The 57,671-nt window shown below is 58.1% G+C and carries 48 protein-coding genes, 2 tRNA genes, 1 rRNA gene and 2 pseudogenes; 19 read left to right on the top strand and 34 right to left on the bottom strand.

The features are described from left to right. Positions 1-39: 39 nt before the first annotated feature. Positions 40-1,101: a ribonucleotide-diphosphate reductase subunit beta gene (locus tag Enr8_RS07665; protein ID WP_146430126.1), complete on the top strand. Its 1,062-nt coding sequence runs from the start codon at positions 40-42 to the stop codon at positions 1,099-1,101. A 100-nt stretch (positions 1,102-1,201) separates the two neighbouring features. Here the strand turns inward: Enr8_RS07665 and Enr8_RS07660 are convergent, their stop codons facing one another. From Enr8_RS07660 to Enr8_RS07645, 5 genes are all read right to left on the bottom strand, one after another. Further along, the gene (locus tag Enr8_RS07660) at positions 1,202-2,602 is read right to left on the bottom strand and encodes a DUF1552 domain-containing protein (RefSeq protein ID WP_146430124.1); all 1,401 of its coding nucleotides are present in this window, start codon (positions 2,600-2,602) and stop codon (positions 1,202-1,204) included. A gap of 144 nt (positions 2,603-2,746) precedes the next feature. Further along, positions 2,747-5,359: a DUF1592 domain-containing protein gene (locus Enr8_RS07655; RefSeq protein ID WP_246119992.1), complete on the bottom strand. Its 2,613-nt coding sequence runs from the start codon at positions 5,357-5,359 to the stop codon at positions 2,747-2,749. A 549-nt stretch (positions 5,360-5,908) separates the two neighbouring features. Next, positions 5,909-6,769, bottom strand: a complete 861-nt coding sequence (locus tag Enr8_RS07650; RefSeq protein ID WP_146430119.1) for a DMT family transporter — start codon at positions 6,767-6,769, stop codon at positions 5,909-5,911. Positions 6,770-6,831: 62 nt separating this feature from the next. Further along, positions 6,832-6,999 carry a hypothetical protein gene (locus tag Enr8_RS25280; RefSeq protein ID WP_186767503.1) on the bottom strand — a complete coding sequence of 56 codons (168 nt, stop codon included), beginning with the start codon at positions 6,997-6,999 and terminating at the stop codon, positions 6,832-6,834. A 284-nt stretch (positions 7,000-7,283) separates the two neighbouring features. Then, positions 7,284-8,291 (bottom strand): hypothetical protein, encoded by a 1,008-nt coding sequence (locus tag Enr8_RS07645; protein WP_146430116.1) that lies wholly within the window; start codon positions 8,289-8,291, stop codon positions 7,284-7,286. 195 nt (positions 8,292-8,486) lie between these two features. On the opposite strand from Enr8_RS07645, the gene Enr8_RS07640 reads away from it, so the two are divergent. Both Enr8_RS07640 and Enr8_RS07635 read left to right on the top strand, forming a co-directional pair. After that, positions 8,487-9,452 (top strand): sensor histidine kinase, encoded by a 966-nt coding sequence (locus tag Enr8_RS07640; protein WP_146430114.1) that lies wholly within the window; start codon positions 8,487-8,489, stop codon positions 9,450-9,452. A gap of 22 nt (positions 9,453-9,474) precedes the next feature. After that, positions 9,475-10,281 (top strand): response regulator transcription factor, encoded by an 807-nt coding sequence (locus Enr8_RS07635; RefSeq protein WP_146431606.1) that lies wholly within the window; start codon positions 9,475-9,477, stop codon positions 10,279-10,281. A gap of 239 nt (positions 10,282-10,520) precedes the next feature. Here the strand turns inward: Enr8_RS07635 and Enr8_RS07630 are convergent, their stop codons facing one another. Further along, positions 10,521-11,549, bottom strand: a complete 1,029-nt coding sequence (locus tag Enr8_RS07630) for an acyl-CoA desaturase (protein WP_146430111.1) — start codon at positions 11,547-11,549, stop codon at positions 10,521-10,523. A gap of 312 nt (positions 11,550-11,861) precedes the next feature. After that, complete coding sequence (locus Enr8_RS07625) at positions 11,862-12,704, bottom strand: 3-keto-disaccharide hydrolase (RefSeq protein ID WP_146430109.1); 843 nt, start codon at positions 12,702-12,704, stop codon at positions 11,862-11,864. Between the two features lie 158 nt (positions 12,705-12,862). Here Enr8_RS07625 and Enr8_RS07620 point away from each other — a divergent pair, with 158 nt between their 5' ends. Continuing rightward, positions 12,863-13,594 carry a DUF502 domain-containing protein gene (locus Enr8_RS07620; protein ID WP_146430106.1) on the top strand — a complete coding sequence of 244 codons (732 nt, stop codon included), beginning with the start codon at positions 12,863-12,865 and terminating at the stop codon, positions 13,592-13,594. Between the two features lie 375 nt (positions 13,595-13,969). Here the strand turns inward: Enr8_RS07620 and Enr8_RS26475 are convergent, their stop codons facing one another. From Enr8_RS26475 to Enr8_RS07550, 13 genes are all read right to left on the bottom strand, one after another. Continuing rightward, the gene (locus Enr8_RS26475; RefSeq protein WP_222434813.1) at positions 13,970-15,343 is read right to left on the bottom strand and encodes a methyl-accepting chemotaxis protein; all 1,374 of its coding nucleotides are present in this window, start codon (positions 15,341-15,343) and stop codon (positions 13,970-13,972) included. Positions 15,344-15,569: 226 nt separating this feature from the next. Continuing rightward, positions 15,570-16,940 carry a methyl-accepting chemotaxis protein gene (locus Enr8_RS26470; protein WP_146430104.1) on the bottom strand — a complete coding sequence of 457 codons (1,371 nt, stop codon included), beginning with the start codon at positions 16,938-16,940 and terminating at the stop codon, positions 15,570-15,572. Positions 16,941-17,454: 514 nt separating this feature from the next. After that, entirely contained in the window at positions 17,455-19,299 is a 1,845-nt protein-coding gene (locus tag Enr8_RS07600; RefSeq protein ID WP_146430102.1) for a c-type cytochrome, read from the bottom strand. Between the two features lie 39 nt (positions 19,300-19,338). Beyond that, positions 19,339-20,817: a c-type cytochrome gene (locus Enr8_RS07595; protein WP_146430099.1), complete on the bottom strand. Its 1,479-nt coding sequence runs from the start codon at positions 20,815-20,817 to the stop codon at positions 19,339-19,341. A gap of 358 nt (positions 20,818-21,175) precedes the next feature. Further along, positions 21,176-23,662: a hypothetical protein gene (locus Enr8_RS07590; RefSeq protein ID WP_146430096.1), complete on the bottom strand. Its 2,487-nt coding sequence runs from the start codon at positions 23,660-23,662 to the stop codon at positions 21,176-21,178. A 62-nt stretch (positions 23,663-23,724) separates the two neighbouring features. After that, complete coding sequence (locus Enr8_RS07585) at positions 23,725-25,176, bottom strand: CBM96 family carbohydrate-binding protein (RefSeq protein WP_146430094.1); 1,452 nt, start codon at positions 25,174-25,176, stop codon at positions 23,725-23,727. Then, positions 25,177-25,737: a sigma-70 family RNA polymerase sigma factor gene (locus Enr8_RS07580; RefSeq protein WP_146430091.1), complete on the bottom strand. Its 561-nt coding sequence runs from the start codon at positions 25,735-25,737 to the stop codon at positions 25,177-25,179. A 349-nt stretch (positions 25,738-26,086) separates the two neighbouring features. Continuing rightward, entirely contained in the window at positions 26,087-26,980 is an 894-nt protein-coding gene (locus Enr8_RS07575) for a helix-turn-helix domain-containing protein (protein WP_146430088.1), read from the bottom strand. A gap of 105 nt (positions 26,981-27,085) precedes the next feature. Then, positions 27,086-27,679, bottom strand: a complete 594-nt coding sequence (locus tag Enr8_RS07570) for a hypothetical protein (RefSeq protein ID WP_146430086.1) — start codon at positions 27,677-27,679, stop codon at positions 27,086-27,088. A 300-nt stretch (positions 27,680-27,979) separates the two neighbouring features. Beyond that, positions 27,980-28,873 (bottom strand): BON domain-containing protein, encoded by an 894-nt coding sequence (locus Enr8_RS07565; protein ID WP_186767502.1) that lies wholly within the window; start codon positions 28,871-28,873, stop codon positions 27,980-27,982. Positions 28,874-29,196: 323 nt separating this feature from the next. After that, a complete protein-coding gene (locus Enr8_RS07560; RefSeq protein ID WP_146430081.1) occupies positions 29,197-29,673 on the bottom strand; it encodes a hypothetical protein in 477 nt (158 codons plus the stop codon). A gap of 400 nt (positions 29,674-30,073) precedes the next feature. Beyond that, positions 30,074-30,367, bottom strand: a complete 294-nt coding sequence (locus Enr8_RS07555) for a hypothetical protein (protein ID WP_146430079.1) — start codon at positions 30,365-30,367, stop codon at positions 30,074-30,076. 394 nt (positions 30,368-30,761) lie between these two features. After that, complete coding sequence (locus Enr8_RS07550; RefSeq protein ID WP_186767501.1) at positions 30,762-32,126, bottom strand: AAA family ATPase; 1,365 nt, start codon at positions 32,124-32,126, stop codon at positions 30,762-30,764. Between the two features lie 939 nt (positions 32,127-33,065). On the opposite strand from Enr8_RS07550, the gene Enr8_RS07545 reads away from it, so the two are divergent. Beyond that, positions 33,066-33,689, top strand: a complete 624-nt coding sequence (locus tag Enr8_RS07545) for an SOUL family heme-binding protein (RefSeq protein WP_146430075.1) — start codon at positions 33,066-33,068, stop codon at positions 33,687-33,689. A gap of 109 nt (positions 33,690-33,798) precedes the next feature. Here Enr8_RS07545 and Enr8_RS07540 read toward each other — a convergent pair whose 3' ends face one another. Further along, positions 33,799-35,148, bottom strand: a complete 1,350-nt coding sequence (locus Enr8_RS07540) for a sulfatase (RefSeq protein WP_146430074.1) — start codon at positions 35,146-35,148, stop codon at positions 33,799-33,801. A 331-nt stretch (positions 35,149-35,479) separates the two neighbouring features. Here Enr8_RS07540 and Enr8_RS07535 point away from each other — a divergent pair, with 331 nt between their 5' ends. Beyond that, on the top strand, positions 35,480-35,851 hold the full coding sequence (locus Enr8_RS07535; RefSeq protein ID WP_146430072.1) for a hypothetical protein: 372 nt from the start codon (positions 35,480-35,482) through the stop codon (positions 35,849-35,851). Positions 35,852-36,516: 665 nt separating this feature from the next. Further along, positions 36,517-36,843: a hypothetical protein gene (locus Enr8_RS07530; RefSeq protein ID WP_146430070.1), complete on the top strand. Its 327-nt coding sequence runs from the start codon at positions 36,517-36,519 to the stop codon at positions 36,841-36,843. A 137-nt stretch (positions 36,844-36,980) separates the two neighbouring features. Here the strand turns inward: Enr8_RS07530 and Enr8_RS07525 are convergent. Next, positions 36,981-37,469 (bottom strand): annotated as a pseudogene (locus Enr8_RS07525) (IS66 family transposase); the annotation flags it as partial. A gap of 84 nt (positions 37,470-37,553) precedes the next feature. Between Enr8_RS07525 and tnpA the strand changes: the two are divergent. Beyond that, positions 37,554-37,886, top strand: coding sequence for an IS66 family insertion sequence element accessory protein TnpA (gene tnpA, locus Enr8_RS07520; protein ID WP_146430068.1), 333 nt, complete (start codon positions 37,554-37,556; stop codon positions 37,884-37,886). A 318-nt stretch (positions 37,887-38,204) separates the two neighbouring features. Here the strand turns inward: tnpA and Enr8_RS07515 are convergent, their stop codons facing one another. The 7 genes from Enr8_RS07515 to Enr8_RS07490 all read right to left on the bottom strand — a co-directional run bounded on the left by Enr8_RS07515 (position 38,205) and on the right by Enr8_RS07490 (position 43,849). After that, positions 38,205-38,429, bottom strand: a complete 225-nt coding sequence (locus Enr8_RS07515) for a hypothetical protein (protein ID WP_146430066.1) — start codon at positions 38,427-38,429, stop codon at positions 38,205-38,207. Beyond that, positions 38,429-38,818 (bottom strand): hypothetical protein, encoded by a 390-nt coding sequence (locus Enr8_RS07510; protein WP_146430064.1) that lies wholly within the window; start codon positions 38,816-38,818, stop codon positions 38,429-38,431. Before Enr8_RS07510 ends, Enr8_RS07515 begins: the two co-directional genes overlap by 1 nt. A 275-nt stretch (positions 38,819-39,093) precedes the next feature. Beyond that, positions 39,094-40,779 carry a nucleoside recognition domain-containing protein gene (locus Enr8_RS07505; RefSeq protein WP_146430062.1) on the bottom strand — a complete coding sequence of 562 codons (1,686 nt, stop codon included), beginning with the start codon at positions 40,777-40,779 and terminating at the stop codon, positions 39,094-39,096. Positions 40,780-40,803: 24 nt separating this feature from the next. After that, positions 40,804-41,952 carry an NAD(P)/FAD-dependent oxidoreductase gene (locus tag Enr8_RS07500; RefSeq protein WP_246119991.1) on the bottom strand — a complete coding sequence of 383 codons (1,149 nt, stop codon included), beginning with the start codon at positions 41,950-41,952 and terminating at the stop codon, positions 40,804-40,806. 59 nt (positions 41,953-42,011) lie between these two features. Beyond that, positions 42,012-42,575 (bottom strand): hypothetical protein, encoded by a 564-nt coding sequence (locus Enr8_RS07495; RefSeq protein WP_146430059.1) that lies wholly within the window; start codon positions 42,573-42,575, stop codon positions 42,012-42,014. A gap of 516 nt (positions 42,576-43,091) precedes the next feature. Beyond that, the gene (locus Enr8_RS26395) at positions 43,092-43,217 is read right to left on the bottom strand and encodes a hypothetical protein (RefSeq protein WP_261342427.1); all 126 of its coding nucleotides are present in this window, start codon (positions 43,215-43,217) and stop codon (positions 43,092-43,094) included. A 158-nt stretch (positions 43,218-43,375) separates the two neighbouring features. Further along, a complete protein-coding gene (locus Enr8_RS07490) occupies positions 43,376-43,849 on the bottom strand; it encodes a hypothetical protein (protein WP_146430057.1) in 474 nt (157 codons plus the stop codon). Between the two features lie 77 nt (positions 43,850-43,926). On the opposite strand from Enr8_RS07490, the gene Enr8_RS07485 reads away from it, so the two are divergent. Then, positions 43,927-44,226: a transposase gene (locus tag Enr8_RS07485; RefSeq protein WP_246119990.1), complete on the top strand. Its 300-nt coding sequence runs from the start codon at positions 43,927-43,929 to the stop codon at positions 44,224-44,226. Continuing rightward, positions 44,223-45,101: an IS3 family transposase gene (locus Enr8_RS26045; RefSeq protein WP_146430055.1), complete on the top strand. Its 879-nt coding sequence runs from the start codon at positions 44,223-44,225 to the stop codon at positions 45,099-45,101. Before Enr8_RS07485 ends, Enr8_RS26045 begins: the two co-directional genes overlap by 4 nt. Positions 45,102-45,402: 301 nt before the next feature. Here Enr8_RS26045 and Enr8_RS26040 read toward each other — a convergent pair. After that, positions 45,403-45,927 (bottom strand): annotated as a pseudogene (locus Enr8_RS26040) (sulfatase-like hydrolase/transferase); the annotation flags it as partial. A 315-nt stretch (positions 45,928-46,242) separates the two neighbouring features. Between Enr8_RS26040 and Enr8_RS07470 the strand changes: the two are divergent. Further along, positions 46,243-47,217 carry a helix-turn-helix domain-containing protein gene (locus Enr8_RS07470; RefSeq protein ID WP_222434812.1) on the top strand — a complete coding sequence of 325 codons (975 nt, stop codon included), beginning with the start codon at positions 46,243-46,245 and terminating at the stop codon, positions 47,215-47,217. Positions 47,218-47,257: 40 nt separating this feature from the next. On the opposite strand, the gene Enr8_RS07465 is transcribed toward Enr8_RS07470, so the two are convergent. After that, positions 47,258-48,388, bottom strand: coding sequence for an ISAs1 family transposase (locus tag Enr8_RS07465; protein ID WP_146430048.1), 1,131 nt, complete (start codon positions 48,386-48,388; stop codon positions 47,258-47,260). 249 nt (positions 48,389-48,637) lie between these two features. On the opposite strand from Enr8_RS07465, the gene Enr8_RS07460 reads away from it, so the two are divergent. Continuing rightward, positions 48,638-49,048, top strand: coding sequence for a hypothetical protein (locus tag Enr8_RS07460; RefSeq protein ID WP_146430046.1), 411 nt, complete (start codon positions 48,638-48,640; stop codon positions 49,046-49,048). Between the two features lie 325 nt (positions 49,049-49,373). Continuing rightward, the gene (locus Enr8_RS07450; protein WP_246119989.1) at positions 49,374-49,640 is read left to right on the top strand and encodes a hypothetical protein; all 267 of its coding nucleotides are present in this window, start codon (positions 49,374-49,376) and stop codon (positions 49,638-49,640) included. A gap of 235 nt (positions 49,641-49,875) precedes the next feature. On the opposite strand, the gene Enr8_RS07445 is transcribed toward Enr8_RS07450, so the two are convergent. Next, positions 49,876-50,889, bottom strand: coding sequence for a bile acid:sodium symporter family protein (locus Enr8_RS07445; protein ID WP_146430043.1), 1,014 nt, complete (start codon positions 50,887-50,889; stop codon positions 49,876-49,878). A gap of 68 nt (positions 50,890-50,957) precedes the next feature. Here Enr8_RS07445 and Enr8_RS07440 point away from each other — a divergent pair, with 68 nt between their 5' ends. The 3 genes from Enr8_RS07440 to Enr8_RS07430 all read left to right on the top strand — a co-directional run bounded on the left by Enr8_RS07440 (position 50,958) and on the right by Enr8_RS07430 (position 53,337). Further along, entirely contained in the window at positions 50,958-51,248 is a 291-nt protein-coding gene (locus Enr8_RS07440; protein ID WP_261342436.1) for a winged helix-turn-helix transcriptional regulator, read from the top strand. Between the two features lie 216 nt (positions 51,249-51,464). Further along, a complete protein-coding gene (locus Enr8_RS07435; protein WP_222434811.1) occupies positions 51,465-52,172 on the top strand; it encodes a class I SAM-dependent methyltransferase in 708 nt (235 codons plus the stop codon). Positions 52,173-52,296: 124 nt separating this feature from the next. After that, positions 52,297-53,337 (top strand): acyltransferase, encoded by a 1,041-nt coding sequence (locus Enr8_RS07430; protein WP_186767499.1) that lies wholly within the window; start codon positions 52,297-52,299, stop codon positions 53,335-53,337. Positions 53,338-53,511: 174 nt separating this feature from the next. Here Enr8_RS07430 and Enr8_RS07425 read toward each other — a convergent pair whose 3' ends face one another. Both Enr8_RS07425 and Enr8_RS07420 read right to left on the bottom strand, forming a co-directional pair. Next, positions 53,512-53,859, bottom strand: a complete 348-nt coding sequence (locus Enr8_RS07425) for a hypothetical protein (protein ID WP_146430037.1) — start codon at positions 53,857-53,859, stop codon at positions 53,512-53,514. Between the two features lie 83 nt (positions 53,860-53,942). After that, the gene (locus tag Enr8_RS07420; protein WP_246119988.1) at positions 53,943-55,853 is read right to left on the bottom strand and encodes a redoxin family protein; all 1,911 of its coding nucleotides are present in this window, start codon (positions 55,851-55,853) and stop codon (positions 53,943-53,945) included. A gap of 294 nt (positions 55,854-56,147) precedes the next feature. Between Enr8_RS07420 and Enr8_RS07415 the strand changes: the two genes are divergently transcribed. The 3 genes from Enr8_RS07415 to Enr8_RS07405 all read left to right on the top strand — a co-directional run. Then, positions 56,148-56,221, top strand: a tRNA-Ile gene (locus Enr8_RS07415). 85 nt (positions 56,222-56,306) lie between these two features. Beyond that, positions 56,307-56,379 (top strand) — tRNA-Ala (locus Enr8_RS07410). Positions 56,380-56,945: 566 nt separating this feature from the next. Next, positions 56,946-57,671 (top strand): 23S ribosomal RNA (locus Enr8_RS07405); the annotation flags it as partial.

Genomic DNA, 57,671 nt, shown 5'->3' with positions numbered 1-57,671 from the left:
TTATTCATTCGCAATACAAACCCAACGGAGCCGATCCACATGTCTATTCCCAGCGTCGATAGCCAACTGGAAACGGGCGACGGTTCACGCGTGAAGGCCAGCGAAAAGCGGCTGGTCAACTGCTCGCAGGTCGACGTCAATCAGTTGATGCCGCTAAAGTACCACTGGGCTTGGGAGCACTATCTGAACGGTTGCGCCAATCACTGGATGCCGACCGAAGTGCCGATGACCAAAGACATCGAAACGTGGCGCAGCGACAAGCTGACCGAAGACGAACGTCTGGTCATCATGCGGAACCTCGGCTTCTTCTCGACCGCCGAAAGCCTGGTCGGCAACAACCTGGTGCTGGCGATCTTCAAGCACGTCACCAACGCCGAATGCCGTCAGTATCTGCTGCGTCAGGCGTTTGAAGAAGCGGTTCACTCGCACACCTTCCTCTACGTGGTCGAAAGCCTCGGCCTGAACGAAGGGGAAATCTTCAACATGTATCACGAAGTCCCGGCGATCACCCGCAAGGACGAGTTCGAGATGAGGCTAACCGCCGAAGTCCTCAGCCCGGACTTCAGCACCAATACCTACGAAGGCCTTCAGGCGTTTCTCAAGAACCTGATCGGCTACTACATCATCATGGAAGGGATCTTCTTCTATACGGGCTTCGTGATGGTGCTGTCGTTCCACCGCCGCAACCTGATGACCGGCATCGGCGAACAGTTCCAGTACATCCTGCGGGATGAAACGGTTCACCTGAACTTCGGCATCGACCTGATCAACGGAATCAAGGCCGAAAACCCCGATTTGTGGACGCCCGAGTTCCAGGCCGAGATCATCGACCTGATCAAACAGGCGGTCGAACTGGAAATCGAATACGCCGGCGACTGCCTGCCCAACGGCATCCTGGGCCTGAACCGCGACCTGTTCCGCGACTACGTCCACTACGTCGCCGACCGCCGCGTCGAACGCATCGGCCTGCCGAAGCAATTCGACTCGAAGACCAACCCGTTCCCCTGGATGAGCGAAACGATGGACCTGGCGAAGGAAAAGAACTTCTTCGAAACCCGGGTCACCGAATACCAAAGCTCTGGGGCGCTGAACTGGGACTAACGTTCTGGTTTGAGGTTAACGAACAAAAGGCTGGTTCACCTGGACCAGCCTTTTTTCATCCCAACACTAGCCCGCAGCGCAAGGGCTAATGTTGAGGTTTTTAGACCTCGGCGACTGTCCCGGTGCTATCGGCGAAGGCGTCGGTCTCAACGCCCAAACGCTGTAGCATCGTCACGTACAGATTGGCCAGAGGTTGGTCTTCGTGGTTCGATTTGATCTGCCACGGTTCGCGACCGCCGAGCCAGGCGCCGCCTTGCGGTTTTTGCGGGCCGTAGTTCAGGTACTGGCCATGCTTGAAGCCCATGTTTTTGCCGCCCGACAAGAGCAGCGGGTAGTTGCGCGACAGGTGGAAGGCGCTGGAAGCCGAGCCGAACATCACCAGCGTATTGTCGAGCATGTTGCCGGCGCCGTCCGGTTCCGGCGTCGATTTTAGCTTCTGCACGAAGCGGCCATACTCTTCGCTGATAAAGGCGCAGTAGATGCCGAAGTTCTTCCAGCCGTCGGGGTTCTTGGTATTGTGGGTCAGCTGATGCGTCAGGTTAAAGCCGACCGCCCGAGCCAGGTAGTCGCTGGCGCCAACGCCGTTTTCGCGGCCCAGTTGATAGGTCGCCACGCGGGTCGAGTCGGTCTTGAACGCCAGGTAGATCAGCTCGAACATCGCCTGCAGGTAGTTCCGCGGATCGTCCGGGCCGATGTCGAGTTGCAAATGGTCGACGTTCACCTGCGGCAGCGGGATGTTGGCCCAGCGTTTCGCCTTTTCGACTTTCAGTTCGGTTTCGCGGACCGACTGCAGGTACTCGTCGAGCGTCTCCTGATCATGCTCCGAGAGCATCCGCCGCAGCGACTTGGCGTCGGCCAGCAGATCGTCGAGCGAGCTTTGCGACAACGCCAACCGTCGGGCGGCGTCGGCGTCATTCTTGACGAACAGCATGTCGAAGATTCGCTTCGGCTTGTTCTCGGCCGGGATCGCGCGACCGCTGCGGTTGAACGACAACGTCTGGGCGCCGCGGGGCGTGCCGGTTCCGCCGTCGGTCGACATCACCAGCGATGAGAAGCGGGTTTGATCGCCCACATGCTCGGCAAACAGCTGATCGAGCGAGATCGTGTTCTTGTATTCGCCCGACGGGCCGGTGTTGGCGCCGGTCAAAAATTGGTCGGCGTTGGAGTGGCCATGCACGCTGCGAGCCGACGGGTGCGAGAAGCCCGACAGGATCGTCGTTTCACCGCGCAAGGGTTCCAGCGGGGCCAGGCACTTGGTCAACTTAAAGTCTTTGCCGGCCCCATGCGGGAACCAGGCCCAATCTTCGTACGACGGGTCATCGGCCAGCGGCATCGGCACGCCGTCAGGCAGATAAAAGGCGGCGAACCGTTTGCGGTCGCTGGGCTGTGCGGCAGCGCCGGCGACCGCCGTCGAGAAGGATTCGAGCCACGGTAATGCGAGAGCGATCCCCGCGCCACGCAGAAATCGACGACGGTCAAGAGAGGCGATATTTTGAATCATCTCGATAGTCCTTCTCGGTTCTGTTTGGGGAACCGCACTTTCGCGTGGGGCGAGAAAGTGCTGGGCAAGGTTACTTGGCCCGGTTCAATCTAAGGGTGAGACGTCGTGTCTCAGCTGCGTGTCATGATGGGGTTGCGTACGTCGTCAATTCGCTTGAAACAAGTCGCTGCGAACGATCGCGGTAATCATCGTGCCGAGCCCGTCGCCGTGTTGGCGAACCTCGGCGGTAATCTGATCGACTTCGGCGTGATCGCCAAAGGTGAGGGGTCGCCCCAGGGCGTAGGTGGTCAGCTTGTGGACCATCGCCCGGACGAATTGGTCCTGACGGTTCTCGAGCAAGTACCGTTTCAGTCCGTCGACTCCCGCCAACTTCTGCTGATTGAACAGCAGGCTCGAAGCGTCGACCGGTTGGCCTTGCACCTCGGTCCGAAAGCGGCCGATCGCGTCAAAGTTTTCAAACGCAATTCCCCAGGGGTCGATCTTCGCGTGACACGACTTGCAGGCAGGTTGATCGCGATGTTGTTCGATCCGCTGCTTTAGCGTCAGTTTGGCGATCTCCGGATCGGCCAGATCGATCACCGGCACCGCAGCCGGCGGCGGCGGGGGAGGATCGTTGAGCAAACTTTCAAGCATCCAGATGCCGCGCTTCAGCGGGTGCGAATCTTTGCCGTCGGAGTTCATCGCCAGCAGGCCCGCTTGGGTCATCAGCCCACCGCGGCGGCTACCTTCGTCGAGCGACACTTTGCGGAAATCGTTTCCTTCCACGCCCTTGATCCCATAGTGGCGAGCCAGGCGTTCGTTGACCACGGCGTAGTCGGCATGCAAGAAGTCGAGCACGCTGGCATCGGACTGCAGCACTTCGCTAAAGAACAGAACCGGCTCTTCTTGCATCGCCGCTTTCAGCTCTTTGTCGAACTGTGGGTAGACCTTTTTGTCGACCGCCAGGTGATCGAGCAACTCCATCCCCAGCCATTGCCGAACAAATTGTTGTGAGAATCGACCACTACGCGGGTCGGCCAGCATCCGCTCGACCTGCTGCTCGAGGACCTGCGGATCACGCAACTCGCCATGCGCAGCGAGCTTGATCAGTTCTTCATCCGGCACGCTACACCACAGAAACATCGCCAGGCGAGTCGCCAACTGGTAGTCGTCGGCCGCTTCCGCCTGATCGGTACGGACCACATACAGGAACTGCGGCGAGGCGAGCACGGTCGACAGCACTTCAATCATCGCCGTCTGAAAGTCTTCGCACTGCGGGCGAAGCTTGCCGAATAGCGCGAGCTTGCGATCGACCTCTTCCGGCGTCACCTCGCGCCGCCAGGCTCGGGTCATGAACCTTTCGAGAACCTCGCGGGCATATGCCGGCTCGTCGCTCTCTTGCTCGCTATCAAAGAAGATGTTGGCCTGCGACTGCGGCGGCCATTGTTGATAGACCGGCGCGGTCACTTCGACGTAGTCGACTTGGATGTCTTCGTTGGCGACCGAGCGATTGACCAGCTTGATGAACTCAGACGGGCTCGGCGTCTTTCCCATCTTGCTGACGCCGCGGACCGAGTTGCGCGGATAGACCTCGCTAAGCGGCGCCTCAAACTCGTAAAACTTGGGCGCATCGGGCGAAGCGTCGATTGGCAGGTCGCGCTCGCTAATCACCGAGGCGGCGGCCGAGTTGTTGCTGGCGTGCCAACCGAATTGCAGGCGCAAGCTGGGGGCGTACGTCGCATCGGCGGAAGTGCGTGACGCGCGAACGCGAACGCGAAGCGTCCCTTCGTTCGGCACGGTATCTCCCAACTCGACAATCAAACCTTGACCACGCGGAATAATAACGACGTCGCCGGCCGGCTGCGGCGTAACCGGCGGCTTGGCCGAAGGTCGCCAGGCCCATCTCGCGCCGTTGTAGCTCCACTCAACCGTCTCGGTCTGGCCGGTCTCCAGGTTCTTGTAGAACGCTTCACGCGATCGGCCATGAAACCGCTTGGTCAGTTTGTTCAGTTCCGCTTCCAACTTCTCGGGTTTGTCCGCGAGATCTTTGCGAACCTTGGCCAGTTGCCGCTCGTGGCCAGCCCACTCTTTTTCGGCCCGGTCATGGAACGAAACGCCCCAATAGATCGGCGCCGGCTGCTGTGCCGGACCGATCGCCTTTTGCAAAGCGGCGCGGCTCAGCTCGCGGAAGTATCCGAACTGCACGGTCGACATTTGCAGCATTTCGGAACTGTTCTGGAAGCCATCTTCCGAGACCGGATCGGGAGGCAGATCGCCGGAGAAATCGTACGGAAGGCCAAGCAAGTCTTGCAGCGCGTAGTTGAACTCGTAGCGGGATAGACGACGGAACGAGGAATGATCTTCGCGAGCGCGGCGCACCAACGAGGCGTTCTGAATTTCGCCGGTCAGCCAATCCATCACGTGGGCCTGATCATCTGCGGTGAGCGCGCCGTAGTCGGCCGGCGGCATTTCCCCTTTGCTGATCGCCGCCCGAACTTCGACCCACCAATGCGCATCTTCGCCGTTGAGCAAATCAGGATCGAGCATGTCGAGCCGAACGTTGCCTTCCTGCGTATCGGGTCCGTGGCAGTCGATGCAATTCTGCGTCAGAATCGGCAGCACGTCTTGGCGGAACGTATCCAGCTGCGGCTGAGGAACTTCGCCGGCGGTTGGCTTTTGCTGCTGACGATAGCTTGAGCGTTGTGGCCCGGACGATTTCAACTGCTGTAGCGTCGGCTGGGGCGACGTGGCGTCGATCGCTTCCTTTCCACTGGCCAAACTCGACAGGCACAGCGTAATAAGAGCAATCGCCCAAGGCGTTGTTCTTGCAGCTATCATTTCCGCTTCTCAGGTGGGACCGCGTAAGGGACTCGGTGGGATTGCAAGGGTGCATGAGTCTCAAGGTGGGTTAGCTGTAGTATACCAACTCGCTGGCAATTCTACTCCTCCAAATTTTCATTCCGACGGAGATTGTCCTCCGGCAACTCAAGAGATGAGCAGCGAACGTCAAACGGCGATAATTTTGGTCCATCCGGCTTTTTTGTGGGTCGCCAATCTGAACAATTGACCAGTTTCGATCAAGCATGGGAGGCATTTTCGTCGCCATCGCTTGCCTGAAGCTTTCGCCAGTAAGTGGCTGGGCTCTTGAATTTACTCGGAAAATAACGGTGGTTGCCGCCTTCATCGGAGCCGACCGTCGATCGCTCGCCCTCACAGGCGATTGATGGTCGGCGCAGATGAAGATAGCCCTGCCTTTGTTGATGAGATCCCCACTTTTTGCGGCGACCCACAAGAAACCCCGAAGGACCAAAATCTCACCAGGCGAAATTAGTGCCGGCGAACCAGTAAGAACGTCCCGCCAATCACCAGCAACATCCCGCCGACAATGACCGGCGTGATCTCTTCCCCCAAAAACAGCGATCCCCACAACACGCCGAAGACCGGCACGACGTAGGTGACCGTCAGCGCCTTGGTCGGGCCACAATCGGCCAGCAATTGGTAATACAGCACAAAGCCGACGGCGCTACAGAGCAGGGCCAGCGTGATCGTCGCCGCGATCACCGTGGGCGTAAAGAGGGACGGGGTGGGAGGGTAAAACGCCAAGCCGGGGACCAATAGCGATCCGCCAATCAATTGCGCGGCGCTGGCGACGCCCATCGGCTTGAGCCGCCCAGTGTGGGTCTTGATATAGACGCCGGCCGCCGAGTAGCAAACGGCCGCCGTCAGACAGGCGCCGATCGACAGGAGCAGCGTCCAAGAGGGTTCGACCGGTCCGAGTCCCGCGATCAAGCCGACGCCCACCAAACCAAGGATCGCCCCGACGATCATCATCGGCGTCGGGTGATCTTTAAAGACGATTGAGCTCCAGACGACGCCAAAGATCGGCGTCGTGGCGTTGATCACCGCCGAGTATCCAGCCGGGATGTAGAGCGCCGCAACGCCGAACATGGTGAATGGAATCGCCGCATTCAACAGGCCGATCACGGTGTATTGCCGCCAGTTCCGGCGCCACTCGATCTGCAATCCGCGGGCCGTGAACCAGATCGACAGGATGATTCCGGCGATCAGCAGCCGACTCGACGCAAGTCCGAAGGGTCCGAGCGCGGGCGCCATGATTCGCATCAACAGAAACGAGGCGCCCCAGATCGAGGCCAAAACGGTCAGCTTGGCGTAGTCAGTCGGTCGCATGCAGGTGGGTCAGTGATGGCAGGTCAAAGTGCGGTCCTTCTCCCCAAGGATAACCAGTCGCCTTAACGCGCCGTTTCCCAGCGGGAGAAGCTTTTCAACTTAGCAGAAACCAGCAGCGGCCACGGAGCGATGCCCCACAAAAGCGCCGAGAAACAGGAAAGCCGCAGTTCCGAGAAATGCTGCCCAAAAACCCCTTTTTTCTCTACGCGCGGCACGCTGACGGCCAGCACCGCCTCGATCAGGGAGAAGCGATTCGCCTGATCCGCGAGATCCGTCGCCAGGACGCTAGCCTGCCGATTATCGTCGTCTCGCGCATCCTTACACCGAGTCGCAACTGCGCGAAAAGCTCCAGCGGCGAAAGGTGCTGCGTCGCCCGGTTCCTGCCGCAGCGAACACGGCAGCTGCGGAGACGCAGACAGCGGCTGCGCCCGCCTGATTGAATCGTACCTCGAGGGCGAATCGGGATCAGGCGGTTCGCCCTCTGACCTCTGCCAATGCAGGCGAAGACCCACGTCTACGAATCTTTCTTACGGCGATACGACTTCGCCCCTTGTTCAAACTTGGGGAACCACTCTTCTTCGTCCGCCGCCGGACAAACGCCGACCAGGCTTACATAACCTCCTTCCGGAAATGCGAGCCCGACGTAGTAGATTGCAACCTGTTTGTCCTCTGTGTTGCGAGCGATCCCATGCGTTTTCAGCTCGATTCCTTGCAGGCCATCGATCGTCACTTCTTGCTCGGATTCCATCTGATCCGGAGCGACGATGGCATACGCGGCAAGCTGACTTTTCACGATGTCCGGCAGAACATCGCTGACGTTGCGTCGTTCTCGCATCGGCAAGATAATAAATCGGACGGCATCGCCGGTCACGTCCTCCTCGGTTCCTGACACGGACATGAGCGTCGCGCCCTTCACAAACGTCTCGGGAGTTTCCTTCAGCCCCTCGACCACCTCGTACTCATGCAAGACGGGACGTACGCGAGGAATGATCGTGACCGACGCCAGGCATTTCACAAATTTCGCCCGCAGCTCATCAGCCCGCTCCTTCGGCACAATCCCCGCAACAATGTAAGTTTGCTTGTCATCGCCAAACGCCAGGTTCCATTGCCGCAGACCTTGCAGTCCCTGCAGAGCGTTCGCTTCGGTCAGGTAGCCATCCATTCCCTGCACTTGCAACTGTTGCTGATCGATCACCTTGACGTTCGGATTCCTCTCGATCGCTTCGGTTAGAAACGTCGACCGCATTTCTTCAAACGGCGCCGGCAAATACGTCAGCATGACCGCCCCGGTGTTTCCCTCTTCGATGAACCCTGCGAACTTGTCCGATTCGACAAAACCTGGCGGGGTAACGAGCGCCAGGCCAAATTCGGGGAATTCAATCGGTTCGCCAGCGTCGCTTGTCTGCGTCTGGGCGGCGGCGGGCGGCTTAGGCTCGCTTTCCGGCCGAGGCGCTTCGGCCGCACACCCTGCGATCAACAACAGAATAAGTGCCGGCCGGATTGCGGCGTTCGGCTGATTCATAGTTCGTTCCACCTAATCGAAGAAAATGGACGGCGATCGGACGCCAAAACCGCTCGACTTGCGTATGCAAACGCCCGTGGCGCGTTAATCACTCGAACTGAATTTCGCTGACGCTGCGATCCGGCACAAGTCCGGATATAATGACGAATCTGGTATCGTCGCCAGATCGAATGAACCGCTGCCACTGAGTCTACCATGTCCACCTCCCGACGTCCGATCGGCATTCCCGTTACCATTGCGGTCATTATGATCGTGCTGTTGGTGGTGTTGATCGTTGGCTGGGTGCTGCTGACGGTGTGGGGCGCCTACAACGACGAAGATTCGGCGAACCTCTACTGGACGATCCTGCCGATTGGCGCCACGTTTCTGGCCACGGTGCTGGGCGGGGTGATTTTCTACATGGTGCTATCGATTAAATCGATCAACCTGACGATCCGCCAGGCCAACTTTATCGACAGCGTCACCCACGAGCTGAAGAGCCCGATCGCCTCGTTGAAACTCTACCTCCAGACGCTCAACCGGCTGAAGGTCTCGGCGGAAGAAGCGGCCGAGTTTTACGACACGATGCTGAAAGACGTCGAGCGGCTCGATCACCTGATCAACCACCTGCTCGAGGCGGGTCGGCTCGACCGCAGCCGCGACGACGAGGCCGAGGCGGAAGAGATCCGGCTCGACAAGTTGCTGATCGGCTGCGCCGAGTCGACGCTGCTGCTCTACCGGGCGCCGCGCGAGATGATCCAGTTCCACCTCGAGCCATGCGTCATGCATAGCTATCACGGAGACCTCGACATCATCTTCCGCAACCTGATCGACAACGCGATGAAATACTCGGGCAACGACGCGTTGATCGAGGTCTTTCTGCGGCTCGACAGCCAAAAGCGCGCGGTGGTCGAGGTTTCCGACAACGGGCCGGGCATCCCCAAAGGAATGCGGCGAAAGATCTTCGGGCGGTTCGTCCGCTTGGGGCTGGAGTTGCAAAGAGAAAAACCGGGAACCGGGCTCGGACTTTATATCGTGCGGACGCTCGTGCGACGCCTGAAAGGATCCGTTAAAGTATTGGACGGGCGGAAAGGGCAGGGTACCCGGTTTATCGTGACCCTGCCGGGAGCCCGGCCGCTGATTGGCGGTTTACCCAGCGACGCAGAACAGAACGCAGCTTAAGAGAAGAGAGGACGTCGTGCCGATGCACGGTGGAAAGGCGAAAGAACAGACTCGGATCTTGGTGGTCGAGGACGAAGCGCACTTGGCGATCGGCATCCGCTATAACCTAGAAGCGGAAGGCTTTGAGGTGACGGTCGTCGAGGATGGACGCAGCGCGCTGGAAGTGGTCGAAAAGAACCCACGGCAAATCGACTTGGTGATTCTTGACCTGATGCTCCCCGGCATGAGCGGCTACGCCGTTTGCGAGACGATCCGGGCCAATGGTGAGGACATGCCGATCTTGATCCTCAGCGCTCGTACCCTGTCGGAAGATCGCAAGCGGGGCTTCGACGTCGGCGCCGACCAATACATGATGAAACCGTTCGATCTGGATGAATTCATCAGCCGGGTGAAAAACCTGCTGGCGGCCCGCAATCGCCGCGACCAGCAGCGCCACCAGGAAGAGCCGGCCGCGATGCACGTTTTCCAGTTCGACGCCGCGAAGGGCGCCGTCAAAATCGACTTTGACTCGTTCCAGGTGTCGATCGGCGACAAGACGGTCCGCCTGACGCAGCTCGAAGCGAAGCTATTGCGCTATTTCTGCCAAAACGAAGGCCGCATCATCCCCCGCAATGAGCTGCTGACCGAAGTTTGGGAGATGTCCCCCAACATCATCACCCGGGCGCCCGACCAGTTCATCTTGCGACTCCGCAAGCTGTTTGAACCGGATCCGTCGAACCCGCACCACTTCATCACGATCCGCGACGCGGGGTACCAGTTCTTGGCGAGCGGAACGCCCGTGGAAGATCCGCCGGAAGAAGCGGCGCCCGAAGAGCCGGCTGCGGAGTAAGAAGCAATTATCTATCGCCGTAGGGTGGGTGGAGCAAGCGAAATAAAGGTCATTTGGCAGCCCAACGCCGGCCGCTTGCGCAACCACCTTCTTCGCTTGCAAACGCATGGTTGGGTTTCGCTGCGCTGCACCCAACCAACCTACTTATTCTTACTGCGTTAGAGACGAAGCCAACGCTCCATCAGCGCACAAAAAAAGAGGGCCAAGCGGCCCTCTTTCTTATGCAGCGGTAACGGCGATTAGTGAATCGCCGAGCCGTCTCGACTTTTCTTTTTGTAGTCGACCACGTTCCAGGCCAGACCGGTCATCTTCATCACGCGGATGATGTTGTAGGTCAGGTCGAACTCCCACCACTTGTGACCATGGTTGGCCATCCGCGGATAGGCGTGGTGGTTGTTGTGCCAGCCTTCGCCGAAGGCGGTCAGGCCGACCCACCACAGATTCTTGCTTTGGTCGGTCGTTTCGTAGTTGGTGTAGCCCCAGATGTGCGAGGCCGAGTTCACAAACCAGGTGACGTGCAGCACGACCACCAGGCGAGCGAACATCCCCCACAACACCCACGACGTCGCGTAGTAGGAGCCGCCGTAACAATAACCGGCATACGCCATCAACGCTCCCAACGCCAGGTGCGACGGGATGAACGCGTAGTTCAGGAACCGCATGCCCGGCTCTTTCAACAAGTCGGGCGCCCAACGTTCGTGGATCGAACGTTGTTCGGCGGCGTTGCGGAACGGGAAGAGCCACAAGATGTGCGACCACAAACCGCCATGGATCGGCGAGTGAGGATCTTCTTCCTGGTCGCTATGGGCGTGATGCTTGCGATGCATCGCGACCCAGTCAAGCGCCGAACCTTCGCCAGCCAGGCCGCCAATGAAGGCGAGCACCATCCGGGTCGGGTAATGAACCTGATAGCTGGTATGCGTCAGCAGCCGGTGGAAACCGAGCGTGATGCCGACGCAGCCGGTCAGGTAATAGAACGCAATGAACAGCGCGAATCCGCTCCACGAGAAGTAGAACGGGGCGGCCAACGCGACGACGTGAATCATCGCGATCCAGCCAAAAATGATCCAGGCGAACCCGGTCTTGTAACGATCACGCAGTTTTTCGGCGATCGGCGGCTCGATGCGACGCTTTTTCTTCGTCACATTCTTCTTTGCGGCCGGCTTGGTTTCGGTAACCAGATTGGATTCGTTCCAATCCTCTTGCGAGACGGCGTCCTTTTCGAAGTCGTCTCCCGCTTCTCGGTTTTCATCAGTGACAATCGACATGGTAGCTCATCAATCCCTGGGGGGAGAGGTCGCGACGCTACGCGGGAAATCCATCTTTCCGCGATCAGTCGCCTGATTTCATTCGCAGTGATTGTAAGTAGTGTCGAGTCAAAGTGAGTAAACGGAACGTCCCAGGTTCGTAATAGTTGTGTAACAATCGCGGTAACGCCCGGTTCCCTCGGCATTTACGACGCAAAACCACCCTTCTAAACCAGCCCCGGCAGCCGCTTGGGGGGCACGAAAAAACGCCGCTGCGACAGGTCGCTAGCGGCGTCAAGATTTGCCCAATTGGCGGCTCTGACCGCCGGGTCGCTACTTGGCCGACTCTTCGGCAGCTTTTTCAGCCGGCTTTTCGGCGACCGGCTCCGATTCTTTCTTCACTTCCGGCTTCGCTTCTTCGGTCGGTTTGGGCTCCGGCATTTTGCCAACCAGCGGGTTCAGTTCCCGCACCCAGATATTGCGGAAGCGGACCGGATTCCAGTGGAACTGCAGCGAGATTTTCCCCTTCGGACCGTGCTTTTCGACCTTCGGCGGGCTATCCCACTTGGTGGCGCCCAGCAGCTCGAAGTTGTTCTGCACAAGCACGCCGTTGTGCAGCACCGTCACATGCCCCGGCTTGTCGAACGAACCATCTTTTTTGAACGTCGGAGCGTTGAAGATGATGTCGTAGGTTTGCCACTCGCCCGGCTTCCGCGACGCGTTGACCATCGGGGGCGATTGCTTGTAGATCGACGCAGACTGGCCGTCAAAATAGGTCGGATTGTCGTACGAGTCGAGAATCTGCACTTCGTACTTGCCAAACAGGAAGACGCCGCTGTTGCCGCGTCCCTGGCCGGAACCTTTCACTTCGGCCGGCGAAGCGAACTCCAGATGCAGCTGCATGTCGCCAAATTTGTCTTTGGTGGTGATCCCACCCTTCGCCACTTCGGCGTAGCCATCTTTGATAATCCACTTCTCGCCGCCGTCCCACTTCGACAGATCTTTGCCGTCAAACAGCACGATCGCGTCGGAAGGAGCGTCGGTCGACGTCGCGCCGGGATCGACTTGGGGAGGCTCTGGCCACTCGATGCCGCTTTTCCATTCATCGGCCGAAACGAGCGACGCAACCGACAGGCAGCACAGGCCGATAGCAACGTGAAAACTTGAACTCTTCATCAAGGGTTAATCTCCTAGGGCAGGCGCCGCCGAATTTTCCAATAAATGGCGGCTACAGGTGGCAGGCAGAACCGTTATTCTAGTTCCTAGCCGATTCCAAGTCACGCAAGCGGCCGGTCTCATCCGGCCCTGATGAAGCACCTTTTCGGAAATTGACGATGCGACGACTCACTTCTGCGCTCTGGCAACGATTTTTACGCTACTTTTTAGCCGGAATTCTGGCGGTCATGCCGCTGGTCTTGACCGGGATGATCGTGATCTGGCTGGTCGAATTTCTGGATGGATTCGTCGGCCCCACGTCGTTTGTCGGCGAGCAGCTAATCCGCATCGGCATTTTGAATGGCCAACCGGACGAACTGAAAGATTCGACCCTCGCCTATATTTTGGGCTGGGTGATCGTGCTGGCGGTCGTCTTTGGCATTGGCGTACTGGTCGAGATGGGGCTGAAGAACACCCTGTCCGCGGTCGTCGACTCGATCGTCAGCCGCGTCCCGCTGATCGGCAAGCTGTATGGCACTGCCCGGCAACTGGTCAGCATGCTCGACAAGGGAGACAACGAGGAGCTCCGCGGCATGCAGGCGGTCTTCGTCATGTTCGGCAAAGAAAATGGCGCCGGCATCCTGGCCCTGATGCCAACGGCCGATCGCTTTGACATCAATGGCGTCGACCACCACGGCGTCTACCTGCCAACGTCGCCGATCCCCATGACCGGCGGCATCGTCTTCGTCCCCTGCGAAGCGGTCCACCCGGTCGATATGTCGGTCGACGGCCTGATGAGCATTTACCTATCAATGGGCGTCACGTCGCCGCAGTTCTTGAAGACCAGTGGGAAGGGGTTCAAGACAGGCAAAGTAGAGACCGAGGCGTCGGACGGGGAAACGCCAACCTAGCCCGCAGCGCAAGCAAGGCAGTCCGGCCGATGTTCAATGACGAATGTCGAAGGAGCGAATGACGAATCAAATCCGAAGGGCCGAAGCACGAACCTTGTAACGCAATTCGGACTCTTCAGTAAGGCAGCTCCAACGTTGACTGAAAAAATCCCAAAAACGTAACCGTCCGAAAAATGGAATTGCCCCAGCTAACCCAGACCATCCTAGCAGTCCGTTGATTTTCTCAACGGACTGCTAAGCGAACCTGGCTCGGCGACGCTCAGCAAGTGTTTGTTTGAAGACTACTCTGGATAGCGGAGCCGGTGGGAAGAACTGGTTTATGCTCGCAGCCGCATTTCCCTCGCACGCAATTCGGCCTACGATTGCCCGCCCCACTTACAGCTTCTGCAACTCCGCACTCAAACTCACCAAATCGTCCGACGTCTCTTTCATCCCGCCGATGATGGTCGATTGCTCTTCGATGGCGGCGGCGACAGTGGTGCTGTTTTGGCTCACTTCGGACACCCCTTTGGCGATTTCGCTGGTCGACTTCACCACTTCAGCGATGCTGTCGCTGATGCGACCGACGCGCTCGGCGATGTTTTCTGTGGCGTCGCGGGTGCCGGTCGCCAAGGTTTTGACTTCGCTGGCGACGACGGCGAAACTGCGGCCCGCTTCGCCGGCGCGAGCCGCTTCGATCGTCGCGTTCAAGGCGAGCAGATTCGTCTGCTCGGCCAGTTCGCGGATCAGGGAAACGACCTCGCCGATTTGCTCGCTGCAGTTGCCCAGTTCTTGGATGGAGACGTCCGCGGTCTTGAACTGATCCTCGGCCGTCTTGGCGAGACTGGCCGTCCGATTGACGTTGGAACTGATTTCCTGCATCGCCGACGCCATGTCGCCGACGTTAAGGGCGACGGTGTGGCCGACGTCTCCCAGCTTGCCGACCTGACGCCGAATGGCGGCGTGCTCGGTGATAATCTGCCAGGTCGCCATCGAGCCAATGTGACTGCCATCGCGATCTCGGATTGCATTCACCTCGAGGTCTATCACCTCGCTGCCCAACTGAAACTGCGTCTTCACCGGCAGGTTGTCGGCGTCGGCCAGGATCGCCCGTTGCTTCTCGGGACGCTGATGAAAGATGTCGACGCTCTTCCCGACGACCGATTCGACCGGGACCGGCAGCAGATGCGAGATCTTCTGCATCGATTTCCGCGAAGCGGGATTGATGTAGCGAATGATGTTCTGGCGATCGGCGAACATCAGGTTGATCGGCAGGTTCTCAACCATGTTCATCAAGCGCGACGCCTCGAATTCGGCCACCGTCTGACGCGTCACATCGATCGCAAACTTGACGACCTTCTTGGGTTTGCCGCTGGAGTCGAGAATGGGATTGTAGGTCGCTTGGATGTAGACCTCTTTCCCCCCTTTGCCGATTCGCTTGAAACGCTCTGAACGGAACTCGCCGCGATTGAGCGACGCCCAAAATTCTTGGTATTCGTCGCTATCGGCTTCCTCGGGATCGACGAACATGCGGTGCTTTTGTCCCTGGATCTCTTCCAGCGAATAGCCCATCGTCTGTAAGAATGCGTCATTCGCGGTCAGAATTGTGGCGTCCATCGTGAACTCGATCGACGCATTCGACCGCTTTATCGCGGCGATGATCGCCAATGCGTTTTGATGCTCTTCGATGTCGATCGCAGCCGGCGTTTTTTTCTCCGCCAAATGGAAAGGCGAAAAAGCATGCCACCAACCGGTATTTGTCTCAATCATTGTCCAACTTGCTCCGTTGCTCGTTTATCGACCGATTTGCCAGTTTCCCGCCGTTGCGAGCGGGAAAACGCAATCAATTAACCGTAGATCCGAGACGCAGCAGGGCAGATCGCTGCGACAAAAAAACGCTCAAACTTATCTCGCTAAACCGCGTTGTGCTCCGCCTAGCGCGATTTTTGGGGCGACGCATGCGCCACATTGGCGGACGTCCGCAAGCGATGACCGCTTACAGCTTTTGCAGTTCCATACTCAGATTCACCAAATCGTCCGACGTCCCTTTCATCCCGCCGATGATGGTCGATTGCTCTTCGATGGCGGCGGCGACGGTGGTGCTGTTTTGGCTCACTTCCGAAACCCCTTTGGCGATTTCGCTGGTCGACTTCACCACTTCGGCGATGCTGTCGCTGATGCGACCGACGCGCTCGGCGATGTTTTCTGTGGCGTCGCGGGTGCCGGTCGCCAAGGTTTTGACTTCGCTGGCGACGACGGCGAAACTGCGGCCCGCTTCGCCGGCGCGAGCCGCTTCGATCGTCGCGTTCAAGGCGAGCAGATTCGTCTGCTCGGCCAGTTCGCGGATCAGGGAAACGACCTCGCCGATTTGCTCGCTGCAGTTGCCCAGTTCTTGGATGGAGACGTCAGCGGTCTTGAACTGATCCTCGGCCGTCTTGGCGAGACTGGCCGTCCGATTGACGTTAGAACTGATTTCCTGCATCGCCGACGCCATGTCGCCGACGTTAAGGGCGACGGTGTGGCCGACGTCTCCCAGCTTGCCGACCTGACGCCGAATGGCGGCGTACTCGGTGATAATCTGCCAGGTCGCCATCGAGCCAATGAAGGCGCCGCTTTCATCTTGAATCGCGTGGACTTCGATCGAGAGAATCTCTTCGCCCAGTTCAAACTGCGTTTTGGTCGGCAGGTTGTTCATGTCCGAGAGAATCCGTCGCTGCTCCTTAGGGTCTTTATGAAAGACGTCGACGCTGCTGCCGACTACCTGATCGACGGAGACCGGCAGCAAGTGAGCGATCTTCTGCAGCGACGCCCGCGAGGCGGGATTAATGTAGCGAATGATGTTTTCGCGATCGGCGAACATTAGGTTCGTCGGCAGGTTCTCGACCATATCTCTGAGGCGCGACGCCTCGATTTCGGCCAGTACTTGGCTGGTCACGTCGATCGCATACTTCACCACTTTTTTCGGCTTGCCGGCAGCGTCGAGCACCGGATTGTAGGTCGCTTGGATGTAGACCTCTTTGCCCCCTTTGCCGATTCGCCTAAAACGTTCCGAGTGAAATTGCCCGCGGTTAAGCAATTCCCAAAACTCTTGATAGGCGGGGCTGTCGGCGTATTCGGGCTCGACAAACATCCGATGCTTTTTCCCTCGGACTTCGTCCAGCGTATATCCGATCGTCGTCAAGAATGCGTCGTTGGCAGTCAGAATCGTGCCATCCATTGCGAACTCAATCGTGGCGCTGGAGCGTTCGATTGCGGCAACTTTGCCGAGAGCTTCCTGATATGCCTCGATATCGATCGACTCGGTCATGCGGCTGGCCGATTTCGAACCTGACAGATATCCAACCCAACCACGAATAATGCCCAACATTTTTCCTGCCGTCTTTTTCTGAGGTTTCCGCGGGATCGATCCACGCGGCAAAGCGAAATTTCCCAAACATAGATCCAATTTTGAGCACAAACGTCAGTTTTCCGTCGACGGTGGAAATTGAACGTCCCCGAAGCGATTTCGGCGGCAACCCGCACTCCTGGCGATTTACGGAAGAACCGATTTTAGGGGTCGCGAGCCGCATTCCCCCCGGCCGCGCCGCCCCCGTAGCGGGACCGGAAGCAAGCCACGCCGGACGGGCCGACCAGATCATGGCAACGTCGATTGTCGCCGCCCACGGTCACGCGTTCCCAGCGGGCGAAGTCGGCGGCTTGCTGCTTGTCCATTTCGCCGCCCATCCAACGTGGCGCCGTTTCGATTCCTCAGGCCCATTTGGCAGGCCGTGCCTGGGAAATGATCCGCTTGGCCACCGGTCGCCGTAGGGCAGGTAGACCGATGAGTGGCGTGGGTTTCGATGCCGGCAGGCACGGCCTGCCCTACGACTTGCTGCGGGCGACTACTCCGTTTTCTCCAGCGATTGCAGGTAGGCGACCAGGTCGGCCAGTTGCTCGGGCGAGATATTGTCGACCACGCCGCCGGGCATTTGCGACAGGTCTTGCTTCTTCATCCCGTCGAGATCGTCTTCGACCAGTTCGATGAGCTTGCCGTCGTTCTGCCGCACGGTCAGCGTACCCTCGTCTTCGTCCTCGTCGACGATCATACCGCTGAGTACCTGACCGTCGAAGGTGAGAAAGCTCCAGGTTTCGTACCCTTCGGCAATCTTGGCCGACGGGGCGAGGATCGACTCGATGATCTCCTCCTTCTTCAGCCGCTTGGCGATTCCTTCCAAGGACGGTCCGACCGGTTTCGCGCCATCGACGCCACGGTGGCACGAGACGCAGGTTTGCGAGACGAACAGCGCGGCGCCTTGCTCGGCGTCGCCGTCGGTTTCCATGGCGGTCTGGGCGACCTGCTCCTGATCGAGCTTGCGGATCCAGTTCGAGTCGTCGATCACCAGTTCCTTCTTGCCGCTGCCGACCTCCAACATGTACTCGGCGATCAGGGCCAGCTTATCCTCGCCCAGGTGGGCCATCGGCGGCATCTTGTTGTATTGCTTCCGCTTGTAGCCGGGCGCCGTCGCCCAGGCGACAATCTCTTCCGGCTTTCCTTTGTGCAGCTCGAAGATCTCTTTCAGCGTTGGCGCCGACTTGTCGACGTCGACCTGATGGCACGAAGCGCAGACCATCTTGAACAGTTGCTCGCCCGACTGCGGCCCCGACATTCCTTTGGCGAACGCCACATTGAAGGCGTCGACTTCGTGCCGGAAGGCGGCGGTCCGCTGGGCGACCGCCTCGTTGAACTCCCGCAGCGAGTTGTCGCGATACTGCTGACGTCCGGCGCCCATCGAGAAAGCGACGAACATGAAGACGAAGTAGATCGGCACCCACAGGCGGCCGATTCGCTCGTCGCTGGAAATGATCTCGATCCGCATCAGCACCAGCAGCACCACGCCCAAGCAAGCGCCGGTCAAAATCGCCGTCAGCATGAACGTGCTGAGCCCCACTCGCGGCAACACCAACAGCAGCGTCGGTCCCACGACAAACTGGCCCATCGTCACAAAGAAGGCGATCGAATAGAACAAGCGGCGGATGCCTGGCGACGTGAACCCGGCCGGCAGTTGCTCTCGCACCCGCGCGTTGTAGGTCAGCCACATGCACAGGAAGAGCGAAGTCACCGCGATCGACGCGATCATGAAGTGGATGTAGCGGAAGTAGACGTTGCCGTTGCCAATGTTCAGCGCGGCGAAGAACCCCTGCACGTCGTACCACTTGTCGGGATAGTTCATCAGGTTGACGTTCCCCAAAAAGATGAAGGGAATCGTCAAAAAGAGGAGGGTCGAGCCCATGCCGACCCAGATGTGCAGCAATTTCCAAACGCCGCTCTGGCAGCGCTGCCAGGTGTACTTGTGCAAATAAGTGAGCAAAAAGGCGAGCGTCACCAGCGGCACGATCAAGATCCAGGCATGCCCAGTGAGCGCATTGGAGGAATAGAAGGTGAGCGTGTAGAGCAAGTTGACGATCAACAGCGGCCCCACCCCCAGCACCACCGCCATGCTCTTGTTGACGGTGACCGTCTCGGCGATTTTCTCGGATAGGCGATCCCACTTCTCTTCGCGCCGCAGGTACCCCATCCACTCAAAGATCGTCGCCATCACCGTACCGCCGACCATCAGGTTGACGAACAAGATATGCAGCAGGAAGAGCGGAACCAGCAGGCTCCGCAACACTTCCGCATCGACTGGCAACGGCAACGCGATATCGCGGGGCACGACCGTCTCCGCCAGGTAGATCCAGTTATCCATCGGGTGAAACCTTGTAGTTATCTTCGTGGAAGTGCGTATCTAGTCGAGGGTGCGTTCGGCTTGCTTGAGAATCTCGGGCAGGGCCGCTGCGACGTTGCCATCATCGAGTCGCCCAGTCGGCTGATCCGGCTTGGCCACGCCAATCGGATGCGGAATGCCGACCTCTTGGGCGCCTTCGATCACCGCCGGGTTTTCATGCAGATCAACCAGGTAGGCGACCAGCGCTGCGGCCTCTTGTTCGGTACCAGGGAAGGGGGGCATGTAGGGATGCGACAGATGCATGCCGCGAACGAACGCGGTCATCTGCGCTTCGTCCCACTGCTCGCCGTAGAGCTTGGTGAGCTTGGCGTCGATGCCATTCATGCCGGCGGTCGTATGACAACGCGAGCAAGAGATGACGAACAGGTCTTTGCCGGCGACCAGCTTGTTGTCGTCGGTCACTTTGGTCACCGACGAATAGGTCGAGTAAGGCAAGATGCCGTTCTGACGATAGAACTCCACCTCGTCGACCCGCACGCCGTTGGAGTACATAAACCCGGCGATGACGTACGGCTTGCGGATGAACTCGCGAACTCGCTCGAAGTGACCAAGTAGGGCGATTCCCAAGAAAAACGGCGCCAACAGCGCCACCCGCGGCACCCACTTCGGCTTGAACAGTCCCGCAGCCGCCACAACCGCGATAAAGCTGATCACGCCGACGCTGGCCCATAGCATCGCATGCTGCCAGGTGATGAACTTCTGCGTCATCATGCCGAGCGGAATCAATCCCTTCATCGCCTCCGGCACCACCGACATATACCACCACGAAGCCAAGCCCCAAAACGGCAGCCAGAACAACGTCCAGCCCGAGACCAGCCGCGTCATCTGCAGACGCAGCTCCTGCTGCGACTTCGGAATCAAGCCGATCAAAAACCAGGTGAACAGCCCCGCCGTGGCCAAGGCCAACGTGGTGCGGAAGGCCAACTGCGGCAGGTAAATCGGATTGAAGACGGCGGTCAGAAGGCTCGAGCCTTCTTTCCAGGCGCCGATCGACATCATGAACCCGAGAATCGCCACGATGATCGCCATCGTCGCCCACGACATGATCGAGAGGGTCACGCCAACGCCGATATGCCACGACTTGGCCCGGCCTTCCTTCCAGCGATCCCAGGTCATGTAGTAGATCAGAATCAGGATGACCTCGGTGATGAAGACCAGCCACTCGGCGAACCAGCCCCAGAAGAAGACGCGAATCAAGCTGCCGATCGCAAACGGGGCGACCAGCGAGGTCGAGAGCCAGATGCCGACGCCCGTCAGTGCGCCCAGCGAAGTGGTGATCAGGAAGACGACGAAGGTGATCCGCTTGGCGAATTGATCAAGCTCTTCGTTGTTCTGCTTCTTGCCGCGCCATTCGAGCAGCGTGATCAGCGGATAAATGCCGACCGCCAGCGGGTGATTGATCATGACATGGATGATCGCAATGATCGCGATCAGCATGCGATTGCCCATGCCGTCCAAGTGAAAGATCGGAAAGTCCATAGTGGCTGCCTCGGTGCGTCGGTCAGGAAGGGAAGAGAGGCGGGAAGGAATCGGATCGCGAAGGAGCTGCACTCAAAAGCATCGCGATCTTCCAGAGTATTGTCCGGAACTGGCAATTCGCCAATGCGACAAAATGTCGCAGCGTCATAGGGCATGCGTTATAAGCCCCGTTTTGGCGCCCTTAAGAATCAGGGGCTTTTCGCATGAACCGATTTGTCAAACGCATTTATGCGTATAACAGCTCATACCAAGACGTGGCGCAAGGTTTTGATGCACAATTTGCAACCGATGGCCCAAAAAGAGAGGCGGCCAGCAAGACTTACTGGCCGCCTGAAGTTCGGATTACCGCTTCGGCCGGTTACTGATAGACGAACTGGCCGGTCACCTGGGCGTCTTCCGAAGAAGCCAGGCGAACCCAGTAGGCCTGGAACTCGGCGGGAAAATCAAAGCTAACCGTCTCGTCCCCCTTCGCTTCGATCGCCTTGTACTGGCGCCAATCGCCGGTTCCGGTGACGTCCACTTCGATCGTAATCGTCGTGTCGGCGTCGCTCGCCAGCGTCAGCCGCTTCTGGTCGTAACCAGTCATCAGGTAGGGATCGGAAGGGACATTCGCTTTGACCTGCGACTGCTTCCAGGGCCCGCCCACGCCAGCCGGCTTGCCAAGCTTCCAAAGATCGTCGATCGCCCCGGCCCACAAGGCGACTTTGCCATCCTCCGAAACGAGGAGGTGTTCGCCAGGCTCGGCGGTCGCCTCGACTCCGCTGAAGATCATCAGGCCGCGATAGCTGCAAAAGTCATGCACCGCGTAGTCATGCGTACAAATCGGCCGCACCTTGGCGATCCCGCCGGCGTTGCGGGCCGGCAGTTCGTAGAAGGTCCCGCCGCAGTTGAACAGGTCGCGTTCGGTCGCCACTTCGCGGGCAACGCGAACCGGACCCAAGTCTTGATCGCGCACCTGGGCGGCCGGATGCTTCGGCAAGCGCCACCGTTTACCTTCATCGTCGACGTACAGAACCGACGCCTGGTCGACGGCAATCGCGTCTTGGGGAATCGCCACGTTGGCTTCCATCCACTCGAAGGCGGTCGGATCGTGCGAATCGGTCAGGTTCAGCTCTTCATCCAGTTCGTAGAAGCCGGTATGAACCGGCTTGCCGTCAACTACTTGCGTTGCGGCAAAGGCGAGCGTTTGCAGCTTGTCGCCGCGCACCCGCACCAGGCCTTGGGAGTAGTCGCTTGACGCGGCGGTTCGCAGCCCGGCGAAGATCGACGCGGCGTTTGCGTCGCGACGATCCTGGTTGGCGTAGTGGAACTGGGCCGAGGCCTGCTGACAATCTTGATCGGCCGCAATTCGGATCCAGACGCCGGGGTCGCTCGCCGAGAAGGTATGCCAGACCGATTCGCCCGGCGGCACGACGACTTCCGCCAGCTCCGACCACTGGTCATTCCCTTGCTGGTCGACCTCAAAGCGGAATCGAACCGGCGTTTTGCCGTCATGCGTCAGGCAAACGGTGCGTCGCTCGAAGCCGGAAAACAAGTAAGGATCGGACGGCGCGCCCGCTTTTACCGCGTCCTTGGTCCAAATGGCGCCACGTCCAAGCGGGGCGCCCAACTGATCCAAAATCTCTGGCGAAGCGAACCACAGGTTCGAATGCGATTGCCCCGGCCCAGCGATTTTTCCTTTGGCCCGGCGGGTGTTGAGGAACTCTTTCTGGGCGGTGTCGTCGCAGCCGAAGACCAACTGATCCTTCCAGCGGCAATAGTCGCCGATCACCTTCAAGTAGCTCGATCGCGGCTTGATGCCGGCCGAGTTTTCGCGGGTAAACGTCTTGGGAAACCGCCAGAACATGCCATGCATCGTCATCACGAAGTCCTCTTCGCCGATGTCATGAATCCGCGGCCATTCGGTATTCCAACCATGGGCGCCGTCGTAGCAGTGCGACGCTTTCGGCAGTCGGTAGGTCGACCACTCGCCCTGATCCAGCAGCATCAACATCAGCGAGCGATGATCCCAACCAATCGCCCAGATCGGGTCGTTGGCCGGATCGGCGTTGCCGGTCAGGTCGCCCGGGCCGCGGACGTCGGTAAATTGATTGCGGCGGATCACGTTCCAGGTTTGACCATCCCACTCGGCCAGACAGCCGGACGGCACGTCGGGGCGCTTCTTCGCTTCGGCCGAGGTCTCGCCGTTGTTGGCGTAGATCAAGCGTCCCTGACCCGAGTAAAGTCCCTTGCCATGGTAGCCTGGCAAACCGGCGACTCTCTGCTCGCTCTTCGCATTTTGCGATTGGCTGTCCGCGTAAAGTTCGGTCACTTCCAGCGTGTGGACGTCGACTTCGTAGAAGCCTTCTTCCATCGTGGCGTAGTACGCCTTGTTGGCGGGGTCCGAAAGATGCCGCGCGTTGCCGGTCAAGCGGCCCGGCATCTTGGCCGGCGAAATGACCCGAATTTCGCCGGCCTGATCAATCACGTAAGGGCCGATCAGCAGTTGATTCGATTCTTGGTGAATCATGCGATTGGCGGGCGTTCCGCCGACGCTGCCGGCGAAAGCTTCGACGTCGAGATCCTCGTTGATCGAATAGAGTTGGTCGGTCGAGCCATTGGGCTGGTGCGGTGCGTAGGTGATCACACGCAACTTGCCGGCCCACGGCACGACGGCGCCGGTGCCGCACTCGCCATGCGTATTCCAATAGGCGAGATGAGGATAGATGCCGCTGATCTGACGGTACGGCTTACGCGAAGTCGCCGCCTGTTGCTGCGGCTGTTCGGCCGCGGCGGCTGGCTGGGCGGCGTCGGCAAAGTGGCAAACGAGCAGCAGTAGCGGAACGAGAAAGAGTCGATATCTCATGATGGTCGTAGTCGGGGGTGGAAGGTAGGTAGCGGGGTTGGGGCGCACAGAAAAGAGGTCAACTAGTTAGTAAACAGGCGAAGCGTAGGGGGCGGCAACGTGGAATGGGTCCGCCCAGCGAATCCATGAACGAGTGCGCCGGACGCGCTTTCGCCCGTTTTTGGAACGATGATCAGCGTCAACAGACGATTCTGATCGCGATCGATCACGTCAAGCATCTCGGGCAAATCGATAACGACCGAGCCCGTCTTTTGTCCTTGGGGAAGCGAAAACGAGCCGACCAGCTTGGTCGACTCGGCCGCAACGGCATTTGCTGCTTCGACGTTTGCGGGGGCGTTGTCCCAGGTCGTCGCCTGCAGGTCCCACTGGTCCTGTTTGTCATCCAACAGGGCGTATACCTCGAAGGTGCAGTCGGGCATACGCGACGCGTAACCCATGTTGGTCGCCGCTGCGGTTAACGTCAGCGACGCGCCCGTCATTTGATCAAGCGGAAGACCGTGAAGATCGAAACGCAGGTAGATTTTCCGGTCGTATTGGCTGTAGCCGGACTTGGCGAACTTGATCATCAACAGATCCTCGGGCCCCTCGCGATACTCTTCGTCGCGAATGATCCAATGATCTCCTCCCGCCCCCACGGCGGTCGATATTTGAACGGCGGCTTGCGGACCGAGCGAAGTTTTCAGGCCACGGCGGAACGCGTCGGCAAGATCGAAAACCTGCGACAACTGGTCGCCGGAGATGGAAACCGCGTTTTGCCCGCGAACCGAGACTTGCTCTCCACTGAGGTTGTGCTTCACATCGACAAGCCCTTCAAAGACTTGGAGCATCGCCTCTCCGTGGGGCGAAACGTCAACGCCAAAGCTCGTCCCTTGATCAACCAAGACCGCATCCGGCGTGTCAATCGAGAACCCCTTCAACTCGGGACGCGACATTCTCGCAACGATTTTGCCGTAGTACAAACGACAGTGCATCGCATCGATCAACTCAAAATCGGCAGGCCCCTCCAACTCGATCACGGCGCCATTGTCAAACTCGAAGGTCGACATCCCTTCGGCCAGCAGCACGCGTCCGGCGGCGACTCGCGATTGGTCGACCGTCGGCAAACTCGCCCACTCCCATCGCGTAACCGGGGTCGAGGCGATCGTCGCAAAGGCTTCCGGCGGCGCCGCGTCCTTTCCGACGAACAGGAAGAAAAACATCACGCCCAGCGCCAGGGCGGCGGCCCAGCCGCCGAGCGCCGCTGGTCCAGCGAAAATGGGAGACCGCGCAGCGCGCTGTCCGCGGTGAACGTCGGCCTGCTCTTTTGCCGCTGCCAGCGTCTGGCTCCAGCCCCCATCGCGCCCCACCGACGTCAGGCAGGCATGCAAGTGGGTCATCTCGACGAATTCGCGCCGCAACTCGGGCGATTCCAGAAACAACTTCTCGAGCCGCGCAAGCTGCTCGGGCGTCGCTCGGTTCTCGATCGACGTATCGCACAGTTCGCGAAATTCCCGGAGGTTCTGATGGGTGGTCATTTACGCTTCCTCAAGTGCGGTATGTTGCGAAGCGCAATCGCGCAGCGTTTGACGGATTCGACTCAGCACGCGATAGACCGCGTCGACCGACTTTTGCGTCCGCTGGGCGATCTCTTCGATCGCGTGACCGGCCGAGTAGCGATACGCGATCAGCTGGCGATGATGTTCCGGCAGCTTGGCGATGCAATCGAATAGCGCCTTCTGACGCTGCTGTAAGTCGTCTTGTCGGTTATCGAGTTCGCCGCTGAGCACTTCCAGGAACTCGTCAGAAAACTGCAGCCGCTCGTTCTGGCGTTTTTTTCGCCAGGCTCGGACGCGATTCAACGCGACGGTGCAGGACCAGGCCATGAAATTGGTCCCCGGCTGGTACTGATCAAATTCACGCCATAGGACAAGCATCGTCTCTTGAAACAGGTCATCCGCCGAGCTTTCGTCATGCAGGAGACTCATCAAATAGATGTAAATTTGATGCTGGTACTGACCAAACAGCCGGACGAACTCGGCGTCTTGTCCCCCGTCGGCTGGCTGCCGCGATCGCCCTGGATTTGCTGAATCAGTCACTGATCTTCTGGTCTCCTACGTACATAGTGCCTTCCCGCCTCATTTTGGACAAGAAAAATTGGATGTCGAACAAACTGGCGGGATCTGCGTCCAAAACGCTTCGTGGGGCGCTGCACAATACCCGGCAAACGCTGCGTTCACGCAGGCGACTTGGCAGGGATGTCGCCGAGATGGCCGTTTAACAGTCCGTTGATTTTCTCGACGGACTGCGTGATCGCACGGATGCGATCCCAAAATAACGACGTAAGTCGTCATTTTGCGAGCCGCGAAGAGCTATGCTCTGAACCTGGCGAGGTTGAAAAATGCCACGATGGCATTTTTCAACACGCAGTTAAGAGCAACTGGCCGCCTATTCGCAGTGAGACTTCCGCCACGCCTTGGGAGTCACGCCGCGGATCTTGCGAAAGGCCCGATAGAAGGTCGACAATTCGCCGAAGCCGCACTCGAACGCGATTGACGCGATCGTGCGGTCCGACTCTTCCAGCAACTGACAGGCATGGTCGACGCGTTTCCGCTGTACATAGTTCAGCCACGTCTGCCCGGTCAGGCGGCGGAAGATGTGGGTGAAGCGGCGCCGCGGCATGCCGAGTTCTTTCACCACGTCGTCAATCGTGCTCGCCTCAAAGAAGTAAGAGTCAAGATGCCGCACGTAGGCCGCGACCTCGTCGACGTCCGGCTCCAAGCTCAGATCGCCGCTGGTCTGGCTGGTGGGGATCGACTCCGACGTCAGCAGGGCCAGCACCTCTAGCGCGTTGGCGACCATCGCCAGCGACGTCGTCGGGTCGGCTTGCCACTGTTGATACAAGAGCCGCCGCAATCGCCGTTCGATCCGCTGCGAGAAGTGAAGCTGACACGTCTGCTTGCCATGCGGCAGCACCGACGTCACCTGCGGGTCGAAGCTGAGCAGCCGCTTGTCGATGCACAGGATATAGAGCGACATCGGCGAGCCGGGGTCATCCTCGATCCGATTGCTGCGCTCGGCCGGCACGATCACGATGTCGCGTGCGGCCACCTGGTGGCTGTCGTTGCCGATATGAATCTGCCCCCGCCCGGCCAGCACGTACTGCACCTTGATAAAAGGATGCGATCGCCACTCCATCACAAAGCCGGGGGCGTGGTGGCTCTCCAGAATCGCCACCCCAAAGCTCGGCAGATTCTCGGGCAAGGCCGTCTGCGTGCGCACCACCATTCGCCGTCCGGTGATGGGGTCGATCTTTGGCGAGTTGGGGGCTGGCGGGTTCATAAGGCTCTATCGTAATCGCAAACGGCGGCGGCGCGACAGGCGCATAAAAAAGCCGCGCCCTGGCGGACGCGGCTTTTCCTAGTTTGACATAGCCAGTTGCTGGTCTTAGTGACCCGGAGGGCAGGTCGGGCAGCTGCCCGCGGCGCCTTCGTACGGATTGCCGACGCGGTGCAGGTGGTTGTGGTCGATGTAGACCACTTCAACCGTTTCCTCGTCAACCAGGGTGTGCGGGAAGGGCCAACCGATTCGCTTGACTTCGGTGTAGTTGACCGTGCACTTGTAGTGAGCATGGTGCAACTGAACCGGGCCAACCAGCGGCATCACGCGGGGCGGATCGACGTAGTCGGCGATCTTTTCCTTCTTGATGCGGACGTTGTTGCGGTTCGTCTCGTGCAGGAACGGCATGCCACCCTCAACCGGGCGAGCTCGTTCCAGAGCGCGAATCACTTCGTCGTCGCTCGGCGGGTCCAGCGCGACGTGCGGACCGCCCGGCGGAATCGGCGGCAGAATCGGCACGCGGCCATAACGTTCGTGTTCCAGAAATTCGTCTTCCTTCTGTTCTTGGAAGTAAGGCGAAACCGGATACGGCATAAAAAACGGGCCCAGATACGGGCCTTGAGTCGTACAGCCGACGCTGGTCATCAGCGAGCCGGCCGCGATCGCCAAGCCAAGGGCGGTACGAAGGCTTAAACGGTACATGGATCAACCTCTCAGTTTTGCCAGGGCGCTTTCTTGCGGGCGAAGCCCAATCCATTAGGTCGCCGCACTAAAGCGCGGCATTTGCTGCTATTACTATCTATCGTGTGAAGCTGTAACAAACTTGCGGCCTTTTCCGGTCGCAAGGCAATTTCCTGAAAGGAGGGCCCAAAAATTGCCCTCCGCGCATAAAAAACCCCTGAAAGGCAGCAAACTTTCAGGGGTTCGGATCGCCATCCAGCTTTCGCCCTGGCTAAACGGCTACTCGCTTTCGGTGACGGTATCTCTTACGTTTCGTGCCGATTACCAGCGGCCGTGACGGCGAGCCTTGAAATCGACCGTCCACCAGCCCTTGTTCCATTCCATGGTGACCTTACGCCAGCCGAGCGGAACTTGCGGGTACGGGTAGAACGGGCCAATGTAAGGCCAGGCAGCCGGCGAGTACTGTTTCGGGTACTGCAACGCGGCGTAGTTCGGGTAGGCCGCGTAAGCTGGCCAAGCGTAGCCCGGCAGCGTCGGGTTGTCGTAACGCACCGGCGTCGCGTAACCCTGGGCGGTCGGATAGTAAGCAGGCGGCTGCATTGCGGCCGGCGGCTGTTGCATGCGGGCCGAGGCGTAGCGGAAGTCTTGCGTTCCGGCCGGGGCGAAAGCACGCGGCATCTGCCCCTGCGGGCGAGCCGCTTCCGGCTGCGAGTAGGTCGGCATCGCGGCAGCCGGGGCCATCGCCGTTTGCGGCACGGCGGCCGGAACCGGACGCAGACCTTGCGGCGCCAGCGGAGCGCCAGCCGAGGCTCGCGGCAAGTCGGCGTACATTGGCGCGGCCTGCAGATCACGCGGCGGCGTTGCCGGCGTCGGGGCGTTCAGCGTTTCGTTGGCTGAAACCAACACGCCTTGAATGGCCGGCTGCTCCGGTCGATTGATCGACACGCCGTCCACCACTTGCTCCACACCGCTGATGCGGCGGGCAATGTCGATCGCCAGGTCGTGCTGCGACTGGTCCGAGACATGCCCTTCCAGCCAGACGACGCCGTTTTCGACGCTCAGGCCGATGTTGAAGCCCTTCAGGCTGCCTTCCGCCTTCTTCATGTTCAGTTGCTCGACGATCTGACGCGAGATGTCCGCGTCGTCGGCGTTCAAGACGCTAGCCGGGGCGAGCGTGATCGCCGCGAGTAACGCTACTTTCCAAAACCGTCGCATAATTCCCCCTCCTGAGAATATATCCGTAAGCGATCCGAGTGAATGACGTCCGCCTTGATTCCCCGTTGCGGGCTGGGAAACGTCAACTTGCAAAAGTCGACTGGCGAAGACGTTTGCTGCTCTCATGCTGCGTCGCTTGCGTTCACCACGCACCGCGGAAGCGGCATAACTGTCAATAGTTGTCGGCAAGTCCGACGTCGTTGTGGCACTATTTTTTCGATTTTGAGGACACAAAGGACGTCAAAATCGTTCCCTGCGCAACAAAAGAACCTCATCATCGGACGAGGCTCCCAGGTTTACCCACTTACCCACAAGCCAATTAATTAGTGGTGGGTCGAGCGACGACGATGGAAGTCGAGCCACCAGTGGCCGTCATCCCATTCCAGCGTCACGTTCTTCCAGCCCAGCGGAATCTGCGGGTACGGATAGTGCGGGCCGATATAGGGATAGACCGTCGGGGCACGCTGCTTCGGGTATTGATCCACGCCAAAACCCGGATAGCCCGGGCCTCCGCCCATGCCCGGATTCGCAAAGCCCGGGTTGCCCGTGCCGCGCATCATGTGGCCATGGTGACCGCCGCCGTAACCCGGAGGGCACGTCGGGCAGGCTTGCTGATAACCGACCTGTTGAATCGGCTGACCCAGCGGCACGCCAGCTCCAACCGGTTGCTGCATCGCGGCCGGACCCGCCGAAATCGGCACGCCCACCGGCGTTTGCTGACCCGGCGCCTGAGCCAATGCGAACATCGGCAGCGCAAGTAACAGGAACGTGCTGGCGCTCCCAATCCACGTAAATCGCATCATCGCCTCCTGGTTGCAGTGCGACCTATCTGATGATTCCGCCCCCATTAAATTGCTGCAGGGACGAAGCAAATGAGTCTCTTGACCAAAGCCGATCAGACCGCTTCGCACCAAGGGCAAAGGCAATACCGATAGACTTCTAGCAATCACTTCGGCAAATCGGAGGCTCGAAAGGTAGAAATTTTTCCGGTTTTGGCAATCATGCCGAAAGTAAGAGCCATCCAGCGTTCAGAACCGACCTCAGAGGCGCCCATTCTCGAAGCCTGGCGAGGTTGAATAATGCCACGAGGACATTTTTCAACCGGCAGCTAGTGCGGGCCCCCGAGCACCTTGCAACCGCATTGTTGGGCCAGCGCTCCGCTGCCCCCAACCTACGCTGGCAACCGCTAGCGCCAGCAACCTAAATCGCCTGGTAACTACCCCGCGATCCCTGCCCATCAAACACGCAGCCGACGACCAACAGCGACAGCACGCTCGCGCTGCAAATCCAATAGGGGCAATTGATCGAAATCTGCAGCACCGCCAGCCCACAGACGACCAACATCGAGGCGACCGCCCCGCAGCGACACGCCGTTGCAATCCAACCAGCGAAACGACGCTTCCGCGCCAACATCACCCAGCTGGCGCTTAACAAATAGATGACTGCCAGCAGCCACAAGCCCTTGACGTCAACCACATGAATCAGACCTAGCATCCGTGCCTCGAAGTAGCGGAGAAGGGGAGCGAGCGAAACGTCTTGCCTTGCCGCAGGCGTGAATTCTTTTCACTTTTTCACCTGCTGGCCCACTTTTTACTAAAGCCGCCCCCAATCACGAAGATCACTTTCCGCATCCTCTCCATTTTATCGAAAAATCGCGCCCGCTCTCCTGCCAACGGGCGGAGCGGGTAGCATGGCCATGGCCTTGCGTGGCCATGAATGCGGTCAGACACCGTAGAACCGACCCGTAGGCTGGTTTGAGACCCAGCTCTTCCATAAGTTAAACGAAACACCAGCTGGGTCACGACCCAGCCTACGACCACTGCCAAAGCGCACATTTCCCGTGTGCCACTGCTGGCTTGCCCAGCAGTGGCGCCCGTTTTTCAAAGCTTTACCGCCGCTGATTCTTCCGTTTCAACTTTTTCATCTGCTGTGGCGGCCGTTTCTTCGGCGGTTTACCGACTCGGGGCGGATCAGGCGGCGGCCGATCGGCCAAAGCCTCCTCTGCGGTTCGATAGATCTTGCCGTTCGGCGCAATGACGCACTCGTTCAGTGGTCCAGGTGGACTGGACCGCCCACCTTTTTCTTGTCGTAGTGGACTGGACGGTGACATTTTTTCTTGCTGCCGGATCAGCTCGGCAATCTCGTGCCCGACGATCTCTTGCTCGCTGATCAAGTGGACTGGACTCTCTTCGTTTTTTTCGGCCTCCTCTGGGGCGACCACATTTTCGGCCAGACAGTACCGCGCGTCCCGGGCCGACTCGCCCGAGCCGCCGGCCTGCAGCTGCGCGATCTCTCCCCGCTGGAACAACCAGTCCCAGGTTGCCGCAAACTTGCCGCCGCTCATCCCCGACAGCTCGCGGATCTTCAGTTTGGTGGCGCTCCCATGTGGCAGTTGCCGCAGGGTCGCCTTCAGTTTTTCTTGCAGGCGACTGGCGACCGCTTCGGCCGCCACCTGCGCCGCCTCCTCTTCAATCGAGCCGATATCGCGCACCAGCACCTCCCACCGATTGGCCATTCGAGCGTCTGGCAAATCGGTTTCGCCCCCCGTCTCCAGAATATCGACGCCCCATTGTCCGCTCGCCCCACCGCCGCTTCCCAGCGTCAGCCACAACGCATGATGGCCTGTCCCCGGCACGAACGCCTCACGACGATTCACCAGCAACCACTGCTGCGCGGCGCCATGACAAGGCGCCTCGGCCAGATCGCCGCGGGTCAGCGGGCGGGGCGGCAGTTGCTTCCGCGTGCGGCAACAAACAATCGGCGTTGCGCCCGCCTCTAGACAAAGCTGGACCAACGCCCGCAGCTGCTCCGCTTCGCTCCGCCGTGTTGGCGCCAGCAAATCGGCCGCATCGATCAGCACCACTTCCAGCTCATACTGCAAAATCCAGTCTCGCAGGCGCGTCCCCTGGATCGAATCGCCGAGCGCCGCCGCATCGGCCAGGTTCAATCCCCAGACCAAGTTGTCGAGCGCCACCAGGTTCGCCCCTGACGCGTCGCTCCACCGCTGTGCCTGTTCGATCACCGAGTCCCGGGCGCCCAGCGCCCCGACAAACCCAACACGAAACGCCCGCTCCGCCGCGAACTCCCCCAGAAACTTGCCGCCGGTCGCCAGCGCTCCCCCCAAATCAATCGCCAGCGCCGTCTTCAAACAGCCGCTCGGCCCCAAGATCACCGCCGCCTGATGTTGCCGCAACATTCCGGAAAGCAACCAATCGGGCGCCCGCCGCTGCGAGAGTAACTCGGCCGTCGCCAAACCCTCCAGCGCCTCATTCGATTCCCGTAGGCTGGTTCGAGACCCAGCAAGCTTCACGTTTCCATCAGCAACAGCTGGGTCGCGACCCTGCCTACGACTTTCGAGACACGCCCCGTTTTCGCTCGCAGCTTCCGATAGCAGAACACCCGACATCGCAACCCCTCCCGAATCTCGCCGCCAGCGCATACCAAGAGCGCTTCGCCCCCGCAGGCGCACGAAATCACTTGCACGTCTCGCCTTCTTCCCCAGACAAAAGACGCCACCACCAACAGAACCCGCCGCATCCTAGAAGCGCCGGAAGATCGAGAATCAGCCCGCCGAAAAAGAGAAACAGAACTCGCCTGAAAGCATGTACAAATTTATACTAAACGTCGGGCGGTTTGTCAACCATATTGGGGGAGGCTGGTTGATCCGATTTTGAACCGCAGATGGTCGCCGATAAAGAGCTGGGGAGAGTCGGCTGATGCTGGTTAGGATATACGAACTCTTCAGCCCCAAGGGGGTGATCTAAATGGACGTTTGTACAGGAATTTGAAAATCGGGAACGGCCACTTCGTATGGTTTGCACGTCGTGCAGTTCCCTTAGCGCGCCCCTTCAGGGCTTGCGTTTTGTTATCAACACTCTTACCCAGGGTTACGTCGCCGGGGCGACTTCACGCTGGGCTACTTTAGCGCCGCCCCTTCGGGGCTGGGAAAAGATCGGATCGCGGTCGTAGTTTGCCGCGTCTTCAATAACATTCCCCATCAACCATCTGCGCTCATCTGCGGTTTCAACATCTTTAAAAGGCAGGTTTTCAACCACAGATTAGCGCAGATGGTCGCAGATGTAGTCGGGGGCTCACCTGATCTAGGTGGCCTTTTTCCGCCGCACTGGTCAACCTGCGCCAGACGTCTACAACCCCAGGTATGTAGACAAGAAATTCCACGAAGGCCAAGCCGATGAAGAAATTGACAATCAGTGCGCTGGGGTTCGGAGTTGTTGCGATCTTGACCGCCGTCGCCATGGCGGCGACGCGGGCGGGGTACGAGTCGGCGGAGTACAAGGTGATCGAGTCGGACGGCGCTTTTGAAATTCGCGAGTACCCAGACCTGACGCTGGCCGCGACCGAGGGGAAGACCAACGCCCAGGGGCGGAACGGCAGCTTCATGCGACTATTCCGCTACATCAGCGGCAAGAACCAGGCCCAACAGGCGATCGAAATGACGACGCCGGTCTTTATGGAAGGTGGCGCCGGCGAGTCGGCTGGCTCGATGGGTTTTGTCATGCCCAAAGAGGTCGCGGCCAAGGGCGCGCCGCAGCCGAAAGAGGAGGGCGTTACGCTAAAAGAGCGTAAAGGAGGCCGCTTCGCCGTGATTCGCTTTGCAGGGCAACTCAGCGCCAAGCTCGCCCAAGAGAAGGAAGCCGAGCTGCGCGGTTGGATGAAGAAACAGGACCTGAAGGGGGAAGAAGAATTTGAAACCGCGGGCTACGATCCTCCCTTCACACCAGCGGCGTTGCGTCGCAATGAAGTGCTGATTCGGTTGAAAGCGGCACAGCCAGAAGAAGTGACCGAGGCCCAATAACAAAACCATCTGCGACAATCTGCGAACATCTGCGAACATCTGCGGTTCAAGACTTCTAAACCACCGATGAACGCAGATGGTCGCAGATAAGAGAAGCGGCTTTGTTTTTCTATTCACGCTTCGTCGGCAAGCCCGCCTTGGTTTCCGTTAACCAGGCCTGCAGTTGCGACTTCAGTTGCTGGGCCACTTCGGGCTGAACGGCGGCCAGGTTTTTCTTTTCGCTCTCGTCTTTGGCCAGGTGATACAGTTCGATTGAGTCATCGTCGTAGTTCAAAATCAACTTGTAGTCGCCACGGCGGATGGCCGATCCCGGGCGGTTGCTGTGGTGGAAGGCGAAATGCGGGTAGTGGAAATAAAGGGCGTCGCGGGCCAGCGGCTTTCCACGCAGTAGCGGGCGAAGAGTTTCGCCATCCAGCGATTCGGCGGGGCCTAGTTTGACGCCAGCGGCGGCGAGGATCGTGGCCGTTAGATCCATGCTGATCACCGGGGTGGCGTTTTCTTCGCCGGGCGTGGCGACGCCGGGCCAGCGGATGATCAGCGGCACGCGGAGGCCTCCTTCGTACAAAAAACCTTTCCCTTCCCGCAGCGGGCGATTGTCGGTGGCGCCCAGCCAGCCGCCGTTGTCGCTGGTGAAAATGACGAGCGTGTCGTCGGTCATCTCCAACCGATCGAGCGCCTGCAGCACGCGGCCGACGGCTCGATCGGTCGCTTCGATCTGAGCGGCGTAGATCGGGTTCTTCAGGCCGGGGCCTTCCTGGCCTTCGTACGGCGGAATCAAATCGGCCGGCGCCTCAAACGGATAGTGGGGATTGTACGTCCACAGGCACAAAAAGACCGGCTGATCCTGCTTACGCTCGAGCCAGGCGATCGCCTCGTCGGCCAGGCGGTCGGTCAGGTACTCGCCCGGCTTGCGCGACGGCAGCGTTGGGATCCGATACGGATCAAAATAGGTGGGCGGCCCGCCATACCCGCAGCCGCCGAGATTGACGTCAAACCCATGCTCGGTCGGCCAATACTTGGGATCGTCCCCGAGATGCCACTTGCCAAAAAACCCGGTCGCATAGCCCGCCTTGGAGAGTCGCTCGGCCAGGGTCGTGGTGGCGTGGGCCAGTTCGTGCTCCGTCGTCGGCGGTTGAACCTTGCGATCCTGGGGCCAGAACTGCGGCACGTCGGCGCCATGCTGGGTGATCTGCAAACGGGCCGGCGCGAGCCCGGTGATCAGCGCTCCCCGCGTCGGCGAACAGACCGGCGCCGCCGCATACGCCGAGGTAAACCGAACCCCCTGCGTCGCCAACCGATCGATCTGCGGCGAGCGGAGCCGAGCGTTCCCCTGGCAATGGAGATCGTTCCAGCCCATGTCGTCGGTCATGATCAGCACGATGTTCGGCGGGTCGGCCGCCGACAGATTGGCGGTGAACAGCAAGAGCGCGAGGATCGAAATCAAAAGCGAATAGCGCATGGCGTTTCCAGCAAGAGCGTCGATACAGGCCAACATGCCGCGGGCGTTCATTATGCCGCGAGACGATTCGCCACGCCAATGTTTTTGTGGACGAAATAACGACATGCGCGGAAGTGGAAGAATTGTCTAAAGGGCGGGTTCCAGACGACATCGATCGAACGGATGCCCGAGTTGCCGAACCCTTCCCGCGAAAGAATGGTTACGGATCGCAGCCGCGTGCGGATAAGAAGTAGAGGAGCAGACCGCAAACTGCCTCCCACGTTGCCAGTTGGAAATTTCGCCCGAGTAGGATGTCACGCGTGAATATTCGCGTATCATTGTTGATCATCTTGTGCATCGCCCTGGCGACCGGCGCCGCCTGCCGCTGTTGATCGGTATTTTTAGCGGCTGGGCCTTGGCTTTCGACCTCTTGTTCTTGCTGCCGCTGGCAAGCTTCCGCTCTCCGCAGGCGACCGAGCCGGACGCGTTTACGTGGCTATTTGTCAGCCTCATCAGCGCCGCTGGCTTCGCGGTCGTGGCCGGGTTCTTAATGTTTCGATTCGATCCGACCAATTTCGCCGTGGCGATGGGCGTGAAGATGGGGGCGTATCGGGTGATCGCATACCTTTACCCCGTTTCTAGTCGGCGTCATTCCAAGCGAAAGCCCCCAAGGAACCTTGGCTCTGCCGGCCAATCGACCAGTTGGACGGCCGCCGGATCGTAGCAGTCCGTTGATTTTCTCGACGGACTGCGTGATCGCACGGATGCGATCCCAATATAGCGACGTAAGTCGTTATTTTGCGAGCCGCGAAGAGCGACGCTCTGAGCCTGGCGAGGTTGGAAAATGCCACGAGGGCATTTTTCAACAGGCAGGTAGGCGAAGTCGTACTGCGACATGATCCAGAGGGCGGACGACAATCCCATTTGCGCCGCAGCGTCACGAAACGACTCGGAATACGACAACTCGGCAATCAAGTCGACGATCGGAGTCGCCGACGCCTGGACGATGCACTCTTGGTTGTCCGGATCGTATTAGTCGACGCGATACAGGTCGCGCAAAAAGTTGGAGCCTGGGGCGACCTTCACCTGCCCCAACCAAAGCGACACGACGCCATCTTCCTCGAAGTAGACGTCTTCCATGTTTGGATTCTCCGTGTTGGCAGCTCGACGTTGGCGATGAAAAGGAGGAGAAACGTAAAGGGTCTGTTGGGCCTTCAAGACTCGATTCCCGAACTTGACGGCCGTACCTGCTGGTTCGCCGCCAATCCCCCATCGCCATCTACTCCCATTCCATCGTATCACAAACCCCGCGCGTAGCATCCGTCTGCGCAAACGCCTACAATCGACCAACACCAATTCTATTCTACTTCCGGGCAAACGAGGACGGCGATGGGCGGACAACTTAGCAAGGTCGAATGTGCGGTTTCGTTGGACGGCGAGTTTGCGCAGCTGCAACAAGTGCTGTTCGATCTGGCGGATCATGGCCGGAAGCGAAGCTATGCCGAATGGTTGACGCAGCAAGGAGATCCTCGAGGCGCCTTCCTAAATGCGGTTTTGGATGATTGGGACGCAGGGCAAGAGACGCTGGCCGATGGCGAGATCGCACCCGTTTGGCAAGACGTTTGCGGCGTGACGCTACTGCAGAAGTTGCGGGCCGGCAAGCTGGACGATCTAGCGGCTGGGTGTTGGCAGCGGAGCGCGATCACGGATGGTTGAGCTGTGCAACAAAATATGCGGCGCAAGAAAATCTCGCAAATCCCAGCGGGGCGCCGCTTGTCGCAGATAGGACAAAGGTATCCGTCCGGCCAACCGCACTATCAACGCATTCCGCGGCGGCTTCGCGCTAGTTTGAATTAATCGTCGTCTTGCTGGCGCAGTTGCTGAATCCGCCAGACGTGCTCTGGGTGCGCTTTGAGCCATTGGTCCGGCAGAAGTTGGTCGAGAGTTTCGTTGGTCGGGCTTTCGCCTAGCTTTGGCAGTTGCTCGAAGACGTCGCGCAGGTAGGCCCACGGTTCGACTTGGTTTCGCTTGCAGGTTTGCACTAAGCTCATTAAGACCGCGGCTCTTTCTCCGCCAGTTTTACCGGCGACGAAGAGCCAGTTCTTGCGGCCGATCGCGCAGGGGCGCATCGCCCGCTCGGCGGCGTTGTTGTCGATTTTTTGTTCGCCCGACTCACAGTAGCGCTGCAAGGCCGTCCACTGGTTGTGCGTGTAGGTCGCAGCCTGCCCGATCGGGCTTTTCGGCAGCAGCTTCTCCCGCTCGGCGTTGAGCCACGTTTTGAATTCTTGCAGGATCGGCAATGACCGTTCCTTGCGCGCAGCATGTCGTTCTTCGTCGCTCGCGGTAACCGTCCAGCCAACCACAACTTCCCCTCCATGATAGCCTGACGTCATCACGGCGTTTCATGGTTCAGTGGGAGAATTGGCATGGCGAAGGGGCCGCGGCGGGATGTTTTGAAGGAGCGGCGGTGGCGGGAGATAATTTCTGGTCTGGCCTGCAGTGGGCTTTCAGTACGGGCCTGGTGCTTGCAGCAGGGCGTTTCCGAGGCTTCTTACTATGCTTGGAAGCGGGAGTTGGCTCGGCGAGATGAGGAAGCGGGCGAGGCTTCGCCGCGGTTTGTGGAAGTGGTGGTTGGCGATGCGCGGAGTTCAACCGACTTGATGACGATGGGCGAACCGCTACGGATTCACTTCGAGGACGTTCGTGTCGAAGTACCGCCCAGCCGTCCCCATCACGAATTTGACCCTCGTCCCCTTTGATTCCTCCCAAGCGCGGGGAACGAAAAGGATCTCCCGGTTCTCGCGTTTGAGGTTGCCACACATGCACAGGGGCTCTGACTCCGCCGCGTCCGACCGGTTCTCGCCTACTTGCGAACCGGCCGATTTCGCCTTCTCGCTGTCCAGACAGGATCGGCACGCGAAACTAGGTCGATGTCGGAGCTCAATGGCTGGCCTGCGTTTCCCTTGACTGCGGACGCTCAAGACGGGACCGTTACCGGCGGTCGACGGGGAGATTGCATTTTCCAAATGTTCCTAAGACGGATGATTCGCCGCAAGCAGTTGCTCACCCCAAACTTGTCAGACGCCTAGATCTTTGCCAGCGCGTTCCAACCAACCAACAACGCAGGCCAGATATTCCGTTCCATAATGTTCGACGAACTTCTTCGTTCGCTGGTGCTTCGTATCGCGCAGCTCAGCAAGACGGTCACGAACAAACATCGGCGTCAATGCGATACCGCAGCGAACGGTGATGCAGTCGCGCCATTGCTCATAGGTATGCGGGATCGTTGGATCGTCACTCATCAGGTCACCAGTCGCGAGAAGTCGTCAAGATTGTCCGCAATTTCCTTTGCCAGCGCGATCCAGTCTGCGGCAAATTGGTCCGCCGGAACGCACATCCGCTTTCCATTGTCCCACGCAGTAAGCGCCGCCTGGCGGTACGCTAGTCCCAAACGCTGGATCACGGTCGTTTCGTATTCGCCGAACCAGCGGATTACCTCGACCGTCAACGCGGCGCAGCAGCGATGGTTCGCCTTGTTGGGCTTCTGCAGCTTGGGCAAATCGGTATTGGACCACAGAGGCTTGTCGAGTTTCGCTTGCGGCGCATAACGAACGGAGAACTGTTTTTCTCGGGCGAGGAAGACGCCTCCAAATTCGGGATTTCCGTAGTAAACGCCAAATCCGCGCAGCACGATCTTACGACCGCCTCCAAGCGATTGCTGGTAGATGCTCGGAGTCCCGTCTCGGCAATCGCTTGGAGGCGACAACCGCTCGAAACCGGAAGCCAGCAGCCAGTTCCCTACGGGGCGAAGAACGTCTCGTCCCCAGCACCAACATTGTTGATCCAGCAAAGTGGAGGCACGCTTCCGCAGCTTCGTGATCTCGCTTCTTTCCAGCGAAAGCGAATTGTTAGTCTTGCTCGCCAAACGTCGAGGCGCCCGTGCAACAGGGTTGACTAAATTCACGCTCACAAAATCCACCCCGCCGCCCAGGCCAAAAAGAGTGTAAACGCGATGGCAAACAGCGCTTGACGTCCAAGCAACAGAAGCGTGCATCGCCAGTCGGTTTCTCGCGCAATCGTCAGCGCTGTGACCAAACATGGCAACAAGACGCCGGCCAGGTAAACGGCAGTCAGGGTTTGCGCCGGCGTCATCGGCGCCATTTCTCCGTGGTCGCTGGCCAGCAGAAGAATGCCGTCTTTGCGAATCGAGGCGAGCACCACCGGCAACGCCGCGTCGGCCGGCAAACCAAAACTCGCCATCACTGGACCGAGCCCGCGAGAAGCGAAATCAAGAATCCCCCAATTCGCCAAGAGAGATGCGAGCACGCAAATCCCTACGAAAATTGGCATCGCTTGGACGAAAAATTGTCGCAGCGTCGAGTAAGCTTCTCGCCAAAGGGCCTTCGCAGTCGGCCATTGCGTGAACGGACGGCGGGGAGTCATCAAAATATTCAATGCGTCACGGCCTGACGGGCTGGAGGCCAATCGCAAGTAGATCAGCGTGGTCAAACCAAGATAAAATAGGTACCCAAAGCAAAGCGTCAAGGGACTGCCGCCGCTACGAATCGCGGCCGCGGAGAGTACCGCCCAAGTCGCTGGCAGTTGATAGCTGCAAGCGGCGCCAAATGCGATCCCGGCGATTGCTGTATTGCGCGAACACCCAGAGCAAGCTCGCGTACTGATGACCGCAGGGACGTTACAGCCAAACCCCATCAAGATTCTTACGACGTCGCGCCCGCTTAGCCCGACATAACGGACCCAAGGATGGAGGGCGATATTCATCCGTTCGACCAGGCCGCTCGCCTTATAGGCGCCAAGGATCAGGGAAAACAGCACCACCGTCGGCATCGCCCAGACCAACAGGAACGGTCCCATATCGAGTAAGCCATATCCCAAACCATCCGACTTGTTTGTGAGGAGAAGTCGCAACCAGGCGGGCCAAGTCGCCTCGATCGTCGCGATCAACGGTTCCAGCCATCCTTCCACGATCGGATGCAGGACGTTCGCCAATTCGTTGGCGCCAAAGATCGTCGCCAGTGCCGGCAGCACCAACAGCACGATCGCCAAGAGCGGTCCCCAAGTCCGATGCTCCAGGATTCCTGGCCGCGGTTCAATCCTCCAACCTGCCCGATATTTTAGCCGGCTCGCCGAAAAAACGGACGCAGCCTGTAACATATCCGTAATGCGATGCGTTCCCACATCATTCAATCGACGACCATCCACCGCCAGAAATGGAACGCCTACTTCGGCTGAGAACTTTTCGAGCGCTTCCATCGCCGCTTCGCCTGGCTGGACTTTGTCCCAGAACGAGACGACCACCGCTCCCTGTTTACCGGCGACGAGGGGAAGGAGTTCCGCCAGATCTTCGTCGATCTGGGTCGCTTGAATGATCAAGAGCACCTTCTCATGCTCGTCGAGCGCGGCGAGCGCCAGTTTCGTCGTTTCCGTATCGGACTGCCGAAAGATGCCAGGCGTGTCCCAATAGACGACGTCCTCGGAGACGTATCCTTCGACGGCGACGGTCGAACCGCGAAAATTCGCGTCATCTGCCGAGACTCCCGCCAACGCGGAGGCCAGCGTCGTCTTGCCGACGCTCTCCTTGCCTACGATGAGTACTGCCTGCCGTTGTTGGCCAATTGCGGAGCTAATCATCAAACTTCGACTCCCCGCGAACCGCTAGCAAACGCACTCTTCGCCGCAACAAGATAGATCGTCAAGATACATGCCCCATTGGCGATACTTTTCCAACTCTTCCGCCGGCACGCCAAGTCGATCCGCGATCGTTTTGACCACGACGGCGAATCGTTGGCGAAACTTGTAGATGAAACAAAAAACGTGGTTGTCGTGGCGAACCATCGGGCCCGCCAGAAATAGTCCCGGCGTGATCCTCGATTCGTCCTGTTCATTTAAGAGAGGAAACCCGTCTTCTTCCCGCGACTCAAACAACTCGGAGACCAACTGGACGCTACCGCGAAAGCCGGTCGCCAAAATCGGCCGCGCCGGAGACACGAACTCGTCGCCAGAAACGCACAGCACCCGATACTCGGCACCAAGCTTTCGCACTTCGCAAACATCGGCGCCCCTTGCTAGTTTTACCCGCTCGCCAACTTGTTTTTGCCGCAATCGCTGCAAGGTATAGGTCGATAAGCTGGAGCTAGGATCGCTCTCCTCACGGCGCCAAGGTGGAGTTTCCGCCCGATCCAGAACTACGACATTTCTGCCGGCCCTTGCCAACTGAATCGCCGCATCCATACCACTCTCGTAGCCGCCGATGACGAGATGATCGCAATCTGGCAAGTCGCTCCACGACTCTACGAGTGAGTTGTGCAGACAATGCTCGCTGCCCGGAAATGGACGATCTTGCGGATATTGGAATTCTCCCGCCGCCCAAATGACGAATCGCGCCGTCAATGCGCCGTGGATGGTCTCGACCTCAAAACCATCTCCGTCAAATTCAACGCTTAAAACGTCCGTTCCGGAGCGAACTGGCAGCTCAAAATGAGCGGCGACGCTTTGCAAGAACGCGGCGTATTGCAGGCCAGTTGGATGTTCCGTCTCAAGGCTGAACGCCGGAGACGTGCCGATTGCGATCGAATTCAGGTCGAGCATGCCAATTGAATTCGTCGGAAACGAGGGAGTAATAAGCCGCATCTGCCGCGGCCATTTGGCGAAGGAGGCTCCGACCTCGTGGCGATCAACAATCAGGAAGTTCTTAATTCCCGCGTGCATCAACGCGACGCCGATACCAATCCCCGCCGGGCCAGCGCCCACCACGATCACATCCAATTTGTTCTCACGAAGTGGAGAACCCGCGTCGGAAATCACAAGCAATGACCTTTAGGAGTACAGCGGACGGCGCCACAACATACAGGCTCAGGTGGAAACTACGGCCCGCCCGAGAGGCTCGCGACGTCCAAGCCATCACGCGACAAGTCATGCCCCAGGGCCAGACGGAGATAGGCGGAATTCCAGTGACGTCGCTGTAACTCTTCATTCAATCGCCGCTGGATCGCATCGCATTTGTCAGGAAAAACGCGGCAAAGCTCACGAGCAAGCGCTTCCAATTCGTCGCAGATGGCGCCGGTTGGGATCTCGATGACAAGGACGGCGTGCCCGGCAAGTCGCTCTCTCCAAATCGCATCATCTGGGAGAACTTCGTCCGACTGATAGAGATAGACCCGACAATCACGCAGCCGAGCCGACCTTTGATTAACGACTTGATACGACGGCAATTTGCCGCTCTGCCCCCATTGAGCAACGTCGTCCGCGCTCAAGAGAATCTTGCGGCGCACATCGCTTTCAAGCAGACAGGCGACGCAATCGGCCAGGTAGGGATGACTAACGCCAACCGTGCAGTTCGATGGCTGGTCGCTTTGAGCGGTTGCCACGGAGTAGCCGCCCAGCGGCACAATGCAGAAAACCAGCAAGAAGACGCCGTATCGAATCACGCGTTTCTCCCTATGGGCTATATGCGTTTCAAAAGGGGACCACACGCTTGCAGCCGCATGCGCCACTTAAAACACTATAGTCACCTGCATACGTTTTGCAAGTCTTGTCGCGTGCATTTCCGCACGATTGCAGAAATCGCTACCGTCAGCGATCACGCTGACTTTGGCTGGTCTGCTGGCGGAGCCATCACAGAAACTCCTGGAGCCGAACAGGCCGTTGATTTTCTCGACGGACTGAGTGACCGCACGGATGCGACCCCAAGATAACGACGTAAGTCGTTATCTTGCGAGCCGCGAAGAGCGATGCTCTGAGCCTGGCGAGGTTGGAAAATGCCACGAGGGCATTTTTCAACAGGCAGCTAGAGCCTCTATTCAGCAAAGTATTGAATCGTGGACGGGAAGTCAAAAGAATAGCTTGATCGTAATTGCCTGAACTTCTTTCGTTGCTGACCCCGTCACATGACCAGTTTGAAGAGCACTGTCGCAGACGACAGTGGCGCCCAAGAGTAAGAAGATTCAGCAGCGCCACCCGGCCGAGACGAAGACGTCAATCTGCTCCTCCTCGACGCTCAACTGAACCCGATCAACCGACCAGGGGGACTTCAAACCAAGAATGTGCTGATAAGGTTCGATGTCTTGCACGGCAGTTTTCCTTCTCGGAGAATTCTAGCAAACCCATGAAGAAGCCGGATGGACCTAAATTTCAAACATAAAGCGAACTTTCGAGAGAATGGCTCAGCCTCGCATCCGGAAACTTGGTGACAAGACTGAGCCATTTTTCAGTGCGTTTAATACCCGGATCACTGACCGAAATCGGGATCGAGAGTCGTGTCGAACGGCAGTTCGTCCAGATGCTCGATGTACTCCAACGGGTCAAACGGAAGGTCTTTCAAATTCACATTCGGTTTTGACAGCGCTTTGACCTCTGGAGTCGCATTTTCGATGCCCGTCCAGGGGACACCGTGACGTTCCGGCAGGTCTGGGTATTTCTTCTTCCATAACTCATGCCGAATCCGCATTCGATTGAACGGCGACTTCAAGTGAATCATATTCACGAGCATTGGCGTTTTCTCCCGTGGATCAGCGGGCAAGAAGTAGAAGCCAGCCGGGATTCCGCTTGCTTCGCCGACTGGATCAGAAGAAATCCAGTGCCGTTTGTAGTTTCCTTTGACGCTCGCGCCTAGGTTTGGACCAGCATAAATGAAGACATAGTCCCGACGGCTATGGGTATCTCCGTTAAGAAATAGCGATGCTTGATCGAGACCATCAATCACGCGATCAGTAGGTGAGGTGGTGCCCGAAATGGAGGCGCGTCCGGGGCTTATAATGGCCGGTTCAGGAGACCGCCAGGATGAGCGCAAAAGCGAAGCGGAAACAGCCCCCGTCACGACGTCGCTTCACCGATGAATTCAAACGCGATGCGGTGCAGATGCTGCTGGACGGCCATTCGGCCGATTCGGTCGTCCAGCGGCTTGGCCTGTCAAGCACGAATTTACTCTACCGCTGGAAACGCGAGCAGTTGCGAGGCAGCGGCCCGGTCGCCGCTTCGCTGGAAAGCCGCGTGAAGGAATTGGAACTGGAGCTGAAACGTGTCGAGCGTGAGCGAGACGTGTTAAAAAAAGCGTTAGCTATTTTCAGCCGGAGCGATTGAGCGATCGGATCGCCGCGGCGGAACAGATCGTCGCCGAGAAGGTGGCGAGCGTACGCGAGGTTTGCGACTGCCTGGCGATTGGTCGCGCCGATTTTTACAAGCGGCGAAGCTTGCCCATTGCGACCAAGCGTCAGGCGACCGCCAACCTGACGCCGCTGGTGATCGACATTTTTTGGCGACATCGCAGACGCTATGGCACGCGAAGAATCGTCGACGAACTGAAGGATCTCGGCATTCCCGCGGCGCGTCGCACCGTGGCGAATATTCTGAAAAACCAGGGCTTAAAAGCGATTCAACCGAAATCATTCCAGCCGCGCACCACCGACAGTCGCCATTGTTTGGGCTACAGCCCGAACCTGTTGCTGGAAGAGTTTGTGCTGCGTGAAATAAATCAGCTGTGGGTCGCCGACATCACCTACGTGCCGCTCGCCGAAAAGCGTTTCGCTTACCTGGCGATGGTGATGGATCGTTTCTCGCGGCGATTAATCGGTTGGCGTTTTGAACTGTCGATGACGGAGGACTTGGTGATCGGAGCGTTAAGAGATGCGATCCGAATGCGGCGGCCGCCGCCTGACTTGATTCACCATAGCGATCGAGGAGGCCAGTACGCAGGGAAGCGGTTCCGATCGCTGCTGCGCCGCGCGTCGATTCGGCAAAGCATGAGCCGGGCCGCCGACTGCTACGACAACGCATTCATGGAATCTTGCTTCGGAACGATCAAGACGGAACTGGAAATGACCGAATACGAGGATGTGGGCGTTGGGGCGCGCGAGTTGGGAGAGTACTTTCGCTACTACAACTGCGACCGAAAGCACTCCAGCCTCGGCTACCAAACGCCAGTGCAATTCGAGAACAATCAGCCGTGCCGAAAATAAGCCCTCGGCGCGCCTTCATTTCGGGCACCACCTCACCTTTCTTTGCGTTACGTTCGATGAATTCGAGTGTCCGCTTCTGAGCTTCTGGATCGATTTTAAGATAATTTTCATGAGAGTTGTTCCCCCATTGTCGCGTGGCTCCTCCCTTGGTTCCTTCTGCAATCTGCACCCAACCTTTGACGATGAATGTTTCGTCGAGCTTATAGGGATCTTCGGGAAGCATGTCTTCGTACAAACCAATCGACGCATTTGCTCCCTCGGCAACTCTAGTGTTTAGAGACAAAATTTGGTTGTAACCAGTAAAGAATGCCTCATCAAAACCCTGATTGTGGGGATAACTTTCTTCGATGTCCCCGAGGTGCCATTTCCCGTGAAATGCCGTTGCATATCCTGCTTCCGAAAGCAACTCGGCAATAGTTACCTCAGTTCCACGCAAACCGTGTGATTCACGAAGCATGCCAATGTTGAACATCGAATTTCGCACGGGGTGCCTACCGGTCATGATGGCCGACCGGCTTGGCGTGCAGCCAACTTCGGTATACATCCGCGAGAACAGGATTCCCTCACGGGCCATACGATTCAGATGCGGGGTATTCAGACCACGAACTTTTTGAATCGCAGGAATGCCGACATCTCCATAGGCGGTGTCGTCCCACATAATGTGAACAATATTCGGCGGTGTACCGTGCTTCTGCCGCAGTTCCTTCAGGCGTGCGGCGATCCCCTTATCCTCAGCTTCCCACTTTTTTCCGTTCTGTGCTTCAAGAATGTAATACTCCGCATCGTGAACGATTTTCGATTGTGCAAGTACCTGTCCAGCAAGCATCATGCCTGCAATTAGGGACAGGCAAAGTGTCAAAGGTTTCATTGTTGTCTCCTTGGGACCATGACCTGATTCTAAACCTTCACGGTAACGCTTGACTTCGCTTCCGAAACTTGCTTTCCACGGACTTTTTACTGTTTTGGTTGCTCCGGCTCGGAACAAGATCGTACAATCACACATGCGGAGCCGAAGTTTACAAGTTTAGAAAAAAATGAAGTCTGAAGTGCGTACCGCTGGGAGGTGAACTCCTCCAGCTATTGTTTGTATACAGGGCGTATTGTGGATGACATCAAAAACACGCAAGTTTCAAGTTGCAAAATGCAAAAGTTGCCAGGAGCCAGCCCGTTCGTTGTGCCCAAGCAGTCATTTCAGGACTTCGAAGATCTCCGGGAGACGATCAAGCATTGGAATTTGGACTTTCGTCAACTTGAGGCTGGTCGATTTCGTGGCGAAATTCTCCAAGTCAATTCCGAAGATGTCTGCTATGTGAATGCGCGATTCCGGCAGAAGCTACACCAGCAGGGAGCGGCTCCTGAAGAGTATTTTACCGTCGCTATACCAGGCACATCGTGTCAGCGTCTACGTTGGCATGGGTACGATGTCAGTGCTTCTGATATCATGATTTTTCCGAGTGATGGGGAACTGAACTCCGCTTCAGACGAGAACTTTCATGTCTATACCGTTTCGCTTTCGGAAGAGAAGTTTCAGGAAGCGTTCGCGATTCAGGACGCTTCTGCGGGCCGTGTTCAGTTTTCAGGACCAAGGGTTATCCGTTGTCGAGCAGATTCCGTTCGGCAACTACTTCGGCTGTTGCACAAGATTTCAGTCACGCATCCGCCTACGTCAACAGAAGAGAACGCTGACCTGAGAATGGAGTTGTTGTCTCAGACTCTTCCAATGCTGTTAACCCGCGTGATCACGGAGGCAACCAACGGCGAAGCTCCCCGGCTCAGTGCCAAGCGACGTGCGCTCGTGTCTAAGGCAATTGCGCTCATTCAACAAAGTTCGCATTTCCCAATCACGGTTGAAGATATCTGCGAACGTACAGGCGTCAGTATGCGGACATTGCAGTACGCCTTTCGCCAGTGTTTGAACGTCACTCCGAAGTGCTATATCCAGGCCTATCGATTGCAACGCGTTAAAGCGGAGTTGGCGTGTCATCGACACTCACCTCTGCTGGTCTCAGATGTTGCCAATAAGTGGGGATTCTGGCATATGGGCGACTTCGCCAGGATCTACCAGAGATTCTTTCTGGAGAAACCATCGGAAACGCGGCGATTCTTTTCATCTTGATAGCAGCTCAGCTTCGGTGTCACGGCGATCGCACCATAAATCACGTCCCCAGCAACACTTCCAGCAGATAGGCGTCGTTCCGCCCCGCTTTTAGCCGCTTGTTCTTCACGCCCACCTTGGCCGTTTTGTTGTTCTTCAAGAGGCTCAGGCTCGTTCTTCTCAGCAGGCTGAAGTTAACGTCGGCGTGTCCTTTGCGGATGCGGCTTTGGTCTTCGCCGAACGTTACGTCGAGTTGCCAGTGGAGCGAATTCTCGATACTCCAGTGACCACGCACCGCTTCGGCGAAACGCTTGCCGGTGAGATATTTGCTGACGATATAGTAACGCACGTCGCTTGTCTCTTTCCCGTTTTGCGTCACGATGTTGATCGTCATGCCGATCGCTTTCAACTTCTTCCACTTGCTGGCGTACGGAAAATCATCCGCATCGATCGGGCAGAGATAATAGTAGCGCGACTCTTCGCGGCCATGCCCTTTCTCGTGCGTTTCGTGACGATGAACTTTCAGCTTCTTGAAGTCGACTTCCATCGCGGCGACGAAGTGATCGCGAATCGCTTGATGCAGATAACGCTGATTTCCTTTGATCGCCAGGCAATAATCGCCGCCTGCGTCGACGATCTTGGCGGCGATCTCTTTCTGACAACCCATCGCGTCGATCGTCACCAAACAGCCGGAAACCTCGATGATTTCGAGCAATTTCGGAATCGCCGTGATCTCGTTACTCTTGGCGTCGGTCGCTACCTGACCCAGGCTCACATGATTAGCGGTCGCCCAGGCGCTGACCATGTGAATGGCCGCCTTGCTGCTGGCGGCGTCGAAACTGCGCCGCAACGTCTTGCCGTCGATCGCGATGATTTGTCCGTCGGTAATGTCCTGCAGCGCCGTGATCCAACTCAGCAAACACTTCTCCAACTCGGCCGGCTTGAGCGCGCCNAGAATCGCGTTGAATCGATCGTGCGAAGGGACGCCGCTGCTCATGTCGAGAAACTTCGAAAGCCACTCCTTCTTATCCTCCGCCCAATCGGCGATGGCGACAAAATCGTCCGCCCCGCCGAGCACCGCGCAGAGCGACATCGTGACGATGTTGACCAGCGGATAAGTCACCTTCCGCGTGCGCGGATCGGTCAGGTCGGCAAAGTGCTGTTGAATCGAAGCGGCCGAAGAAGAAGACATGCGGAAGACCTCCCTGCAAAGCGAACGCCTGGCGGCGAAACGAATGTCGCGAAATCGCCAAGACGTACTTGCCGGATTATTGCAGACTGCCCATCGTGGCGCAATCGCCGTGTGAAGATGGGTGTCAGGATAATGGAAAGATGGGAAAATCAACAGGCTGCTAACGATTCGAGATTTTGACGGAAAACGCCATGTAGTTGTAGATAAGTTTTTTATTGAGGGTCTTGAATTCTTTCAGGGTAGGTAGATATGAAAAGTATTTCTTGGAGTGAGTTCAGGACCCGACTGATCGACGAAAACGGCTTAACACTCTCCAGCGTTGACCAGTTCAGCCAGGAGATCGGTGCGACTTCGCCGTCCGATTGGCTGCGAGTGCCCGATTGGGAAGGCTTGGACGATGCTGAATTACTCAAGCTATTCAAGAATGTCCCGGACAGCGAATTAGTCGTGATTGGTGAGGTTTGCTATGCTCACAACCATGATCCCATGCTTGTGGACAATTCGTACTCATTAGAACAATTTGCTTCAGAATACTTCAAAGAATTCGGCGAATCATTATTCAACGGAGATGTGTTCATTTTCAGCTTTGCGGCAAACTATGTTGGCATATTCCATCACGAGGGACTTTGTTACGAAGGGGAACTAAATTTGCCTTGTTGAAAACCAACCTTCACTTTTCTTTCTTCCTTTTCTTTCTCGAAGTTCGGCCAACTCCAAACGGTCGTTTTGAAGCCTTCGACACATTGCAAAAGAAATCAGCGCCTTCAGGCAAGACGTTTGGCAATCCTGGCGAAGAAAAGGTGTCAGGACTGAATGGCACGAGCTTAAGCCGTTGCCCCACGATGCGGTAACGGGCGAAAGGCGCCATCGCAAGATCTTGCGACAGCATTGGAGAGCGTCTGCAACTTAGCGAGAGGATTTGAAAAAGACGGCGGAGCTTCGCTGAATTGGTGGTGTAACAATCGCCGTTTCAGGAGGCCCCGCCGTGTCCGATCAGTTTAACGCTTCGCCCCACGAATCACAAAGCAAGTTCCATAACGTTTCGATCTTCGTCAGCGAGCTGCTGATGCCCAGCGGCGTCGTCGCCGCGATCTGTCAAGAGATCGGCTTCTTGTTTCGTCAGCGCGCTTATTCGCCGATGGTCGTCATCTGGATGTTCGTGATGCAGACGCTGTCGGCCGATCATAGTTGTCAGCAAGTTGTGACTCGGCTCAACGCCTGGCGAATGGCGCAGGGACTGCCGCGCTGCTGAATTTTCTTACTCTTGGGTGGCACTGTCGTCTGCGACAGTGCTCTTCGAACTGGTCATGTGACGGGGTCAGCAACGAAAGAAGTTCAGGCGACTGCGATCAAGCTATTCTCTTGACTTCCCGTCCACAATTCAATACTTTGCTGAATAGAGGCTCTAGACGCAAGCCACTGTCGCAGACGACAGTGGCGCCCCAAACAAAGATGAGCTACCAGCGCCACCCGGCCGATTAGAGAAATCAAAGCGGCCGGGCATCTTCCCCCACCGGATCTCCCTCCTGATCTTCTTTCTCCGCCGCCCGCTTCCAGCGGTTCGCCAGCGCCCCACAAATCATCAACTGCAACGGGTGATAGATCATGATCGGCAATAGGATCAGGCCCAGGCCGGGGTCACCGCCGAACATTAGTTGGGCCATCGGTACGCCGGTCGCCATTGATTTTTTGGAGCCGCAGAAGATCGTCGCGATGCGGTCTTCGCGGGAGAACTGCAGCCAGTCGCAGATCTTGCCGACTGCAAACAGCAGGATGTAAAAAAGCATGATCGCCAGGACAAAGCTGGCGACGACGGCGATCAGGCCATGTTTGGTCCAGACGCCAAACTTCATCGAGTCGCAGAACGACGTGTAGACCAGCAGCAGAACCGTGCTGCGGTCGACCACGCCGACCCACTTTTTATTCTTGGCGGCCCAACCGGCCAGCCACCGCCGGGCGACTTGCCCAGCGATCAGCGGCAACACCAGCCAGACGACCAGGCTCAGCACCACGTCTTGCAGCGGAAAGGCGATCGCTTCTCCTTCGCTGACCAGCTTCATCCATAGGGGCGTCAGCACGATGCCAAGGATGCTGGAAAGCGTGGCGTTGAACACGGCCGCCGGCACGTTGCCCCCGGCCGCCGCGGTCAGCGCGACGGACGACGAAACGGTGGAGGGAAGGGCACAGAGGTAAAACAGACCGATCCGCAAATCTTCCGGCAGCCAACCATGGGTCAGCGGCAATAACAGCAGCCCCAAGAGCGGAAAGATGACAAAGACGCTCCCTTGCACCACCAGGTGCAGCTTCCAGTTCATGGCGCCTTGCTTCATGGCGGCGAACGAGAGGGAGACGCCATGCAGAAAGAAGATGAGCGCGACGCCGGCCTTGGTTAACAGTTCGGGATGAAGCCAGCCCCCTTCGGCGCCAGGCGTCGGAAAAAGCCACGCCAGCGCGATGGCGACGAACATCCCGGTCAAAAACCAGTCGAATTTGAACTTCATAGGGGCAGCGACAAACATGTTCGGCCAGCGGAGCGCAACCAGGGACAGCCGGACATTCTAACGTAGTCCTGTTTTTCTGCAGCATGCTGAGAGCCCATCTCCGCAGGGAAAATCTCTGCTCGTGGGAGGGAATCGCGTCGAACATTTTGGCCAACCGCCTGAAGATGCTGACCGAGCAGGGCTACCTGACCCGCGAGCAAGACCCGACCGACCGCCGCCAAACGATCTACACGCTGACCGAGCAAGGCGAGTCGCTGAAAAAGTTGGTCGCCGTCGTCGCCCGCTGGGGAGAGAAGCACTTTCCCAATACGACGCGCGATCCGGCCGAGGTGATCCGGCGGAAGGGGAAGGGGGCGTAAGCGTGTGGCGTGACGCGATTTGTGTCGCTCGACTTCCGTAGAAAAGAATTGTCGCCGCCGGCAACCGTCTAGCGTCGACTTCCCTGGTCACCTACAAAAGAAACGAACTCGATATCCCAGCGGTTGCCTGGAATTATGAGAGCGCCAAGCGAAAAAATCGGTTTCGGCCGTAGATCGATCTAAACAGCCCCAGGACAATCTGAGGATCCAAGAACCATGAGCGCCGCCGCCACAGAATATGACGTCGTTCGCCGAGCCGAGTTATCTCGCGGGGGGAGCAGCCAGGCGATTTTGCACATGGTAGGCCGAGAACTCGATCGCCGTTCGATCTCCGGCGGCTTTCTGCTGGACGTCGGTTGCGGGACCGGAGCGCTGGGCCAAGTCGTCGGCGACAAGTTCGACCGGTATGCTGGCGCCGATGTCGTGCGTCACGAAGGTTTTCCGACGGATGCCCAGTTCCACTTGGTCGACGTCGACCAAGGGGGCGTTCCGCTGCCGGACGAATCGGTCGATGTCGTCGCGTCGGTCGAAACGGTCGAACATGTCGAGAACCCGCGGCAACTGATGCGCGAACTGGTTCGCCTGGCGAAGCCCGGCGGCTGGATCGTCGTCACAACTCCCAACCAACTGAGCCTGCTCAGCAAGATGACCCTGCTATTGCGAAATGAGTTCAACGCATTTCGCGCCGGCTCTTATCCGGCCCACATCACCGCACTCTTGGAAGTCGACTTGCGCCGGATGGCGACCGAGTTAAAGCTAACCGACATCGAAATCGCCTTCACCCACAACGGCCGAATTGTAGGGACCGCCTGGCATTATCCTCAGGCGATCTCGCGGCTGTTTCCGCGGGCGATGTCGGACAATATCTTGCTGATGGCTCGCAAACCGACAAGCAACGAAGTGGTAGGTCAGGCCTCGGACTGACGCGATGTTCGAGTTGATTTTCCCAAGCAATATCATTCGGCGGGGCGTCGTTCGGCCAAGGCCTGACCTACACTTGCTCATTTCGCCCTAGCGAACTCCATTCACCGCCCGCGAGCGGATGCCGATGACCGCAATCGAGTCGAATCCCACGAAGTCGAGCGACGCTACCGATCCACGCCGCCCCAGTATTGCCAAAACTCGTGATTGGCGTTCGGACTTGCTTAAGGGAATTTCGATTGTCGGCGTCGTCAGCATTCACGCTGGTATGCCAGCGGCAAACGTACTTCGCTTTTGCGTTCCGGTATTTGTGGCGATCTGGGCCTACTACTACGAACTTGGTTTGGCTCGCCGATCGGAGGCCTCGCGATACGTTGGCTCGCGATTTCTCCAACTGCTGATTCCCTATGCATTCTGGACCAGCATCTACCTGCTGCTTTTCCACTCGTTTTCGGAATGGCGAACCACGCCAATCTACACGATCGTCGGCGGCTGGCTCGGCGGCTTCGGCTGGGCAGGGCAGTATTTTTTTATAGTTCTTTTTCAACTAACCTGGCTTTTCCCAGCGATTCGCCGCTTGGTGACTCCCACAACGCTGGGGATCGTGTTGATCGCAGGTGCCCTGGGAAATGCGGCGACCAACTATTGGCTATTTGAGAATCGTCTTGTCGTGGCCGTTCACGACCGATTATTCATCTACTGGTTGCCCTACGTCTTCCTGGGCACTTCGCTAGCGCGAGGCTATCCGCGACGCCTGCCTGCGCTCTTGATCGTCACGGCACTAGCGATTCTGGCGACCCCTTGGGAGTATGCCAAACTGCTGGCGACGAATCATCCCTTTTCGCCTTACCTACTGATGACGGTATCGATCAGTTCCTTCACGCTGCTCATTGCCGCAGGCGCCCGTTCGCCCGACACAAACGCTACAGCAGGCGATCCAGAACCAAGACTCGCTTCGCCGATTTGCTATCTTGGCCGCAACAGCATGCCGATTTACGTGGGGCACCTGTTGGTCCTTACCCTGTTGTCGTACGTCGTTGCGACGCCAGAAGGCTTAGCTCTTTCCATCGTTTATCGCGCAGCGCTGATCGGCATCGCGATTGCCGGAAGCGTCTGGATTGGATGGCTGCTACGGAAGGTCGGCCTGAGCATTCTTGTCGGGAAGTAGTCGCAGGCGTGGCCTCGGCCTGACGCGATGTTCGAGTTGATTCCCCGAATGCAGAATCCCCCGGCAGGTCATCGTCAGACCAAAGGCCTGACCTACATTCAACCTCGTTCGTCAATTCAACTTACCAAGCCATTCCTTCAGTTCCGCCGCATCTTGGACCAGAAACACGCTTCCCTAGACGCTCACAAAGATTGCCGACGCGTCTTGCTCATAAACAAGAAACTGAATCGGATCCTTTCCGGACTGCATATGAACAATGCAGACCAGCTTGCCGCCGATTAGTTTTCCACCATTGGTTTCTTCGATACTCCGTAAGCTGCGAATAAACTGGGCCGCCTCTTCGTTCGTCAAATCGGCATGGTCGCCACCGGACTTTTCGATTCCGGCGTTAAAAAGCTTGGCGCCTTCTAACAGCAGCACATGATCTTTGTTGATCGGCGCTCGCTGCTCGCACATGCATCCGCCGAGTACGCAGACGAGGATCAACGTGCAGTAAAGTTGAAAGGAAAAATCAGAGCACATTCATGGCCGCATGACGTTGCACAAAAAAAGCCGCCCCCATCGGGACGGCTTTCTATTTTCCTCAGCAGTGCGCTACCGCACAACTACTTCAGCAACTTACCCAGTTCGCTATCCAATTGGCTGACGTGGATGTTGCGGCTGATCACTTTTCCATCGGCGCCGACCAAAAACATCGTCGGCAGGGTCAGCACGCCCAGGTCGGTCGCCAGCGGGCTGTCGAGGCCGCCATCTTCGTAGATTTGCGGCCAGGTTAGACGAGCCTGGGCCATGTACTTGGTCAGCTCCGACTTGTCCGAGTCGAGGCTCACGCCGATCAGCTCAAAGCCTTTGCGACCATACTTGGCTTGCAGCTGACGCAAGACCAGCTGGTCTTGCTTGCACGGTTCGCACCAGGTCGCCCAGAAGTGCACCAGCACGACGCGGCCTTTCAGCGCCGCCAGGTTGACCTGCTTGCCGCCGAGCGTTTTGCCGGCGACTTGGATCGTTTTGCCGACCGAGTTCAAGCGGCGGAGCGAGCCGTCCGCCTTGCGAGCGATCGGCGTGCCGGGGAAGTCGTCATGGATCTGCGCGTACCAGGCTTTCGCCTTGTCTTCTTCGCCCGCGAATTCGTTAGCGATCGCCAATTGCAACATCGCCTCGGCGGCGTCGTCGCTCTTGGGATACGCTTTGACGAACCCTTCCAGGCTTTCGAGCCAACCATCTTGCACCTTGGTGAAGTTGGCGTTGGGATCTTGCAGCTGCGACGTGTAGTCAGCGCTCATCCGGCGGAATTCGACATACGATGCGACAGCGCTGCCCGGCTCCGCTTTGGCGGTCGCCTTCGATAGGGCGATCAGCTTGGTCATGCCATCGGGATATTCGCCCGTCTGCACGCCGGCGCTGATAACGTCGGCCATCTGGCGAACCCAGTTATCGCGCGATTCCCCTTCGCCGCTGGCGGCGGCCAGTTCTTCCATCAGCGCGACCCGCTTCTTGGTCAGGTCTTGGCGAGCGGCGGCGGTGGTGGCCATCGCCTGCTTTTCGTCGAGTCCTTCCAGTTCATCCAGCAACTTCTGCATTTCGGCGTTGACGGCCGGACGCCCCGGGGCGCCTTCCATGTCAGGCCGACGAGCAGCGAACGACGCTTGGAAGAAGAACCCTTGCGAGGCATTCTCGGCCAGCGCGGCGGTCCGCGGAGCGGCGATCACCTTCCACGAGTTGCCAAGTTTGACGAGCGTGCCGATGTCGATCTGGCTATGCTCGCCGGCCGTTTCGACCACTGCAGCGACGTTCTCATAGACCAACAGGTCCATCGTGGCGCCGTCGGCGCCGGCCGGAACGATGCCAGGCCGAGTCGCGCCGAAGTGAACCCACTTGGTCCCTTTCTTCACCGCGGTCTGGGCGCCGGCCCATTTGTTGAAGTCGTTGGCGGCGGCGTTGAGCGAGCCCAGCAGTTCGGCCGCTTTCTCTTTGCCGAGGCCCAGCTCTTTCGCTTCGGCGTCGGTCAGCAGCAGGGCCTGAAAGCGTTTGACGTCTTTGTCGCGGATGGCGGCGACGATTTCAGCCGAGACTTCTTCCGGAGAGATGATCTCCCAGCGGTCGATCACGCCATCTTCGTTATTGTCAAAACCCCAGCGAGATCCGCCGGTCGCCAGCCAACGATATTGATCGGCTTTGCTGTTGAAGTCGGTGTCGAGATCGCGGTAGACCTCGATGCCGTTGTTGTAGTAGGCCCACATGTCGACTTTGTTGTCGCCGTTGGAGTCGACGAACTGCCGCATCTTTTCGCCCGCCGGACCGTAGACGACCCAGCCGGTGGCGCCGTTGATCTTTTCGGCCCGGATGGAGCACTTCGGAATCTCGTCGGCGGTGGGAACTTCGTATTCAACATCTTGCAACGGCGTCAGCTGCAGGGCTTGTTCGACGGTGGGGGTCGCCCCTAGCAGCGTCCCAGTCGTAGCGGCGGCCAGGGCGGCGGCCAACGAAAGGGTGGCGTAAGGCTTGGATATCGCCATGGTTCTTCGCGTCCTTGCTTTCCGAGTAACACATCTAGTGACAGCATCAGGGATTATTCACATTTCCCATTTCGCTTCATCCTCAATTTTCGACGAATTTGGGGGTTCAGGGCGAACCAAACCCGATTTTTTCGCCTCCTTTTTTGCAGCTAAACCCCTGAACTACAGGGGTTTTACCTCGTTTTCGCCGCATCCAGGGGCATAATTTCCGCAGCGGGGGGGCCTAAGCCCGTTTGACAAGAACCGAGCGCCGCCTAGAATAACGAATTCCTGTTACGGCAATGCCGTCGACAAGGGCACATAGCTCAGTTGGTTAGAGCGCGTCGCTGATAACGACGAGGTCCCAAGTTCGAATCTTGGTGTGCCCACTTTCGAGACCTGAAAGGCAATTTCCTAGGAAGTCGCCGGCCAGGGCCGAAACGGAGTAAGGACCGAATATGGGCCGTAGCTCAAGGGGCCGTAGCTCAACTGGGAGAGCGCCTGCTTTGCACGCAGGAGGTTGCCCGTTCGATCCGGGTCGGCTCCACTGCTTTTTGCGGAACGGATTCCAGGCGAAACACGTCGTTGAACGTGCTAAATGAGGCCTCGAAAGCAAGTTTCCAAAAAATCGCAGCCAGCCCCTTTACTTCGATTTTGGTTTCGATATATTTGGACGCTTCCCACACGGGACCGAGACTGACCAAGGAGAGTTCAGTCAGCAGGATTCGAGAGAATCGAGCCTGAATTCTCCTCGCTCAGTAACGAGCGACTGGCCCAACGGGCCAACAAGATCTTTGACAATTTGGCAAATGAAGTAGATGGCATTCATCACGTTTGCGAACGTGGTTTGCGGTCAGCTTGACGGGCTTTGCGAGAGCAGGGTCGTTTGGTTGGTTTGCGGCTGCTAGGCAAACGTGAGAATTATAGAGAATGCAAAAGTAACCGGGTCCCCAGTTCTACAAGCTGGGGATCACTTAAGGTGAAATTCTCGAGCGAAAAATATCGTTAAAACGGATCGGATATCTAATTGGCGTCGCCGCCGCGAGGCGTCGGCGTACCAGTAGGTCCGGTAGCTAAAGCGAATATTTACGGCGGAAAGCTTTGAATATTTGTGGTCAAGCTATTAAGGGCGTATGGGGGATGTCTTGGTATCAGAAGGCGATGAAGGGCGTGGAAGACTGCGATAAGCCTGGGGGAGTTGTCAAACGAACGTTGATCCCGGGATTCCTGAATGACTTGCACTGAATACATAGGTGTAAGTGGCTAACCCAGAGAACTGAAACATCTCAGTACCTGGAGGAAGAGAAAGAAAACTCGATTTCGTCAGTAGCGGCGAGCGAAAGCGAAATAGCCCAAACCGTGGGGATTTTCCCCACGGGGTTGTAGGGTCTCTCACATGGGAGTTACAAAGCGAACAACTAGTTGAACGACATGGAAAGGTCGGCCACAGACGGTGACAGCCCGGTAAACGAAAGGTGATTCGCCTCCCGAGAGATACCTGAGTAGGTTCAGGCACGTGAAACCTGGACTGAATCCACGGGGACCATCCCGTAAGGCTAAATACTCTCTGATAACCGATAGTGAACTCAGTATGGCGACTGAAAGATGAGAAGAACCCCTGCTAGGGGAGGTATGTGAACCTGAAACCATACGCTTACAAGCGGTCGGAGCCCGATTATTGGGTGACGGCGTGCCTTTTGCATAATGATCCGGCGAGTTACGGTCTGCGGCAGGTTAAAGTCTTCCGGACTGAAGCCAGAGGGAAACCGAGTCTGAATAGGGCGTTAGTCGTAGGCTGTAGACGCGAAACCAAGTGATCTACCCATGAGCAGGTTGAAG

Origin of the sequence: Blastopirellula retiformator (genome assembly GCF_007859755.1) — a bacterium.
In the GTDB taxonomy this organism is placed as follows: Bacteria; Planctomycetota; Planctomycetia; order Pirellulales; family Pirellulaceae; genus Blastopirellula; species Blastopirellula retiformator.
This window is presented reverse-complemented; position numbering and strand designations above follow the sequence as displayed.

Excerpts from the sequence above, each read along its gene's own strand:
- Enr8_RS07665 (WP_146430126.1), top strand. The coding sequence starts at position 40 with ATGTCTATTCCCAGCGTCGATAGCCAACTGGAAACGGGCGACGGTTCA.
- Enr8_RS07660 (WP_146430124.1), bottom strand. The coding sequence starts at position 2,602 with ATGATTCAAAATATCGCCTCTCTTGACCGTCGTCGATTTCTGCGTGGC.
- Enr8_RS07650 (WP_146430119.1), bottom strand. The coding sequence starts at position 6,769 with ATGCGACCGACTGACTACGCCAAGCTGACCGTTTTGGCCTCGATCTGG.
- Enr8_RS07645 (WP_146430116.1), bottom strand. The coding sequence starts at position 8,291 with ATGAATCAGCCGAACGCCGCAATCCGGCCGGCACTTATTCTGTTGTTG.
- Enr8_RS07640 (WP_146430114.1), top strand. The coding sequence starts at position 8,487 with ATGTCCACCTCCCGACGTCCGATCGGCATTCCCGTTACCATTGCGGTC.
- Enr8_RS07635 (WP_146431606.1), top strand. The coding sequence starts at position 9,475 with ATGCACGGTGGAAAGGCGAAAGAACAGACTCGGATCTTGGTGGTCGAG.
- Enr8_RS07630 (WP_146430111.1), bottom strand. The coding sequence starts at position 11,549 with ATGTCGATTGTCACTGATGAAAACCGAGAAGCGGGAGACGACTTCGAA.
- Enr8_RS07625 (WP_146430109.1), bottom strand. The coding sequence starts at position 12,704 with ATGAAGAGTTCAAGTTTTCACGTTGCTATCGGCCTGTGCTGCCTGTCG.
- Enr8_RS07620 (WP_146430106.1), top strand. The coding sequence starts at position 12,863 with ATGCGACGACTCACTTCTGCGCTCTGGCAACGATTTTTACGCTACTTT.
- Enr8_RS26475 (WP_222434813.1), bottom strand. The coding sequence starts at position 15,343 with ATGATTGAGACAAATACCGGTTGGTGGCATGCTTTTTCGCCTTTCCAT.
- Enr8_RS26470 (WP_146430104.1), bottom strand. The coding sequence starts at position 16,940 with ATGTTGGGCATTATTCGTGGTTGGGTTGGATATCTGTCAGGTTCGAAA.
- Enr8_RS07600 (WP_146430102.1), bottom strand. The coding sequence starts at position 19,299 with ATGGATAACTGGATCTACCTGGCGGAGACGGTCGTGCCCCGCGATATC.
- Enr8_RS07595 (WP_146430099.1), bottom strand. The coding sequence starts at position 20,817 with ATGGACTTTCCGATCTTTCACTTGGACGGCATGGGCAATCGCATGCTG.
- Enr8_RS07590 (WP_146430096.1), bottom strand. The coding sequence starts at position 23,662 with ATGAGATATCGACTCTTTCTCGTTCCGCTACTGCTGCTCGTTTGCCAC.
- Enr8_RS07585 (WP_146430094.1), bottom strand. The coding sequence starts at position 25,176 with ATGACCACCCATCAGAACCTCCGGGAATTTCGCGAACTGTGCGATACG.
- Enr8_RS07575 (WP_146430088.1), bottom strand. The coding sequence starts at position 26,980 with ATGAACCCGCCAGCCCCCAACTCGCCAAAGATCGACCCCATCACCGGA.
- Enr8_RS07570 (WP_146430086.1), bottom strand. The coding sequence starts at position 27,679 with ATGTACCGTTTAAGCCTTCGTACCGCCCTTGGCTTGGCGATCGCGGCC.
- Enr8_RS07565 (WP_186767502.1), bottom strand. The coding sequence starts at position 28,873 with ATGCGACGGTTTTGGAAAGTAGCGTTACTCGCGGCGATCACGCTCGCC.
- Enr8_RS07560 (WP_146430081.1), bottom strand. The coding sequence starts at position 29,673 with ATGCGATTTACGTGGATTGGGAGCGCCAGCACGTTCCTGTTACTTGCG.
- Enr8_RS07555 (WP_146430079.1), bottom strand. The coding sequence starts at position 30,367 with ATGCTAGGTCTGATTCATGTGGTTGACGTCAAGGGCTTGTGGCTGCTG.
- Enr8_RS07545 (WP_146430075.1), top strand. The coding sequence starts at position 33,066 with ATGAAGAAATTGACAATCAGTGCGCTGGGGTTCGGAGTTGTTGCGATC.
- Enr8_RS07540 (WP_146430074.1), bottom strand. The coding sequence starts at position 35,148 with ATGCGCTATTCGCTTTTGATTTCGATCCTCGCGCTCTTGCTGTTCACC.
- Enr8_RS07530 (WP_146430070.1), top strand. The coding sequence starts at position 36,517 with ATGGGCGGACAACTTAGCAAGGTCGAATGTGCGGTTTCGTTGGACGGC.
- tnpA (WP_146430068.1), top strand. The coding sequence starts at position 37,554 with ATGGCGAAGGGGCCGCGGCGGGATGTTTTGAAGGAGCGGCGGTGGCGG.
- Enr8_RS07515 (WP_146430066.1), bottom strand. The coding sequence starts at position 38,429 with ATGAGTGACGATCCAACGATCCCGCATACCTATGAGCAATGGCGCGAC.
- Enr8_RS07505 (WP_146430062.1), bottom strand. The coding sequence starts at position 40,779 with ATGATTAGCTCCGCAATTGGCCAACAACGGCAGGCAGTACTCATCGTA.
- Enr8_RS07485 (WP_246119990.1), top strand. The coding sequence starts at position 43,927 with ATGAGCGCAAAAGCGAAGCGGAAACAGCCCCCGTCACGACGTCGCTTC.
- Enr8_RS07470 (WP_222434812.1), top strand. The coding sequence starts at position 46,243 with ATGCAAAAGTTGCCAGGAGCCAGCCCGTTCGTTGTGCCCAAGCAGTCA.
- Enr8_RS07460 (WP_146430046.1), top strand. The coding sequence starts at position 48,638 with ATGAAAAGTATTTCTTGGAGTGAGTTCAGGACCCGACTGATCGACGAA.
- Enr8_RS07445 (WP_146430043.1), bottom strand. The coding sequence starts at position 50,889 with ATGAAGTTCAAATTCGACTGGTTTTTGACCGGGATGTTCGTCGCCATC.
- Enr8_RS07435 (WP_222434811.1), top strand. The coding sequence starts at position 51,465 with ATGAGCGCCGCCGCCACAGAATATGACGTCGTTCGCCGAGCCGAGTTA.
- Enr8_RS07430 (WP_186767499.1), top strand. The coding sequence starts at position 52,297 with ATGACCGCAATCGAGTCGAATCCCACGAAGTCGAGCGACGCTACCGAT.
- Enr8_RS07425 (WP_146430037.1), bottom strand. The coding sequence starts at position 53,859 with ATGTGCTCTGATTTTTCCTTTCAACTTTACTGCACGTTGATCCTCGTC.
- Enr8_RS07420 (WP_246119988.1), bottom strand. The coding sequence starts at position 55,853 with ATGGCGATATCCAAGCCTTACGCCACCCTTTCGTTGGCCGCCGCCCTG.